We start from the raw sequence: 52,515 nt of genomic DNA, 5'->3' as shown, positions 1-52,515 counted from the left end.
GGTGGAGCGCGCCAGTTCGAGCTTGCCCGCCACGGCGTCGCCATGCGGGTTGCGGAAGGTGTTCACCCCGATGATCGGCAGCTCGCCCGTGTGTTTGAGCATCTCGTAGTGCAGGCTCTCGTCCTGGATCCGCCCGCGCTGATAACCGGTCTCCATGGCGCCCAGCACGCCGCCGCGCTCGGCGATCCGGTCGAACTCGGCCAGCACCGCTTCCTCGACCAGCTCGGTCAGCTCCTCGATGACGAAGCTGCCCTGGTTCGGGTTCTCGTTCTTCGCCAGCCCCCATTCGCGGTTGATGATCAGCTGGATCGCCATCGCCCGGCGCACGCTGTCCTCGGTCGGCGTGGTGATCGCCTCGTCGAAGGCGTTGGTGTGCAGCGAGTTGCAGTTGTCGTAGATCGCGATCAGCGCCTGCAGCGTGGTGCGGATGTCGTTGAACTGGATCTCCTGCGCGTGCAGGCTGCGGCCGGAGGTCTGGATGTGGTATTTCAGCTTCTGGCTGCGCTCGTTCGCGCCGTACTTTTCCTTCATCGCCACGGCCCAGATCCGCCGGGCGACGCGGCCCATCACGGTGTATTCGGGGTCCATGCCGTTGGAGAAGAAGAACGACAGGTTGGGCGCGAAGTCGTCGATGTGCATGCCGCGCGCCAGGTACGCCTCGACGAAGGTGAAGCCGTTGGACAGGGTGAACGCCAGCTGGCTGATCGGATTGGCGCCGGCTTCGGCGATGTGATAGCCGGAGATCGACACCGAATAGAAGTTGCGCACGTTGTGGTGGACGAAGTATTCCTGGATGTCGCCCATCACCTTGAGGCTGAACTCGGTCGAGAAGATGCAGGTGTTCTGGCCCTGGTCTTCCTTCAGGATGTCGGCCTGCACCGTGCCCCGGACATTCGCCAGCACCCATTCACGGATCTTTGCCGCTTCCGTGTCGGTGGGCTCGCGCCCGTTCTCGGCCTTGAATTTCTCCAGATTCTGGTCGACGGCGGTGTTCATGAACATCGCCAGGATGCTGGGCGCCGGCCCGTTGATCGTCATCGACACCGAGGTCGCCGGGCTGCACAGGTCGAAGCCCGAATACAGCACCTTCATGTCGTCGAGCGTCGCGATCGACACCCCCGAGTTGCCGACCTTGCCGTAGATGTCGGGCCGCAGGTCCGGCTCGTTGCCGTACAGCGTGACGGAGTCGAACGCCGTCGACAGCCGCTTGGCCGGCATGCCCTCGGACAGCAGCTTGAAGCGGCGGTTGGTGCGGAACGGATCGCCTTCGCCGGCGAACATGCGGGTCGGGTCCTCGTTCTCGCGCTTGAAGGCGAAGGTGCCGGCGGTGTAGGGATAGCTGCCCGGGACGTTGTCGAGCATCAGCCACTTGAGGATCTCGCCGTGGTCCTCGAACTGGGGCAGCACCACCTTGCGGATGGTGGTGCCCGACAGCGACCTGGTCGTGAGCGCCGTGCGGATCTCCCGGTCGCGGATCTTGACCACGTACTCGTCGCCGGCGTAGGCCTGCTGCATCTGCGGCCATTGCGCCAGCAGCTTGCGCGCCGCCGAGTCGAGCCGAGCATCGCGCTCGTCGGCCAGCTTCAGGACGGTGTTCTTGGCACCGTCGCGCGTCGCGTCGTTCTCGTGCAGCATGCGCGCCGTCTCGCGCAGCTGCTGCAATTCGCGCGCCAGCTTCGCCTGCTCGCGGGCCCGCTGCTTGTAGCCGCGGACGGTTTCGCTGATCTCCGCCAGGTAGCGGGTGCGGCTGGCCGGCACCACCGGGCTCTGGTTGGTGCTGTGTCGGACCTGCACCTGCGGCAGCGTGCCTTCCTGGAGCGCCAGCCCGAGCTGCACCAGCCGCGGCTTGAGGGCCTGGTACAGCGCGGTCACGCCATCGTCGTTGAAGCGCGCTGCCATGGTGCCGAACACCGGCATCTCCTCGGGTTTCCTGCCGAAGGCCTCCCGGTTGCGCTGCACCTGCTTGGCAACGTCGCGCAGTGCGTCCTGCGCGCCCTTGCGGTCGAACTTGTTGATCGCCACGAACTCGGCGAAGTCGAGCATGTCGATCTTCTCGAGCTGGCTGGCCGCACCGAACTCCGGCGTCATGACGTAGATCGGCACGTCGACCAGCGGCACGATGGCGGCGTCGCCCTGGCCGATGCCCGAGGTTTCGACGAGGATCAGGTCGAACCCGGCGGCCTTGCAGGCCGCCACGACGTCCGGCAGGGCGGCCGAGATCTCGCTGCCGAAGTCGCGCGTGGCGAGCGAACGCATGAAGACGCGCTGGCCGGCGTCGGCGGCGGCCGACGCGGCGCCGGCCGGCCGCGGCCACGGGCCGATCGCATTCATGCGGATGCGGTCGCCGAGCAGGGCGCCGCCGCTCTTGCGGCGCGACGGATCGATCGAGATCAGCGCGATGCGCCAGCGGTCGCCCTGGTCGAGCCGCAGCCGGCGGATCAGTTCGTCCGTCAGCGACGACTTGCCTGCGCCGCCGGTGCCGGTGATCCCGACGACCGGCGCCTGCCTGGTCGCGGCATTCGCCTGCACGGCGTCCATCAGCCTGGCGTCGGCGTTGCCGTTCTCCAGCGCGGTGATCAGCTGGGCCAGCGCGCGCCAGTTCATTTCGCCGTGGCCCTGGATCGCTTTCAGTTCGCGCGGCGCGTGGCACGACAGGTCACGATCGCAGCGCATCACCATCTCGCCGATCATCCCGGCCAGCCCCATGCGCTGCCCGTCCTCGGGGCTGTAGATGCGGCTGACGCCGTACGCCTGCAGCTCGCGGATCTCGGGCGCCACGATCACCCCGCCGCCGCCGCCGAATACCTGGATGTGCTCGCCGCCGCGCTGGCGCAGCAGGTCCACCATGTACTTGAAGTACTCGACATGGCCGCCCTGGTAGGAGCTGATCGCGATGCCCTGCACGTCCTCCTGCAGCGCCGCGGTGACGACTTCGTCGACGCTGCGGTTGTGGCCGAGGTGGATCACTTCGGCCCCCATGCCCTGCAGGATGCGCCGCATGATGTTGATGGCGGCGTCGTGCCCGTCGAACAGGCTGGCGGCGGTGACGAAGCGCACCTTGTGCGTCGGGCGATAGCTGGCGAGGGCCTGGTACTCGGCGGACAGGTCGGTCATGGAGTTCTCCGTCATCCGCCCGGCCGGCGGGCGTTGACTTGACGTTTACGTAAACGTCAATGGTACCGGGTTTCGGCCAAATGGAAAGGGCGCGCCGCGGCGCGCCCTTCGTGGCCGGCGCTCAGCTCATTTGTACAGCAAGCTCGGCAGCCAGAGGCCGATCGCCGGGAACGCATAGAGCAGCGCCAGCGCGATCAGCTGGATGCCCATGAACGGAATCATCCCGGCGAAGATCTGGTTCAGCGTGACGTGCGGCGGCGAGACCCCCTTGAGGTAGAAGGCGGCCATGGCCACCGGTGGCGACAGGAACGCCGTCTGCAGGTTCAGCGCCACCAGCAGGCCGAAGAACAGCGGGTCCACGCCGAACTTGGGCAGCAGCGGGATGAAGATCGGCATGAAGATCACGATGATCTCGGTCCACTCGAGCGGCCAGCCCAGGATGAAGATGATGAACTGGGACAGCAGCATGAACTGCACGGTGTTCAGGCCGAGCGACAGCACCCAGCGCTCGACGATCTCCTGGCCGCCGAGCAGGGCGAACGAGGCGGAGAAGATCGAGGAGCCGACGAACAGCCAGCACACCATGGCGCTGGTCTTCGCCGTGAGGAACGACGATTCCTTGATGATCCCCCCGAGGTCTTTCACCGTGGCGGCAACGGCATTGTCGGGATTGGCCTGGCGTGCCGAGATGAAGCGGTAGATGCCGGCGAGCACCAGCCCGCCGAGCGCCCCCACCGCGGCCGCTTCCGTCGGCGTGGCCAGCCCGAACACGATGGAACCGAGCACCGCGATGATCAGCACGGCGAGCGGGAAAAACGATGCCAGGAGCAGCTTGAAGACTTCCAGCCGCTGCCAGCTCATGAGCCAGCAGACCAGCACCAGGCTCGCCAGGCCGACGGCCAGGACGATCCAGTACCACAGCGGCACCGGCAGCCGTTCGGCCGCCGCCGCGGCGGTGGTGTCGGCCGCAGCGGGCGCGGCGACGGCCGCCGATGCATCTGCCGCGGCGGGCGCAGGCTGTGCCGCCTGCGGCGCCTGCGGCTCCTTGACTTCGGCGCCGTCCTTGGGCGGCTCCTGCAACGCCGACTCGTCCTGCGGCGGCTCAGCCAGCCCGGACGCGTCCGAGGGCGCGTCTTCCGCGCTGCTGATCGCTCCTCCGGATTGCACCAGGCCGGTCGTGTCGACGACGGCGGTGGGCGCCGTCGCCGCGCCATACAGGAGCACCAGCAGCGCGATGATCGAAAGGGCGGGCAGCACCGAGACGAAGAACTGCGTGGCGACCTGCGGTTTGGGCAGCGCCGGATCGCGCAGCGCGCCGAACAGTCCGGTCAGCGCATTGCGGCTGCGCGGCGCCAGCGCCTGCGACAGCGGCGGCAGCGGCACCACGCGCTCGGCCGCCGAGAGCGGCGGCGCCAGGTGCGGCTTCCACTTGGCGAGCACGATCACATAGCCGACGTACAAGCCCGCCAGCATGATCCCGGGGAAGAACGCGCCCGCGTACAGCTTGACGACCGAGACGCCGGCGGTGGCGCCGTACACGATCAACAGCACCGAAGGGGGAATCAGGATGCCCAGGCACCCGCCCGCGGTGATCGCTCCCGCGGCCACCTTGATGTTGTAGCCGGCGCGCAGCATCGCCGGCAGCGCGAGCAGGCCCATCAGCGTCACGACGGCGCCGACGATGCCGGTGGCGGTGGCGAAGATGGCGCAGGTGACGATGGTGGCCACGGCCAAGGCGCCGGGCACCCGCGCCAGGGACAGGTGCAGGCTCTTGAACAGCTTCTCGATCAGGTTCGCCCGCTCGACCAGATAGCCCATGAACACGAACAGCGGAATCGCGATCAGCACGTCGTTCGACATCACCGAATAGGCGCGCTGCACCATCAGGTCCAGGATCTGCTGGTTGGCCAGCGCCGGATTCACGCTGCGATAGGCCAGCCAGCCGAAGAAGACGCCCATGCCCATCAGCGTGAACGCGGTGGGAAATCCCAGCATGATCGCCACGACGATCAGCGCCAGCATCAGCAGGCCGAGCGCCCCGAGGTCGGCGTGATCGAGGTGTCCGTCGATGAAGCTGGTCCAAGGCGTGTACATCGCCACCGGGACCAGGATGATCACCATCAGCGCGAACCCGAACCACAGTTCCTTGCGGATTCTCATTTCGTGCTCCCGTGCGGGGCGACCAGGGTGTCGAGCCTGGCGATGTCTTCGTCCTTCACGTGCACCATCTGCTTGAGCTTGTCGACGTCGACTTCCTCGACGTCCTCGGCGCGCGACGGCCATTGACCCTGCCGGATGCAGATCACGCAGCGGATGATCTCGACGATGCCCTGGGCGAACAAGAACGCGCCGGCCAGCGGCAGCATGGTCTTGAACGGATACAGCGGCGGGCCCTCGGCGGTGATGGTGGACGACTCGCGGATGGCCCACGATTCGGCGGCGTAGAAATACCCTGCGTACGTCAGCGCGAACACGCCGGGAATGAAGAAGATCACATACAGGATCAGGTCGATCGTGGCCTGCGTGCGCGGCTGGAAGAAGCCGTAGAGCACGTCGCCACGGACGTGCCCCGCCTTCGCCAGCGTATAGGCGCCCGCCATCATGAACAGGGTGCCGTACATGATGATCATCACGTCGAAGGCCCAGGAGTGGGGACGGTCCAGGACATAGCGCGAGAACACTTCCCAGGAGATCAGCAGCGTCAGCGCCACGATCAGCCAGGAGAAGAACTGACCGACGAAGGTGCTGACCTTGTCGATCGTCAGGAGCAATTTCTGCATCTGTTCGCCTGCTCGAAAAAAAGCCATCCGGGCGGTGCCGGATGGCTGACTGCGTTCCGTCGGAGCCTCAGCCCTTCTTGGTCGGCGCGGCCGGCTTGCCGCCGAAGAAATGCGACACGGCCATCCGGCGGCTGACGTAGGTGTCCTGGTCCCACTTCACCGCGCGTTCCGCGAAGGCCTTCTGCGAGGCGACGATTTCCTTGAACAAGGCGTTTTCGGCCGACTTCTTGGCGAGGATGTCGTCCCACAGCCTGAGCTGGTCGGCCAGGATGGAATCGGGCGTCTTGTAGAACTTGACCTTGTCCTTGGTCTGCAGCTCGATGTAGTCCTTGGAATAGCGGTCGATCGCCTTCCACGACATGTCGGCCGAAGCGGCCTCGACGGCGCCGGCGATGATCGCCTTCATCTTCGGCGGCAAGGCCTCGTACTTCGGCTTGTTGAACATGATCTCGAAGGTCTCGGCGCTCTGGTGATAGCTTTGCAGCATGCAGACCTTGGAGACGTCCGGGAAGCCGAGCACGCGGTCGGAAGTCGCATTGTTGAACTCGGCGCCGTCCAGCAGCCCGCGGTCCATCGCCGGCACGATCTCGCCGCCGGGCAGCGCGTTGACCGCCGCGCCCATGGCGGTGAAGAGATCGATCGCCAGCCCGTTGGTGCGGAACTTCAGGCCCTTGAAGTCGGCCGTCTTGGTAATCGGCTTCTTGAACCAGCCGAGCGGCTGCGTGGCCATCGGCCCGTAGAGGAACGAGGTCACGTTGCCGCCGATGGAGGCATACAGCTTGTCCAGCAGTTCCTTGCCGCCGCCGTACTTGTGCCAGGCCAGCAGCATGTTGGCGTCCATGCCGAACGCCGGCCCCGAATTCCACAGCGCCAGTGCGTTCTGCTTGCCGTAGTGGTAGCCCAGCACCCCGTGGCCGCCGTCCAGGGTGCCCTTCGAGACGGCGTCGAGCAGCCCGAAGGCGGGCACCACGGCGCCGGCGGGCAGCACCTCGATCTTGAGGTCGCCGCCGGTCATGTCGTTGACCTTCTTGGCGAAGTCCAGCGCGTACTCGTGGAAGATGTCCTTGGACGGCCAGGTGCTCTGCCACCGCATCGAGATCGGCCCGGCCTGCGCCTTCGCGAGCATAGGCGCGGACATCGCGCCGGCGGCGACGGCGACGCCCTTGAGCAGGCCGCGCCGGCGAGGATTGCTGGATTCGCTCATGCTGTTGTCTCCTTGGTGAAGTAGTAAATCGTTCGCAGGCAATCTTTGGTCTCTGACGAGCAGAACCGGAACAGGGTTTTCACCGAGCGTTCAGGTTGGTGTCAGGGAGGCTTTCGAACGTAGATTCCTGTTGCCGCGCCGCGGCGTCACACCACGCACAACAGGAGACCAGCATGCAGAGGCGCAATTTCTTCCAGGGCACGGCCGTCGCGGCCGCCGCCGCCGTCACCGGCTGCGCGGCGAGCGGCCCGCAGCAGGCGCGCACGCCGTTCAGCGTGCCCGGCACCTACATTCCCGTCGCCGGCTCCGACCAGTTGTTCCCGGTCCGCCGGATCTACTGCATCGGCCGCAACTATGCGGCGCACGCGCGCGAGATGGGCTCCGATCCCTCGCGCGAGCCGCCGTTCTTCTTCCAGAAGCCGACCGACGCGATCCAGTTCGTGGCCGTCGGCACCATGCCGGACCACCCGTATCCGCCGCTCACCAAGAACTACCACTACGAGGCGGAACTGGTGGCGGCGATCGGCAAGGGCGGGCGCGACATCCCGGTGGCGCGCGCGCTCGAGCACGTGTGGGGCTACACGCTGGGGCTGGACATGACCCGGCGCGACCTGCAGCGGGCCATGGGCGACCAGAAGAAGCCGTGGGAGATCGGCAAGAGTTTCGACCGCTCGGCTCCGATCGGGCCGCTGCACCCGGTGGCGCAGACCGGCCACTTCACCAAGGGGGCGATCTGGCTCAAGGTGAACGGCCAGCTGAAGCAGAACGCCGATCTCAATCAGATGATCTGGTCGGTCGCCGAGCAGGTGAGCAAGCTGTCCGAGGCGTTCGAGCTGGTCCCGGGCGACATCATCTACTCCGGCACGCCGGAAAACGTGGGTCCGGTCGTGCGCGGCGACGTGATCGAGATGCACATCGACGGGCTGCCGAACCTGAGCGTCAAGGTCGTGTGACCTGCCGCCGGCGCGGCTTCGCGCGGCGTTCTACACTGCGCGCAACCGCAGCGAGCCCGCCATGCAGCCACCGATCCAGCTCTTCGACCAAGCCTCCAGCACCTACACCTATCTGCTCTTCGACGAGCAGTCGCGCGAGGCGCTGATCATCGACCCGGTCGACGATCAGCTCGAACGCGACCTGCGCGTGCTGCGCGAACACGGCCTCACGCTCGCGTGGTCGATCGAGACGCACGCCCACGCCGACCACATCACCAGCGCGGGCCTGCTGGCCGAGCACACCGGCGCCCGGACCGCCGCCCCCGCCGCGTGCGGCATCGGCACCGCGGCGGTGCAACTGAACCATGGCGACGTGCTGCGGTTCGGCGCCGAGCAGGTCACGGCGCTGCATACGCCGGGCCATACGGCCGGCAGCACGAGCTACCTGTGGCGCGACCATGTGTTCACCGGCGACACCCTGCTGATCGACGGCTGCGGCCGCACCGACTTCCAGTCCGGCAGCGCCGCGCAGCTGTATCGCAGCCTGACGCAGGTGCTGTTCGCGCTGCCGGACGAGACCACCGTGTGGCCCGGCCACGACTACCACGGCCGGACCCACTCGACCATCGGCCGGGAACGGCAGTCGAACTCGCGCGTGGCGGGCAAGAGCCAGGCCGAATTCGAGGCGGTCATGAACGCGCTGAACCTGCCCAAGCCCAGGCGCCTGGACGAGGCCGTACCGGCGAACCTGAGCTCGGGATTGCGCCACGACGCCGGCGAGGCGCAAGCGCGGCCGCGCGCCGACCAGGGCTATGCCGGCGACGTCCCGCCGCAGCTTGCCTACGAGTGGTGGACCCGCGGCGAGGCGGTCCTGGTGGACGTGCGCAGCGACGCGGAACGCGAATGGGTGGGCTTCGTGCCCGGGGCGGTGCCGCTGGCCTGGAAGCAGTGGCCGGGCATGGCGGTCAACCCCGGCTTCGACGCCGGACTGCGCGCGGCGGTGCCGCCGGGCAAGAAGGCGCTGCTGATGTGCCGCAGCGGCGTGCGCTCGGTCGCGGCCGCCAAGCGCGCCGCCGAGCTGGGCATCGAGGCCTACAACATCCTCGAGGGTTTCGAGGGCGATCCCGACGAGAACGGCCACCGCGGCCGGCGCGGCGGCTGGCGCCTGCGCGGCCTGCCGTGGCGCCAGGGCTGACCCGCGCCGGCCCGGATCCGCTCGGCCCTGGCCCGCGCCTCGCTGCGCGACAATAGCCACCCTGTCATCGAAGCACCCTCCAGGACCATGCCCGTCAATCTGTCTGCGCCGCGTGCCGGCGACCTCCATCCGGTGCCCGGCGTGCTGCTGGGCTGCACCGAAGCCGGCATCCGCAAGGCCAATCGCAAGGATCTCACGGTGATCGTGCTCGAGCCGGGCGCCACCGTGGCCGGCGTGTTCACCCAGAACCGCTTCTGCGCCGCGCCGGTGCAGGTCTGCCGCGAGCACCTGGCGCAAGGCGACATCCGGGCGCTGGTGATCAACACCGGCAACGCCAACGCCGGCACCGGCCAGGACGGGCTGCAGCGGGCCCGCGCGACCTGCGAAGCCGCGGCCCGCCGCCTGGGCGTCGCGCCGCGCCAGGTGCTGCCGTTCTCGACCGGCGTGATCATGGAGCAGCTGCCGGTCGAGCGCATCGAAGCCGGCCTCGACGCGGCGCTGGCGGATGGCCGGCCCGATCACTGGCTGCGGGCGGCCGAAGCCATCATGACCACCGATACCGTGCCGAAGGCGTTCAGCCGCCAAGTCGCGGTCGATGGCGTCACCGTCACCATCACCGGCATCAGCAAGGGCGCCGGCATGATCCGCCCCAACATGGCGACCATGCTGGGCTTCCTGGCGTGCGACGCGAAGGTGGAGGCGGGCGTGCTGCGCCAGCTGGCCCTGGAGCTGGCGGAGGGTTCGTTCAACCGCGTCACGGTCGACGGTGATACCTCCACCAACGATTCCTTCGTGGTGGTCGCCACCAACCGGGCGGCCCATGCGGCCGTGACTTCGCTCGACAGCCCCGCCGGCCGGGCGCTGCGTGCCGGCATGCTGGAGGTGGCGCGGCTGCTCGCGCAGTCGATCGTGCGCGACGGCGAGGGCGCCACCAAGTTCATCACCGTGCAGGTGGACGGCGGCGCGACCGGCGCCGAGTGCCGGCAGGCGGCCTACGCGATCGCCCACTCGCCGCTGGTGAAGACGGCGTTCTTCGCGAGCGACCCCAATCTGGGGCGCATCCTCGCCGCGGTGGGCTACGCCGGGATCACCGACCTCGACCAGACCCGCATCGAGCTGTACCTCGACGACGTCCACGTCGTCACCCGCGGCGGCCGCCATCCGTCGTATCGCGAGGAGGACGGCCAGCGCGTGATGAAGCAAAGCGAGATCACCGTGCGCGTCGATCTCGGCCGCGGTGCCGCAAGCGACACCGTCTGGACCTGCGACCTGAGCCACGACTACGTCAGCATCAACGCGGACTACCGTTCCTGACCAGCGGATACCGGACGCACAAGACGTGACCCACAAGATCGACGAACTCATCGCACGCGCCGACCGCCTGATCGCGCGCATCGAATCCGTGCTGCCGCAGCCGCTGTCGGCGCCCGAGTGGCAGGCGTCGCCGGCGTGGCGCTATCGCAAGCGCTCGTCCGGCCACGGCACGCTGGAGCCGGTGCGACATGTCGCCGCCATCCGGCTGGCCGACCTCAAGGAAATCGACCAGCAGAAGGAGAAGATCCAGCGCAACACGCTGCAGTTCGTCAACGGCCAGCCGGCCAACAACGTGCTGCTGACGGGCGCCCGCGGCACCGGCAAGTCGTCGCTGATCAAGGCCTGCCTGAACGAGTATTCGCCGCGCGGCCTGCGCCTGATCGAAGTCGACAAGGCCGACATGGTGGACCTGCCGGACATCATCGACGTGGTGGCCGAGCGCGCCGAGAAATTCATCGTCTATTGCGACGATCTGAGCTTCGACGAGGGCGAACCCGGCTACAAGGCGCTCAAGTCGATCCTGGACGGCTCGGTGGCGGCCGCGACGCCCAACGTGCTGATCTACGCGACCAGCAACCGCCGCCACCTCCTGCCCGAATACATGAAGGAGAACCTCAGCTACAAGCACACCGAGGACGGGGAAGTGCATCCGGGCGAGGTGGTGGAAGAGAAGATTTCGCTGTCCGAGCGGTTCGGACTGTGGGTGAGCTTCTACCCATTCAGCCAGGACGAGTATCTGGCCATCGCCGGCCAGTGGCTTTCGTGGTTCGGCGTGAGCCAGGCCGACATCGATGCCGCGCGGCCCGAGGCGCTGGTGTGGGCGCTGGAGCGCGGCTCGCGCAGCGGCCGCGTGGCCTACCAGTTCGCGCGCGACTTCGCCGGGCGCCGGGCGGCGTGAGCGGCGATCGCCAACCGCTGGTGGCGCACGGCGAGCGGCCGCGCGAAGGCGGCGCCGATCGCCGGGAGGTGGCCGTCGCCGTCGGCGTTCTCATCCGCAGCGACGGCGACTTCCTGTTGACGTCGCGGCCGCCCGGCAAGGTCTACGCCGGCTACTGGGAGTTTCCCGGCGGCAAGGTGGAGGCGGGCGAGAGCGTGGAGCAGGCCCTGCGCCGCGAGCTGCTCGAGGAGATCGGCGTCACGATCGGCGCGGTGCAGCCGTGGCGCACGCAGCTGGTGGACTATCCGCACGCCCTGGTGCGGCTGCATTTCTGCAAGGTCTGGGACTGGGCAGGCGAGCTGCACATGCGCGAGGGCCAGACCTTCGCCTGGCAGCGGTTGCCGGTGGAGGTGCAGCCCGTGCTGCCGGGCACGGTGCCGGTGCTGGCGTGGTTTGCCGAAGAACGTGGCTTCGCCGGCGCGACGCACTGACGTCCGTCCATCCGCCTCACTGCACCTTCGGATCACCGAAGTTCTGGTCGTCGGGCGGCGTTTCTTCGGGGACGCGGAAGCTCTCGCTGGCCCACGCGCCGAGGTCGAGGTTCTTGCAGCGTTCCGAGCAGAATGGGCGAAACGGATTGCTGGGGGCGTAGACGCTGTCGCCGCCGCAGGCCGGACAGCGCACCAGGCGCGGCTTCAGGGCCGGGTCCTTGGAAGCCATGTCAGGAACAGAGCGTCAGCTCGAACGGCGTGTTGTCGGTGCTCGGGTGCAGGCGGTCGATCGCTTCTTCCTGCTTCATCAGTCGCACCGAGACCATCAGCCGGTTGCCGCTGATCTCCGGCACCACGTTCAGCGCCGGGTCCAGCCGCAGCCGCAGCAGCTGGAAGGTGCGGCCCTGCGGCAGGCTTTGCTGCAGCTGGCCGTGGCTGGCGATCACCTTCTGCGGCGTGCCGGAATCGCGCAGGAGCTTGAGCAGCAGGTGGATCGACTCGGCGAACGGCGCCAGCGTCCCGGCCCAGCCTTCGAGGTCGCGCTGGCGCAGATGCGCATCGCGGTGCTGCCAGGCGTAATACGCCGGCAGGTCGAATTCGCAGGTGCCGCCCGGAATGCCGATCCGGCTGCGCACGCTCATCAGCCATTCGTTTTCGGTGAGCGCCTGCCCGGCCTTGCCCGGCAGGTTGTTCAGCGCCGTGAAGCCGCCATCGAGCTTGGCCACCACTTCGTCGAGCACCCGCTCGGCGATCGCCGGGTTGCCGCGGTAGCCATTGAGCGTCTGCTTCTGCCGCTCGAGGTCCTTCATCACGTCGGACTTGAGGTCGGCCCGCGCGGCCACGTCCATCACCTCGAAGATGGTGGCGAGCGCGTAGTGATGATCGATGGGATGCGAGCGGGGCACGAGTTCGCCGAGGCGGCGGAACAGGTGCTCGAGCCGCAGGTAGGTGCGGATGCGTTCGTTGAAGGGATATTCGTAAAGGATCACGCTTGGCGGGCTCTTGGTATGGCTTGGCCGGCCGGTGCGGGCCGGGTGCCGGAGGCCGGCCTCCGGGATTGCGCGCAATCATAGCCCGAAGCTTGCGGCCGCCTGTACCACCTTGTCACGCAGCTGCGCCAGCGACAGTCCGTCGTTGCAGATGACGATGTCGGCGGCGGCGAGGCGCTGCTCGCGGCTGGCTTGCGCCGCCATGATCGCCCGCACCGCCTGCGGCTGCAGCCCGCTGCGCGCGACGACGCGCTCCACCTGCGTCTGCGGCGCGCAGTCCACCACCAGCACCTTGTCGACCTGGGCCCGCCAGCGGCCCGATTCCACCAGCAGCGGAATGTCGAACACGATGCAGGGCACGCCCGCGTCGAGCGCCGCCTGCACCTGACGCGCGCTCTCCGCGCCCACCAGCGGGTGGATGATCTGCTCGAGGTCGCGGCGCGCCTGCGGGTCGGCATACGCGTGCTCGCGCATGCGCGTGCGGTCGAGCGCTCCGTCCGGGGTGATGAAGTCGGCGCCGAACCGCCGCGCGATCGCATCGATCGCCGCGCCGCCAGCCGCCGTGGCGGCCCGCGAAATCGCATCGGCGTCGATCACCGCCGCGCCGAGTTCCGACAGCATCTGGAGCACCGTGCTCTTGCCGCTGCCGATCCCGCCGGTCAGCCCGACGCGCCAGGCCATGGCGCTACAGCCCGATGGCCTGGAGGATGGCACCCGGGCCGAACAGCATCGCCGTCAACCCGGCGCCGGCCAGGAACGGGCCGAAGGGCACATAGCCGCCCTCGCGCAGTCCGGCGGAGATCTTCATCGCGATGCCGACGACGGCACCGATGACCGACGCCATCAGGATGATCGGGATCAGCGCCTGCCAGCCGAACCAGGCGCCCAGGGCGGCGAACAGCTTGAAGTCGCCGTAGCCCATGCCTTCCTTGCCGGTGAGCAGCTTGAAGGCCTGGTACACCGACCACAGCGAGAGATAGCCGGCCACGGCGCCCCACAGCGCCTGCGCCAGGCCGACCCCGGTCCAGCCGAGGGCGGCGCCGATCAGGCCGGCCCACAGCAGCGGCAGCGTGATGTCGTCCGGCAGCAGCGTGGTGTCCCAGTCGATCATCGCGAGCGCCACGATGGCTGCCGCGAAGCCGCACCAGGCAGCCCCGGCGGCGGTCGCGCCCCAATGCCACACCGCGAAGAAGAACAGCAAGGCGGTAGCGAGTTCCACCACCGGATAGCGCAGGCCGATCGCCGCGCCGCAACTGGAGCACTTGCCGCGCAAGGCCAGCCAGCTGATGACCGGCACGTTTTCGTACCAGCGCAGCGCATGGCCGCACTGGCGGCAGCGCGAGCGCGGGCGCATCAGGTTGAACGGCTCGGCCGCGGGGGCCACGCTGCCTTGCAGCTGCGCGCATTCGTCGGCCCACTGGCGCTCCAGCATCTTGGGCAGCCGATAGATCACCACGTTGAGGAAGCTGCCCACCAGCAGCCCCAGCACGCCGGCGGCGACGGCGTCGATGAGCGGCGAGCCCAGCATCAGACCACGCTGCCCAGCTTGAAGATCGGCAGGTACATCGAAACCACGATGCCGCCGATCAGCCCGCCGAGGAACACGATGATGATCGGCTCCATCAGGCTGGACAGGCCAGCCACCATGTCGTCGACCTCGGCTTCATAGAAATCGGCGGCCTTGCCGAGCATGTGGTCGAGCGAGCCAGACTCTTCGCCGATCGCGCACATCTGCAGCACCATGGTGGGGAAGACGTTGGCATTGGTCATGGCCGCCGTCAGGCTGGTGCCGGTGGAGACCTCGACCTGGATCTTCTCGGTCGCCATGCTGTAGACCGAGTTGCCGGAGGCGCCGCCGACGGAATCCAGCGCCTCCACCAGCGGAACGCCGGCGGCGAACATGGTGGAGAGGGTGCGCGTCCAGCGGGCGATCACCGACTTGTAGACCAGGTCGCCGAACACCGGCAGCTTCAGCATGAAGCGGTCCATGAACATCTGGACCTTCTCGCTGCGCTTCCACGCCTGGATGAAGAAATACAGGCCGCCCCCGATGCTGCCGAAGATCAGCCACCAGAACTTCACGAAGAACTCGCTCATCCCGATCACGAACAGGGTCGGGGCCGGCAGGTCGGCGCCGAACGACGTGAACACCTCCTTGAAGGCGGGGATCACGAAGATCATGATCACGGCCACCACCACGAACGCCACGACGACGACCGAAATCGGGTACATCAGCGCCGACTTGATCTTGGACTTGATGCCTTCGGTCTTCTCCATGTAGACCGCGAGCCGGTCCAGCAGCGACTCCAGGATGCCGGCCGCTTCACCCGCTTCGACCAGGTTGCAGTAGAGCGCGTTGAAGTACAGCGGGTACTTGCGGAACGCAGCCGAGAGCGAGGTGCCGGTCTCGACGTCGGTGCGCACGTCGTTCAGCAGCTTGGTGACGCTGGGATTGGCGTTGCCGCGGCCGACGATGTCGAACGACTGCAGCAGCGGCACGCCTGCCTTCATCATGGTGGCGAGCTGGCGCGTGAAGAGGGCGATGTCCTTGGGCTTGATCTTCTTGCCCGAGCGCATCCGCCGCTTCTTGACCTTGGTGGGCAGGACGCCCTGGCGCCGCAGCGACGAAAGCACCTGGTTCTCGCCGGAAGCGCGCGTCTCGCCGCGGACCTGCTTGCCGTTGCGGTCCCGCCCTTCCCACTCGAAGACGAATTCCGTGACTTTTCTAGCGGCCGTGGCCATTGGACAACTCCTCTGCTCCCAAGCCGCGGTTATACATTGGTGCAGCCCAGGACTTCTTCGAGCGAAGTGACCCCGAGCCTGACCTTGTGCAGTCCGGACTGGCGCAAGCTCCGGACTCCTTCCTTCTCGGCCTGTTTGGCGATGTCCACGGCGCTGCCGTCGGCCAGGATGATGCGCTGCATGTCCTCGGTGATCGGCATCACCTGGTAGATGCCGACGCGGCCCTTGTAGCCGTTGTTGCAGGCGGAGCAGCCGACCGGCCGGTACGGCGTCCAGGAGCCGTCGATGTCTTCTTCCTTGAAGCCTGCCTCGAGCAGCGTCTCGTGCGGAATGTCGGCCGGCGCCTTGCAGACGGCGCACAGGCGCCGCGCCAGGCGCTGCGCCGTGATCAGGATGACGCTCGAGGCGATGTTGAAGGGCGCGATGCCCATGTTGCGCATCCGCGTCAGCGTCGTCGGCGCGTCGTTCGTGTGCAGCGTCGAGAGCACCAGGTGGCCGGTCTGGGCGGCCTTGATGGCGATGTCGGCGGTCTCGAGGTCGCGGATTTCGCCGACCATGATCACGTCCGGGTCCTGCCGCAGGAACGACTTCAGCGCAGCCGCGAAGGTCAGGCCCGCCTTCTCGTTGACGTTCACCTGATTGATGCCCGGCATGTTGATTTCCGACGGGTCTTCGGCCGTCGAGATGTTCACGCCGGGCTTGTTCAGCAGGTTCAGGCAGGTGTAGAGGGACACCGTCTTGCCCGAGCCGGTCGGGCCGGTGACGAGCACCATGCCGTAGGGCCGCCCGACGGCGTCCAGCAGCCTGGCCTTTTCCTCGGGCTCGTAGCCCAGTGCCTCGATGCCCAGGCGGGCGCTGCTCGGGTCCAGGATCCGGATCACGATCTTTTCGCCGAACAGCGTGGGCAGGGTGCTGACGCGGAAGTCGATGACCCGGTCCGGGCCGACCTTCAGCTTCATCCGCCCGTCCTGCGGCACGCGCTTTTCGGAGATGTCCATGCGCGAGATCACCTTGATCCGCGAGGCCAGCTTTTCCTTGATGGCGACCGGCGGCGCGGCGATCTCGCGCAATTCGCCATCCACCCGGAAGCGCACGCGATAAGTGTGCTCGTAGGGCTCGAAGTGCAGGTCGGAGGCGCGCATGTTGAACGCGTCGAGCAGCATCTTGTGCAGGAACTTGACGACCGGCGCGTCCTCGACCTCGGACGTGCCCTTGTCCTCGTCCTCGTCGCCGGTGACCTCCTCGACGTTGAGGTCGTCGAACTCGAACTCCTCGCCGACGATGTTCTCCATCGTCTCGGTGGTGCTGGCCGTGCTGCTCTCGACCATGCGACTGAGCTTGTCGTACTCGGCGACGACCCAGTCCACGCCCATCTGGGTGGCGAACTTGATCTTCTCGGCGGCCTGCTGGTCGGACGGATCGGCGGTGGCGACGATCAGGCGGTTGTTGCGCTTGCTGAGCACGACCACCCGGAACGCCTGGCACATCTTGGCGTCGAGCAGCTTGGGCAGCTTGGTCGTGTCGATCGCGTCGAGATCGAGCAGCGGCGCGCCGAACGCGCTGGAGACGGTGTGGGCGAGGTCGGATGCGGAAACGGCGCCGGAACCGGTCAGTTCAGCGATGAAACTGCTGCGGTTGACATGCGCCTTGCGCGAGATGTCTTCGGCGGACTTCTGGCCGAGCTTCCCAGCTGCCACCAACGCCCGCGCCAACCCCGGCAGCGCCGTTGCAGAGGTTTCGGAAATGACGGAGTCGGCAGTGGCCATGCAATGCTGTCAACGGTGGAACGCGGCCCCCGACGACAGGGGGCCGGCCGATCATCCCTCATTGCTACTGTCGTGTAAATCGCTCCGGCCGCCGCGCCAACGGGGAAGTTGGCACAAAGTCACGGCCGCGCCCCGCGCGGGTCGTCATTCGGTGTGAAGGGCTGCCGGGATCCCGTCCGCCGTGACGGCATGGCGACGCGATTTCGCGGGCCGGAAGGACCGTCCGTCCGCTGCAGACGGCAGCGCGCCGCGGGGCGCGCTGAAGGTCGTTGCAATGGAAATCTGGTCGGGGTGAGAGGATTCGAACCTCCGGCCTCTACGTCCCGAACGTAGCGCTCTACCAGGCTAAGCTACACCCCGATTTTGCCGGCTTGGCGCCGGGCACTGATCGCTCAGTTCCGCCGCTGCAGCAATTGAGCCGCCAATTGTAGCAAACCTTGGCTGTACGGATTCGACGGCAGTTGTTTGGCCGCATCGATCGCGCGTTGCGCCTCGGCGGCGGCGGCCGCGCGCGTCACTTCCAGCGAGCCGGTCTCCTTCACGATGGCGACGATGTGTTCGAGTTCCTCGACGGCGCCGGTCTCGATCGCGTGGCGCACCACGTCGCGCTGCCCCGCCGTGCCGCGCTGCATCGCGGCGATCAGCGGCAGCGTGGCCTTGCCCTCGCGCAGGTCGTCGCCGATGTTCTTGCCCATCTCGCCGGTGTTGCCGTCGTAGTCGAGCACGTCGTCGATCACCTGGAACGCCGTGCCGAGCGCCTGCCCGTACAGCGCGCACGCCTCCTCGACCTGCGGGCCCGCCTTCGCCAGCACCGCACCGAGGCGCGCGCTGGCTTCGAACAGCTTGGCCGTCTTCGAGCGGATCACGCGCAGGTACGCCGCCTCGTCGAGCGACGCGTCGTGCATGTTCATCAGCTGCAGCACTTCGCCCTCGGCGATCACGTTGGTCGCATCGGCGAGGATCTCCATCACGCGCACGTCGTGCGCGTCCAGCATCATCTGGAACGCGCGCGAGTAGAGGAAATCGCCCACCAGCACGCTCGCCGGATTGCCGAAGCTCTCGTTGGCCGTGGCGCGGCCGCGCCTGAGCGTCGACTCGTCGACCACGTCGTCGTGCAGGAGCGTCGCGGTGTGGATGAACTCGACCACCGCGGCCAGGTTGAAGCGCTGCGCGCCCTCGAAGCCGAGCGCGCCGCAGACCAGCAGCAGCAGGGCGGGGCGCAGGCGCTTGCCGCCGGCGGAGATGATGTACTGGGAGACCTGGGCGACCAGCGGAACGCCCGAGGCGAGCCGGCGGGCAATGACTGCGTCGACCTCGCGCATGTCGTCGGTGATCAGGGACAGGACGGAGGCGGTGCTGGAGGCAGTCAAGGGGCGGGCCGGAGGTGTTGCCGCCCGATTATAGAAAGCCGGCCGGAGGGCCCGGCCGCGACGGCCGCGCCGCTTGTGAGTAACTACAAACTATGCTATAGTGTCCGGCTTTTCCGGAAATCCGTCCGGGATCGAGGCTGCGCCGTCGGGCGCGGTATCCAATTCACGAGGTCAACATGTACGCGGTCATAAAAACCGGTGGCAAGCAATATCGCGTTGCTTCCGGCGAGAAAATCAAAGTAGAACAGATTGCTGCGGACGTAGGCCAGGAAATCGTGATCGATCAGGTGCTGGCTGTCGGCAACGGCAGCGACCTGAAGATCGGCACGCCCCTGGTGTCCGGCGCGACTGTGAAAGCCACTGTGGTGGCGCACGGCAAGCACGACAAGGTTCGCATCTTCAAGATGCGCCGTCGCAAGCACTATCAGAAGCGTCAAGGGCATCGCCAGCAGTTCACCGAGCTGCAGATCGGCGCCATCGCCGCATAAGGAGCAGGACAAATGGCACAGAAAAAAGGCGGCGGCTCGACGCGAAACGGGCGGGATTCCCAGCCCAAGATGCTGGGCGTGAAGGCGTTCGGCGGCGAACTCATCAGCGCCGGCTCGATCATCGTGCGCCAGCGCGGCACCAAGTTCCACCCCGGCACCAACGTCGGCGTGGGCAAGGACCACACGCTGTTCGCCCTGGTGGACGGCCACGTGTCGTTCGCGACCAAGGGCGCGCTCAACAAGCAGACCGTGAACGTGGTTCCCGCGGCGGCCTGACGGCGGTCGTGGCGAGGCGCCCGCTTCGCCGTCGCACCCAGCGAAGCCCCGACTCGTCGGGGCTTTGTCTTTTCCGCCTGGCGCCGCTCGCGCCGGGCGACTTGCTATATTGAAGCTCCCATGAAATTCGTCGACGAAGCCTTCATCGATGTCGCCGCGGGCGACGGGGGGAACGGCTGCGTCTCGTTCCGCCACGAAAAATACAAGGAATTCGGCGGTCCGGACGGCGGCGACGGCGGGCGCGGCGGCCACGTGTTCGCGCTGGCCGATCCCAGCCTCAACACGCTGGTGGACTACCGCTTCTCGCGCCGCCACGAGGCCAAGCGCGGCGAGCATGGCATGGGCTCGGACATGTTCGGCGGCGCCGGCGACGACATCGTGCTGAAGATGCCGGTGGGCACCGTGATCAGCGACGCCGAGACCGGCGAGGTGCTGTACGAGCTGCTCAAGCCCGGTGAGATGATCACCATCGCCAAGGGCGGCGACGGCGGCTTCGGCAACCTGCGGTTCAAGAGCGCCATCAACCGCGCGCCGCGGCAGAAGACGCCGGGCTGGCCCGGCGAGCGCAAGAGCCTCAAGCTCGAGCTGAAGGTCCTGGCCGACGTGGGCTTGCTGGGGCTGCCCAATGCCGGCAAGTCGACGCTGATCACCGCGATTTCGAATGCGCGCCCCCGCATCGCCGACTATCCGTTCACGACGCTGCACCCGAACCTGGGAGTGGTGCGCGTGGGACCGGAACAGAGCTTCGTCGTCGCGGACCTGCCCGGGCTGATCGAGGGTGCGTCCGAAGGCGCGGGCCTCGGCCACCAGTTCCTGCGGCACCTGCAGCGGACGCGCCTGCTGTGGCACGTGGTCGATCTGGCGCCGTTCGACGACAGTGATCCGGTCGAGCAGGCCAAGGCGATCGTCGCCGAGCTGAAGATGTACGACCTGTCGCTGTACGAGAAGCCGCGCTGGCTGGTGCTGAACAAGATCGACATGATCCCGCCGGAGGAGCGCGCCGCCCGGGTCAAGGACTTCGTCAAGCGCTTCAAGCACAAGGGCCCCGTGTTCGAGATCTCGGCGCTGACGCGCGAGGGCGTGCAGCCCCTCACGCAGGCCGCCTACCAGCACATCAAGTCGCAGCAGGCGGCGGAGCAGCCGCCGGTGTACGTCGACCCGCGCTTCGCGGGCGAAGCGCCGGAATGAGCGCGCCCGCCGCTTCCTCGCTGCTGGCCGAGGCGCGCCGCATCGTCGTCAAGGTCGGCTCGACGCTGGTGACCAACGAGGGCCGCGGGCTGGACGAGGCGGCCATCGGCGAATGGTGCCGCCAGCTGGCGGCACTGGCCAACGACGGGCGCGAAGTGATCATGGTGTCGAGCGGGGCCGTCGCCGAAGGCATGAAGCGCCTGGGCTGGACCGCCCGTCCGCACGAGATCAACGAATTGCAGGCCGCCGCGGCGGTGGGGCAGATGGGCCTCGCGCAGATGTACGAGACCAAGCTGCGCCAGCACGGCATGGGTTCGGCGCAGGTGCTGCTCACCCATGCGGACCTGGCCGACCGCGAGCGGTATCTGAACGCGCGCTCGACGCTGCTCACGCTGCTGCAGCTGAATGTCGTTCCGGTGATCAACGAGAACGACACGGTGGTCAACGACGAAATCAAGTTCGGCGACAACGACACGCTGGGCGCGCTGGTGGCGAACCTGGTGGAAGCCGACGCGCTCGTGATTCTCACCGACCAGGCCGGCCTCTACGACGCCGATCCGCGCCGCACACCGGGCGCGAAGCTGGTGCGCGAAGCGCGGGCCGGCGACCCGGCGCTGGAGGCGATGGCGGGCGGCGCCGGCTCCAGCCTCGGCAAGGGCGGCATGATCACCAAGATCCTGGCGGCCAAGCGCGCGGCCGGCTCCGGCGCGTCCACCGTGATCGCCTGGGGCCGCGAGCCGGATTGCCTCGTGCGCCTGTCGCGCGGGGAAGCGATCGGCACGCTGCTCGCGGCGCCGACGCAGAAGCACCAGGCGCGCAAGCGCTGGATCTCCGACCATCTCCAGCTGCGCGGCTCGGTGACCGTCGACGAAGGCGCCGCCGCGAAAGTGCGACTCGAAGGCAAGAGCCTGCTGCCGATCGGCATGACGGCGGTCGATGGCGATTTCTCGCGCGGCGAAGTGATCGCGGTGCGCGACACGGCAGGGCGGGAGATCGCGCGCGGCCTGGCCAATTACGCCAGCGCCGAGGCGCGCTTGCTGTGCCGCAAGCCGTCCAGCCAGATCGAGCATCTGCTCGGGTACGTGGCGGAGCACGAGATGATCCACCGCGACAACCTGGTGCTGACCCGCTGAGGCGGCGCCGGCACCCCGCTCAGTTCAGTTCGAAGCGGTGATTGGCCGGTGCGCGCAGGTCGCGCACGATCGCGGTGGCCGAGCGGTTCGGGCCCCGACCGATGCAGGCGCCGGTGCGCGCGATCAACAGGCTGTGGCGCGAGTTCGGCTGATCCTGCAGCGCCTTCCAGTCGAGATTGGTGGAGCGCACCCAGCCCGCATCGGGGGTGTGGCGCGCGAACACCTTGAACTCGCCGGTATTGCAGCGGATGCCCTCGTACAGGCCGTTCACGGCGCCGGTGGCGCTGGTCGCCACCACGACGTAGCGCACGATGCCGTCGCTGCCCAGGGTGACCGACGCCGGATCGACCCCGAAACGCAGGGCCGAGCGTGGCACCTCCAGCGGGATGAGTCCGCTGGTGCGCAGCGCCGGCGGTGGCGGCGCCTCGGCCTCCCTCCAGTCGGGGTCGATGTCCGGAGCGAGCTGGGCCTGCGCCGCGCCGGCGACCAGCAGCAGCGCCGCCAGCGTGCGGTCAAGGCGCATATTTGGTCTGCGGCGGCAGCGCGGCGGCGCCCAGCTGCGGGTCCGGCTCGAAGGTGGCGCCTGGCGGCAGCTCGAAGTGCGGGCCAGGTGCGGGCTCGTGCTGGCCGTCGCCATGCTCGTGGTCGCGCCCGCGCATGCCGCTGCGCAGGTAGCGGTTGCGATGGTCATGCCGCGGCACGAAGCGGGCGAGCTCGGTCAACGCCATTTCGTAGACGCCGCGCTTGAATTCGACCACCACGTCCAGGGGCACCCAGTACTCGTTCCAGCGCCAGGCGTCGAATTCCGGATGGCTGGTCGCGCGCAGGTTCAGGTTCCAGTCCTGCCCCATCAGCTGGAGCAGGTACCAGATCTGCTTCTGTCCCTTGTAGTGACCGCGCGCATCGCGGCGGATGTACCGGTCAGGCACCTCGTAGCGCAACCAGTCACGGGTGCGGGCAATGATGCGCACATGCTCGGGATGCAACCCGACCTCCTCGTGCAGTTCCCGGAACATCGCCTGCTCGGGGGTCTCGCCCCGATCGATGCCGCCCTGCGGAAACTGCCAGCTGTGGGTGCGTATGCGCTTGCCCCAGAACACCTGGTTTTTCTGATTGAGCAGGATGATGCCGACGTTGGGCCGAAAGCCGTCCCGGTCAAGCATAATCAAACCCCAATTCTTTAACTGAGTTCATTATGCACGGCGCCGCGCGCGCCCGCAAAGACTCGGTGGCACTCGCCGCTCCATCCGATGAAAGCCTCCCAGTTCCTCATTTCCACGCTCAAGGAAGCGCCAGCCGACGCCGAAGTCGTCAGCCACCGGCTGATGACCCGCGCCGGCATGATCAAGAAGCTCGGCGCCGGTATTTACACCTATATGCCGATGGGACTGCGGGTGATTCGGAAGGTCGAAGCGATCGTGCGCGAAGAAATGAACCGCGCCGGCGCCGTGGAACTGCTGATGCCGGTGGTGCAGCCGGCCGAATATTGGCAGGAGACCGGCCGCTGGGAGAAGATGGGTCCCGAGCTGATGCGTGTGAAGGATCGCCACGAGCGCGACTTCATCATCCAGCCGACCAGCGAAGAGGTCGTCACCGACGTCGCCCGGCAGGAGCTGCGCAGCTACAAGCAGCTGCCCAGGAATTTCTATCACATCCAGACCAAGTTCCGTGACGAGCGGCGGCCGCGCTTCGGCGTGATGCGCAGCCGCGAGTTCATCATGAAGGACGCGTACAGCTTCGACCGCGACAGCGCGTCGGCCAAGGCCAGCTACCAGGTCATGGCGCAGGCCTACCGCCGCATCTTCGACCGGTTCGGGCTGACCTACCGGGCGGTGGCGGCGGACAGCGGCGCGATCGGGGGCGACCTGAGCGAGGAGTTCCAGGTGATCGCGGCCACCGGCGAAGACGCGATCGTCTATTGCCCGGGCAGCGATTACGCCGCCAACATGGAAAAGGCGGAGGCACTGGCGCCGCAGCAGGGCCGCGGCAGCGCGAGCGCCGCCCTGACCAAGACGCCCACGCCCGGCAAGAGCACCTGCGGGGAAGTGGCCGAACTGCTGCAGGTGCCGCTGAAGACCACCGTCAAGTCGCTGGTCCTGGCCACCGACGAGCTCGGCGCGGCCGGGGAGGTCGTGCGCACCCAGATCTGGTTGCTGCTGCTGCGCGGCGACCACGACATGAACGAGATCAAGGTCGGCAAGGTGCCCGGCCTGGACGCCGGTTTCCGCTTCGCCACCAGCGCCGAGATCGCCGAGCACTTCGGCACCAAGCCCGGCTACCTCGGCCCGATCGACCTCAGGAAACCGGTGCGCGTCGTTGCCGACCGCGAGGTCGCCGTGCTGTCCGACTGGATCTGCGGCGCCAACGAGGAGGACTTCCACTTCACCGGGGTCAACTGGGGCCGTGATCTGCCGGAGCCGGAGGCCGTCGCCGACCTGCGCAACGTCGTCGAAGGCGACCTGTCGCCGGACGGCCGGGGCACGCTGGCGATCGAGCGCGGCATCGAAGTCGGCCACGTGTTCTATCTCGGCACCAAGTACAGCCAGCCGATGCAGGCCACCTTCCTCGACGAAGCCGGCAAGCCGCAGCTGATGGAGATGGGCTGCTACGGCATCGGCATCACGCGCCTGCCGGCCGCGGCGATCGAGCAGAACCACGACGAGCGCGGCATCATCTGGCCCGACGCGATCGCGCCGTTCACCGTCGTGGTCTGTCCGATCGGCATGGACCGCAGCGCCGAGGTCCGCGCCGCCGCGGAGCAACTGCACCATGACCTGGCGGCCGCCGGCATCGACGTGATGCTGGACGACCGCGGCGAGCGTCCCGGCGCGATGTTCGCCGACTGGGAGCTGATCGGGGTGCCGCACCGGGTCGTGATCTCCGACCGTGGCCTGAAGGAAGGGCAGCTGGAATACCAGCACCGCCGCGACACGGCGGCGACCAAGGTGCCCGCCGGCGAGCTGCTGGCGTTCGTCAAAGGCAGGCTGCAGGCGTGATCGGCCGGCGCGCGTGCCTGCAGGCGCTCCCGGCGGGACTGGGGCTGATGGCCCTGTCCCCGCTGGCGTCCGCCGGTGCGCAGGTCGAGGAGCCGCTGGCCGACGCCGTGCGCACCGCGCTCAGCTCGGCGATCGCCAATTCCGCGCCGCCCATCCCCGAATTCGCCGACACCGACGCGCGGCTGGCCTACCTGCGCTGGCTCGGTGCGATGAGCGGGCGGCTGCGCAAGCACACCACCGAGTGGCTGGAGCGCAAGGAATTCCTGCAGACGATCTGGTACGAGAGCCGCCGCGCCGGCCTGGACACCGGGCTGGTCCTCGGACTGGCGCAGGTCGAGAGCAACTTCCGCAAGTTCGCGGTCAGTCCGGTCGGGGCCCGCGGGTACATGCAGGTGATGCCGTTCTGGGCCCGCCTGATCGGCGACGGCGACGCGGGCAAGCTGTTCCACATGCAGACCAACCTGCGGTTCGGCTGCGTGATCCTGCGCCACTACATCGACCGCGAGCGCGGCGACCTGTTCATGGCGCTGGGCCGGTACAACGGCAGCCGCGGCAAGCCGCAGTATCCGAACGCGGTGTTCGCCGCGGCCAAGCGGTGGGACTTCCACGACCTGCCCCCGCCCGAGGTGTCGCCGGTGCCCGGCAGGCGTTCGAGCGACCTGCCCGGCGGGCCGAGTTAGGTTCCTGGGCTCGCCGGCCGCGCTGCCGTTACTGCAGAAAACCGAGCTTGGTCTTGCCGCCCGCCTGCTTCGGCAGGTCGTCGAGCCCGATCTCGTCGCGCTGCTCCAGCCGGGCGTTGCCGAAGCCGGTCATCAGCGCCCGCCGCATGTCGCGCGGCGCCAGTTCGGCCAGCTGGTCCAGCAGGTCAGCCGAGGGCTCCGGTGCGAACCGCGCGCCCCAGCCGTGCTCGGCGCGGATCGACCGATAGAGGTTGCGCGCGATCTGGCGCGCCGCCTCGAGCGTCGGCGCGTCGATCTGGAACACGTTCATGCGGTTCAGGATCGGCTCCGGGATGGCGCGTTCGTCGTTGGCCGTCATGATCCAGATCACCTGGCTGGCGTCGATCGAGACTTCCGCGAATTCGTCCATGAAGGAGCCCGCGGTGTCGTGTTCCAGCAGGCTGTAGAGCGCGCCCAGCGGGTCGTACTGGGCTTCGCCCGCCGCCTTGTCGATCTCGTCGACCACGATCACCGGATTGGCGTACTGGCCGTCCACCAGCGCCTCGAACACCTTGCCGGGCCTGGCGCCCTTCCATTGCGAGGATGCCCCCGACAGCAGCCAGCCGGCCGTCATCGAACTCATGGGCACGAGGCACATGCCGGTGCCCAGCAGGTCGGCGAGCTTGCGCGCGAAGTGGGTCTTGCCGATTCCGGGCGGGCCGAGCAGCAGCATCGGCGTGACTTCCAGGCCGTCGCCGCTGTCCTGCGACAGCGCGACATGGCGCTTCAGGTCGTCCAGCGCGTCGGCGAAGTTGGGCAGCTGCTCGTAGAGCGCCGCCATCTCGGGCAGGCCGCTGGGCTTGACCTGGAAGCGCTCGGGCCCGCGCTCGAGCATCCGTTCGTAGGTGGTGCGCAGGGCTTCGTGGTCGCGGCCGGGCAGCTTCGCCAGCTTGCGCTCGACCTCGTGCGGCCGGAACACGCTGCGCACGTTGGCGACGGGCAGGGTGAATGTGGAAGATTGATGAGGAACCAGACTGCGTGCTTCCATCGACCTCTCCTTGCGGCTTGCTTGGTCATTCCAGCATAAGCCGTGCCAGAGCACAATCGAGTGCAGCCTCCTGCGCGAGCTGATGTCAGCAATTGCCGACATCCCGGCGGCCGCGCGAGTCGCGTGCTGCGGTCCCGCAAAGATCGTCGGCGGCCGGGCGCACGCCGCCAGGCGTGCCGCGGCCGTCAGGCGCTCTGGCCGGTGCCGAGCACCTGCTGCAGTTCGCCGCTCTGGTACATCTCCATCATGATGTCCGAGCCGCCGATGAACTCGCCCTTGACGTACAGCTGCGGAATCGTCGGCCAGTTGCTGAAGTCCTTGATGCCCTGGCGGATCTCGTCGTCCTCCAGCACGTTGACCGTGGTCACGTTCTTGGGGTCCAGCCCGCACGCCTTCAGGATCTGGATCGCCCGCCCCGAGAAGCCGCACATCGGGAAATTGGCGTCGCCCTTCATGAACAGCAGCACGTCATTTTGCTTGACCAGCTGTTCGATCCGTTGCTGAGCGTCACTCATACGAAAAACTCCTGTTGAAGCCCGCAGGCAGGGGAAAGATGAGGGTCGGATTATCCCAGTTCAAGGCGCCGGCCGCCCGAGCAGCGCTCGATGCCCGCGAGGTCGCGCCGGCTGGCAAGCTGTTCGAAGCCGGCCGCCGCCAGCAGGCCGCGCACGGCGGCGGCCTGGTCGTGGCCGTGCTCCAGCAAGAGCCAGCCGCCCGCGGCGAGGCAGGCCGGGGCCTGCGCCACGATGGCCCGCAGATCGTCCAGCCCGTCCGGGCCGGCGACCAGTGCGTCCAGGGGCTCGTGGACGAGGGCTGCCAGGTGCGGATCGCCCGCGGCGACGTAAGGGGGGTTGCTGACGACCAGGTCGAACCGGTCGGTGGTGCCGGCCAGCCAGGCGCCGCGGCGAAACTCGACGTCGAGGCCGAGCGAGCGGGCATTGGCCGCGGCGACTTCCAGCGCATGCGGGCTGTGGTCGGAGGCGACGACGTGGGCATCGGGGCGTCGGTGCTTGATCGCCAGTGCGATCGCGCCGCTACCGGTGCCCAGGTCGATCACCCGCGGCGAGGCGCGGGACGCCAGCACCTCCAGCGCCCATTCGACCAGGGTCTCGGTGTCCGGTCGCGGCACCAGCACCCGCGCGTCGACGGCCAGGTCGAGCCCGTAGAACTCGCGCCGGCCGGCAATGTAGGCCAACGGCTCGCCTGCCGCCCGGCGCGCGCACAGGATGGTGAACTGCCGTTGCTGCTGCGCGTCGAGCGGGCCGTCGTCGTGCGCCAGGAGCCAGGCCCGGTCGCCCGGCGCCCGTCCCAGCACTTGCAGCAGCAGCAGCTGCGCGTCCAGCCGTTCCAGCCCCAGGCGGGCGGCGGCGACGAGCGCCTGGCCGATCGTCACGAGCTGCCGCCCGGCAGGCTGTTTTCGAGCTCCTGCAGCTGCTCGGCCTTGCGCGCCAGCAGGAGGCCGTCGATCAGCTCGTCGAGGTCGCCTTCCATGACGAACTGCAGCTTGTACAGCGTCAGGTTGATGCGGTGGTCGGTCACCCGCCCCTGCGGGAAGTTGTAGGTGCGGATGCGGTCGCTGCGGTCGCCGCTGCCGATCAGTCCCTTGCGGGTGGCCGCTTCCTTGGCGGCGCGCTCCGAGCGCTCCTGCTCCTTGATCCGGGCCGCGAGCACCTGCAGCGCCTTGGCCTTGTTGCGGTGCTGCGAGCGGTCGTCCTGGCATTCCGCCACGATCCCGGTCGGCAGGTGCGTGATCCGCACCGCGGAGTCGGTCTTGTTGACGTGCTGGCCGCCGGCACCGCTGGCGCGGTAGGTGTCGATGCGCAGGTCCGCCGGGTTGATCTGGACCGCCTGGGCTTCGTCCGGCTCCGCCAGCGCCGCGACCGTGCAGGCGCTGGTGTGGATGCGGCCCTGGGTCTCGGTGGCGGGCACCCGCTGCACGCGGTGCCCGCCGGACTCGAACTTCAGCTTGCCGTAGGTGCCGTCGCCGACCACGCGGACGACCACTTCCTTGTAGCCGCCCACTTCGCCCGGGCTCTCGCTCACCAGCTCGGTGCGCCAGCCCTGCCGCTCGGCGTAGCGGGTGTACATGCGCAGCATGTCGCCGGCGAACAGCGCGGACTCGTCGCCACCGGTGCCGGCGCGGATTTCCAGGAAGGTGTTGCGGACGTCGTCGGGGTCCTTGGGCAGCAGCAGGCGCTGCAGCTGCTCCTCCAGCAGCGGCAACCCGGCTTCGAGCGCGGCGATCTCCTCGGCCGCCATGGCCGCCATCTCGGGGTCGTCCTGCATCTCACGTGCCTGCGCCAGGTCGCTTTCGCCCTGGCGGTACTGCAGATAGAGGGCCGCGACCTCGCTCACCTCCGCGTGCTCGCGGGTGAGGGCGCGAAAGCGCTCCATGTCCTGCACCACCTCGGGCTGCTGCAGGAAGAAGTCCAATTCGTTGAGACGGACCGGGTAGCGTTCGAGTTGTTGGCGGAGGAATTGCTTCACTGGCTGCGTGGTTGGTGGGGAGGGTCGTCTTGAACGCAGACGGTCCGCGGAGGACGCAGAGGAGAGAAATGCAATGGAATTCTCTGCGCCCTCTGCGCATCCTGTGCGTCCTCTGTGTTCAAGAAACAGAGGAGCGCCCGGACCGCGTCGCTAACGCTCTTTGCGCAGGAAGAAGTGCTGGATCGCCGCGCTGGCGCGCTCGCGCGCGGCGGCGTCGCCGGCATGCAGCTCGGCCATCGCGCCGTGCAGCATCTTCTGGGTCAGACCCTTGGCCATGACTTCGAGCACGGCGTCGACGTCCTCGCCCTTGGCGAGCATCTTGCGGGCCCGCGCCAGCTCCAGCGCCCGCCATTCGTCGGCCTGGGCGTTGAGCTGCTGGATCAGCGGCACCGTGCCGCGCTTGTCCATCCAGTGCAGGAAGCTCTGGACGCCGGCGTCGATGATGGCCTCGGCCTGGGCGACGGCCGCCTGCCGGTTGGCCTGGCCGGTCTGGACCACGCCGGCGAGATCGTCGACGGTGTACAGGTACACGTCCTCCAGATCCTTCACCTCCGGCTCGATGTCGCGCGGGACCGCGAGGTCCACCATGAACATCGGCCGGTGCTTGCGGGCCTTGAGCGCCCGCTCCACCGCGCCCAGGCCGATGATCGGCAGCGTGCTGGCGGTGCAGCTGATCACGGCGTCGAATTCGTGCAGGCGCGCCGGCAGGTCGGCGAGCCGCATCACCTCGCCGCCGAAGCGGGTGGCGAGCCGTTCGCCGCGCTCCAGCGTCCGGTTGGCGATGGCGATGCCCTTCGGATTGCGGGCGGCGAAGTGGGTGGCAGCCAGCTCGACCATTTCGCCGGCGCCGACGAAGAGCACCTTGATCCGGCCCAGGTCCTCGAACAGCTGCCCGGCCAGCCGCACGGCCGCGGCGGCCATGCTGATCGAGTGGGCGCCGATTTCGGTCGAAGTGCGCACTTCCTTGGCCACGGCAAAGGAGCGCTGGAACAACTGGTTGAGCGTGGTCCCGAGTGCGCCGGCCTGCTCGGCGGCGCGCACGGCGTTCTTCATCTGGCCCAGGATCTGGGCTTCGCCCAGCACCATGGAATCCAGGCCGCTGGCCACCCGGAAGGCATGGCGCGCGGCCAGGCCATCCTGCAAGGTGTACGAATGGGAGCGCAGCAGGGCCGGCGAGACGCCGCCCGAGTGGGCCAGCCAGTCGAGCGTGTTGTCGATGTCGCCGCGCTCGCCGGCGCAGTAGATCTCGGTGCGGTTGCAGGTCGACAGGATCGCGGCCTCCGGCCTGCGGGCGAGGGCGCCGCGCAAGGCCTTCAGGGTCGGCTCGACCTGGTCGATGGCATAGGCGAACCGTCCCCGCAAATCGAGCGGGGCGGTCGTGTGGTTGATACCCAGAGCCCAGACTGCCATGGCACGGATTATAAAATTTGGCCGATTTTCAAGTAGTTGCGATTTCTCAAGCCCCTCGACATGGGTCCCCTCGACGCCCTGATCCACCTGCTGAGCTTTGCCGCGCCGGCCCTGGTCCTCGCGCCGGCGCTGGCCGCCGCCGGCCGCCTCCTGCTGCCGCGCCAGCGGGCGCTGGTCCCATGGTGGGGCCAGGTCGCCCTCAATTCAATCGTGGGCCTGGCCGTCCTCGCCCTGGGGCTGTGGCGCTTCGGGGTCGACGGCAAGATGGCCACGTATGCAGCGCTGGTCGCGGCGGTGGCAGCGGCCCAGTGGGTCGGCAGCGCCGGCTGGCGCCGCTGAAAGCCGGTCCGATGTTGTTCCTGCTCTCCCCGGCCAAGACCCTCGACTACGAATCGCCGCTGCCCGAGCTGCCGCACACCCGGCCGCGGTTCGTCGAGCAGTCCGCCGAGCTCATCTCGGTGCTGCGGCGGCTGACGCCGCCGCAGGTGGCGCAGCTGATGGACCTGAGCGACCCGCTGGCCGCGCTCAACGTCGCCCGCTACCAGGCCTGGTCGCCGCGGTTCACGGCCAGGAACTCGCGCCAGGCGGTCCTCGCCTTCAACGGGGATGTCTATGCGGGCCTGGCCGCCAGGACGCTCGGGCCGGATGACCTGTCCTGGGCCCAGGACCATGTGCGGATGCTCAGTGGCCTGTATGGCATGCTGCGGCCCCTGGACTGGATGCAGCCCTACCGGCTGGAGATGGGCACGGCGCTGTCCGTCGGCGCCGCGCGCAACCTGTACCAGTTCTGGGGGACGCGGCTGGCCGAGGCGCTCAACCGCGAGGCGGCGGCGCAGAAGGCGCCGGTGGTGGTGAACCTGGCCTCGCAGGAATATGCCAAGGTCGTCGACCGCCGGGCCCTGAAGGCGCGCATGATCGACTGCGTCTTCGAGGAGTGGCGGGGCGGCGGCTACAAGATCGTCAGCTTTTCGGCCAAGCGGGCCCGCGGCCTGATGGCGCGCTACGCCATCACGCACCGGCTGGAGGCGCCGGCGGCCTTGCGGGGCTTCGATCTGGAAGGATATTCGTTCGACGCCGGTGCATCCGACGCCGACCGCCTGGTGTTCAGGCGCAGGGGAGAACAATGAGTACGACGTCGACACAGCAGGTGACGCCGCAGCTGCGGCAGTGGATCGTGGAGCAGGCGCAGGCCGGCCACAGCGCGGAGGCGGTGCTCAAGGCTATGCTGGACGCCGGCTGGCAGGAGGACGTCGCCGTCGAGGCGATGGAGACGACCCTGCGCGGCCACCTGGAGCACCAGGCGGTGCAGCAAGGACTGCCGCCGGCCGTCAACGTGCCCGAGCCCGAGCTGGACGAATCGCCCCTGTACCTCGACGCCGGCGACCGCCGGGTGTACGTGGTGCAGACCATGGCCAGCCCGCGCGTGGTCGTGTTCGGCAGCCTGTTGTCCGACGAGGAATGCGAGGCGCTGATCGCGCTGGCGCGGCCGCGCCTGGCCCGGTCGCTCACGGTGCAGACCCAGACCGGCGGCGAGGAAGTCAACCAGGACCGCACCAGCCACGGCATGTTCTTCCAGCGCGGCGAGAACGAACTGGTGCGGCGCATCGAGGCCCGCATCGCACGGCTCGTCAACTGGCCGGTGGACCACGGGGAGGGGCTGCAGGTCCTGCACTACGAGCCGGGCACCGAGTACAAGCCGCACTACGACTATTTCGATCCCGAGCAACCCGGCACGCCGACCATCCTCAAGCGCGGCGGGCAACGCGTCGGCACCCTGGTGATCTATCTCGCCGAGCCGGAAAAGGGCGGCGGCACCGTGTTTCCCGACGTGCACCTCGAGGTGGCGCCCAAACGCGGCAATGCGGTGTTCTTCAGCTACGACCGGGCGCACCCGAGCACCAAGACCCTGCATGGCGGCGCACCCGTGCTCGCCGGCGACAAATGGATCGCCACCAAGTGGCTGCGCGAGCGGCCGTTCGTCTGAAGGGCCGCCGGTGCCGCACCTGAAGGGAGCTTGCGCCCCATGACCAACACCCCCGAACAGTCGCAGCTCGGCAAGCCCGCGGCGTGCGTCGACCACTACGATCCGAGCCTGCTGTTCCCGATCGGGCGCGCGCCCAAGCGGGCCGAACTGGGCCTGACCGGCTCGCTGCCGTTCTTCGGGGCCGACCTGTGGACCGCCTACGAGCTGAGCTGGCTCACCCCGCGCGGCAAGCCCCAGGTCGCGATCGCGCATGTCACGGTGCCCTGCGAGACGCCCAACCTGGTCGAGAGCAAGTCGTTCAAGCTGTACCTCACCAGCTTCAGCAACACGCCGTTCGCGACACCCGAGGAGGTTCGGCAGCGAATCCGGACCGACATCAGCGAGGCCGTCTGGCGCGGCGCCCAGGCTCCGTCGTCGGTCGGCGTGCGCCTGATCCTGCCCGAGGAGTTCGACCGCGAGCAGGTGCACGAGCTCGACGGCGTCAATCTCGACCGCCTCGACATCGAATGCACGCAGTACACCCCGGCGCCGGAGTTGCTCACGGCCGCGTTCGACGAGCAGCCGGTGCAGGAGGTGCTGGTGAGCAACCTGCTGAAAAGCAACTGCCTGGTCACGGGACAGCCGGACTGGGGCAGCGTGCAGATCCGCTACAGCGGACCGCAGATCGACCAGGGCGGCCTGCTGCGCTACCTGGTGAGCTTTCGCAACCACAACGAATTCCACGAGCAGTGCGTCGAGCGGATCTTCACCGACATCCGGGCCCGCTGCCGCCCGGTCAAACTGTCGGTGTACGCGCGCTACACGCGGCGCGGCGGGCTGGACATCAATCCGTTCCGCACCAGCCATCCGACGGCGGTCCCGGCGAGCGTGCGGACCGCGCGCCAGTAAAGGCGATCAGGCGCCGTCGCGGAAGGACCGCAGGGGCGGCAGGCCCGGAAACGTGGCGGCGCGCTTCTGCTTCATCGCCTGCACCGCCTCGCGCACGTGCCGGGTGCTCCAGATGGCGCCCTGCAGCCAGCCCATCTGCCGCAGCGAATCCTCCACCGAGTGGTCGCGCGCGTAGTGGATCGCCTGCTTGCTGCCCCAGATCGCCACCGGCGGCTTGGCGGCGATCTCCTTCGCGCACCGCATGGCGGCGTCGAGCATGGCCGGCTGCGATTCGAACACCTCGTTGACCAGGCCGCAGGCGAGCGCACGCTGCGCCGGCAGGCGGCGGCCGGTGTAGGCGAGCTCCTTGACGATGCCCAGCGGCACCAGCTTTGGCAGGCGCTGCAGGGTGCCGACGTCGGCGACCATGCCGATGTTGATTTCCTGGATGCAGAAGAACGCATCTGCCGTGGCGTACCGGATGCAGCAGGCGGTCACCATGTCGACGGCGCCTCCGATGCAGCCGCCGTGGATCGCGGCGATGACCGGCATGCGCAGCGCCTCCAGCCTGGTGAACGTCGCCTGCATGTCGGTGAGCAGGTCGAACACCGCGCTGCGGCCTTCCGGCGTCGCGTCGTCGAGCGTGATCGCGCCGCCGAAGGTTTCCAGCGCCATGCCGGCGCTGAAATGCTTGCCGGTCGACGAGATGACCAGGGCCCGGGCGTCGCCAGCGCCGTGCAGCCGCACGAGCACCTCGTCGAGCTCGCGCCAGAAAGCCGGCCCCATCGTGTTCATGGCGTCGGGACGATCGAGAACCAGGTGCGCGACGTGGTCCTGCTCGGTCAGCGTGAAGCAGTGCATGCGGGGTCTCCATGTGCGACAGCCGCCCATGGCGGGCGGCTGTCGCACTGTAGCGGCCAGACCGGGCGGCGCCTGCCAACTTCGGGACAGGCGCCGCGAGCGGAGGCCCCGTCAGCCCTGGCGCTGGAACAGCGTGATGCGTGCCTCGTTGGTCACGTCGGCCTTGTGCGCGACCATCTGGACGTCGTAGCGCGTGCCGGGCACCGGGAACGGCGAGGTGAAGCTGAACTCGAAGTCCCCGTTGCGGTCGGCCTGGATGGTGCGCGACAGCAGCTGCTGTGCCACGCCGAACTGGCCGACGACAGGCGGGACCGCATCCACCCGCACGTCGACCGTCGCGTTCGGCGCCGTGCGGCCGCGGACGCGGGCGACGTTGCCGTCCACCTGCCCGTTGTTGGTGTGGCTCAGGATCTGGATCGGCACGTTGGCCGGCGCCGCCGCGGCGACCTCGAAGCTCCAGCTGCGGCGCAGGGTATTGCCGGCGCGGTCGCGCGCCGTCACGTCGACGGTGTGGCGGCCGGGTGGCAGCGGGGCGCGGTACGTGAACGACCGCGGATTGATCTCGGCGTCCTGCGTCACGTTGCGGCCCGAGACCATGATGCGCACGCTGTTCGGGTCGACGCCGCTGCCGCCGCGGTCGCCGAACTGCCCCGACACCACGGTGTTGGGCCCGCCGGGCACCACGTCGCCTTCGCGCGGCGTCAGGTCGCGCAGCACCGGCGCGCGGTTGTCGGCTTCCTGGCGCCGGTTGTCGGCGACCACCAGCGGGTGGTTCAGGTTCGCGGTGACGGCGCGGTTGCCGGCCCGCAGTGTCGCGACCACCGGGCCGTTGGGGTCGAGCCGGTCGGCGCGGCGGATGGTGTAGCTGCCCTCGTAGTGTCCGGGCCGCACTTCGCGCAGCTGCACGTTGTTGGCGATCCCCGGCAGGTCGACGACGGCCACGGCGCCGGGGGCGCCTTCCAGCATGAAGTCGATGTCGGCGCCGGGCTCCACGCGCTCGAGCGTCGAGACCTGGAAGCGCTCGATGCGCAGCGGCGGCGGGGCGACGGCGACCGTGCGCAGCCCCGGCGGCACGTCGTAGCTGGCGGTGACGGTGCGGTTGCCGTGGCGCAGGATCGCGCGAATCTTGTCGCCGGTATCGATGTCGTCAGCGCGGCCGACGATGTACTGGCCGCGGTAGACGCCACGTGCGGTCTCGCGCAGCGGAATCGGATCGCGCACCCCGCGGATGCGCACCGACGCGCGGGCGCCCGGTGTGCCCTGCAGCGTGAATTGCAGGCGCGAGCCGGGATTGACGCCATTGTCGCTGGCGACCTCCAGCGAACTGACTTCGGGCGTCGCCGGCCGGGCGGCGGCGGTGGTCGGCAGGGCCGTCAAGGTGAACGCGGCCGGCGCCAGCAGGCACATGGCCGCGAGGTGGGCCCGGAGTTGTCGTTTCATGATTGAACCCCATGAAGTGGTACTGGGCTGCAAGGTACGACCGCTACGGCCGGGCTGATGTAGGCCAACGGGGCCGAAGGCGGTAGGACGCCTTCAAATGAGCGGGCGGCCCCGCGCGAGGCTCAGCCGGCCTGCTCGAACAGGTCGGGCGTGTCCGGCGCCGGCGGCTCGGCCGCGCGTGGCGCGAGCTCGCTCGCCGCTGCCCCGGCGGCATCGGCCTTGAGCAGCTTGCCGACCCGCACGCCGAGCAGCCGCAGCCGCTGGCTCAGGTCCACCCGCTTCAGGCACAGCCCGGCGATGCGACGGATTTCCCTGGCATCGGCCGTCGCGGACGCGATGGTGTGGTCGCGCGTGGCCGTGCGGAAGTCGTCATAGCGCAGCTTGATCCCGATGGTCTTGCCGACATAGCCCTTGCGTTGCAGGTCCTGGGCGACCTGCTGGCACAGGCGCGTGAACACCGCGCCGAGTTCGGCGCGGTCGCGCACCGCGTGCAGGTCGCGTTCGAAGGTGGTCTCGCGGCTCATCGAGACGGGTTCGCTTTCGGTCGTCACCGGGCGGTCGTCGCGGCCCCACGCCGCATCGTGCAGCCAGGCGCCGGTGGCCTGCCCGAAGTTGTCGATCAGCCACTCGCGCCGCTGGCCCGCGATGTCGCCGATGGTGCGCAGGTGCAGCTTGGCCAGGCGTTCGTCGGTCTTGGGGCCGATCCCGTTGATCTTGCGCGCCGGCAGCGGCCAGATCCTCGCCTGGACATCCGCCTCGTGCACGACCGAGATGCCGTTGGGCTTGTTGAACTCGCTCGCCATCTTGGCGATGAGCTTGTTGGGCGCCACGCCGATCGAGCAGGTCAGGCCGGTTCGCTCGAAGATCGCGCGCTGGATCAGCCGCGCCAGCACCCGGCCGCCCTCGCGCTGCCCGCCGGGAACCTCGGTGAAATCGACGTAGACCTCGTCGATGCCGCGATCCTCGATCTGCGGCGCGATCTCGGCGATCGTGCTCTTGAACAGGCGCGAGTACCGGCGCACCTCGTCGAAGTCCACCGGCAGCACGATCGCCTGCGGGCACAGCCTGGCGGCCTTCATCATTCCCATCGCCGAGCCCACGCCGAACTGGCGCGCCGGGTAGGTGGCCGTCGTGATCACGCCGCGGCCGACGTAGTCGCGCAGCAGCGGGAACGCCGCCGGCGGGATCTCGCTCAGGGGCAGGCCGGCGTGCGCCCGCAGCACGGCGTCGTCGACCGACCGCCGGCCGCCGCCGATCACCACCGGCAACCCGCGCAACTGCGGATAGCGCAGCAGCTCGACGGACGCGAAGAAGGCGTCCATGTCGAGATGGGCGATGCGGCGGAGTTTGGTCACAATCGCGATTTTCCTCAAGAACGAGGCGGGGCCGCGGGCCTGCGTTCAAGCAGACCCGAACAAGGCAGCCACACGCGCCGGCCGCGCGGGACCGGGAACGGAGGCAGACATGACACGATCGATCTGGTGGGCAGCGGGTGGCGCCGCGCTGTCCGCATGCACGCTCGCGATGGCGCAGGCCGGGGGCGGCGCGACGGGCAATGACGAACTGCGCCAGGAGGTGATGGCGGTGGAGCGGGCCTTCGCCAGGACCATGGCGGACCGCGACCACCGGGCCTTCGCCGAGTTCATCGCCGACGAGGCCGTGTTCTTCTCCGGGCCGGCGCCGCTGCGCGGCAAGGAGCAGGTGGTCGCCTGGTGGGGCCGCTTCTACCAGGGACCGCGGGCGCCGTTCTCGTGGGCGCCGGAGGAGGTCGAAGTGCTGGCGTCCGGCGCCCTCGCTCTCAGTTCGGGCCCGGTGCACGATGCCGACGGCAGGCCGATCGGCCGCTTCACCAGCGTCTGGCGGCTGGAGGCCCCCGGCCGTTGGCGGATCGTGTTCGACAAGGGCTCCCCCGCCTGCGACTGCCCCGGGCGCTGACCGTCAGAAGGTCCCGGGCAGCAGGATGCTGCGGTCCACCGTGTTGATGTCGGTGCGGCCGCAGAACGCCATCGTGAGGTCCAGTTCCTTGTGGATGATCTGCAGGGCCGCCTCGACGCCGGCCTGTCCCATCGCGCCGAGGCCGTACACCATCGCGCGGCCGATGTAGGTGCCCTTGGCGCCGAGCGCCATCGCCTTGAGCACGTGCTGGCCGGAGCGGATGCCGCCGTCCATGTGCACCTCGATCCGGTGGCCGACGGCCTCGACGATCGCCGGCAGCGCGGAGATCGAGGAGGGCGCGCCGTCGAGCTGCCGCCCGCCGTGGTTGGACACCACGATCGCGTCGGCCCCGGTGTCCACGGCCAGGCGCGCGTCCTCGACGTCCTGGATGCCCTTGAGGATCAGCGTGCCGCCCCAGCGCTTCTTGATCCACTCGACGTCGTCCCAGGACAGCGCCGGGTCGAACTGCTTGGACGTCCACTCCGACAGCGATCCCATGTTCTCCACGCCCTTGACGTGGCCGACGATGTTGCGGAACTCGCGCCGCGGGGTGCCGAGCATCGCCATGCACCAGCGCGGCTTGGTCATCATGTTCAGGATGTTCGGCAGCGTCAGCCGGGGCGGCGCCGACAGGCCGTTCTTCAGGTCCTTGTGGCGCTGGCCGATGATCTGCAGGTCCAGCGTGAGGACCAGCGCCGAGCAGTTGGCCGCCTTGGCGCGGTCGATCAGCCGCTCGATGAAGCCGCGGTCGCGCATCACGTACAGCTGGAACCAGAACGGGTGGTTGCCGGTCGCCTGCGCCACGTCCTCGATCGAGCAGATGCTCATGGTCGAGAGCGTGAACGGGATGCCGAACCGCTTGGCCGCCCTGGCCACCAGGATCTCGCCGTCGGCGTGCTGCATGCCGGTGAGCCCGACCGGCGCGATCGCCACCGGCATGGCGACGGGCTGGCCGACCATCGTGGTGCGCGTGGTGCGGTTCTCGAGGTTCACCGCGACGCGCTGGCGCAGCAGGATCTTGTCGAAGTCGGCTTCGTTGGCGCGGTAGGTGCTTTCGGTCCACGAGCCGGTGTCGGCGTAGTCGTAGAACATCCGCGGCACCCGCCGCTGCGCCAGGACCCGCAGGTCCTCGATGTTGGTGATGACGGTCACGGCTGGTCTCCTCTTGTTCTCCGTGGGTTGTCAGCGAATGGGCTGCTGCCGGCGCGGCGGGGACGCGGCGCGCCGGCCCGCGACCGTCAGGCCAGCCGCGCGCGGTGGCGCGCGATCTGCGCGCGGACCTGCGCCGGCGCGGTGCCGCCGAGGATATCGCGGGCGTTGAGCGAGCCGCGCGGGGACAGCACCTCGTACACGTCTTCGCCGATCGCTGGGTTGAACTGCTGCAGTTCGGCCAGCGGCAGCTGCGCCAGGTCGAGCTGCTGCGCCATGGCGGTCTTCACGGCGTGGGCCACGGTCTCGTGGGCGTCGCGGAACGGCACGCCCTTTTTCACCAGGTAGTCGGCCAGGTCGGTCGCCGTCGCGTAACCCTTGAGCGCGGCGCGCTCCATCGCTTCGGGCTGCGCGGTGATGCCGGCCACCATGTCCGCGAAGATGCGCAGCGTGTCCTTCAAGGTGTCCACCGTGTCGAACAGCGGTTCCTTGTCCTCCTGGTTGTCCTTGTTGTAAGCCAGGGGCTGGCCCTTCATCAGCGTGATCAGCCCCATCAGGTGGCCGACCACGCGCCCGGTCTTGCCGCGCGCGAGTTCCGGCACGTCCGGGTTCTTCTTCTGCGGCATGATCGACGAGCCGGTGGTGAAGCCGTCGGGAATCCGGATGAAGCCGAAGTTCTGGCTCATCCACAGCACCAGTTCCTCGGAGAAGCGACTGATGTGGACCATCGCCAGCGAGGCGGCGGCGGTGAATTCGATCGCGAAGTCGCGGTCGCTCACGGCGTCGATCGAGTTCTGGCACACGCCGTCCATGCCCAGTTCGCGGGCGACCCGCTCGCGGTCCAGCGGATAGCTGGTGCCGGCCAGCGCGGCGGCGCCCAGCGGCAGCCGGTTCACCCGCGCCCGCACCTGCGTGAGGCGCTCGGCGTCGCGGCTGAACATCTCGACATACGCGAGCAGGTGGTGGCCGAAGCTCACCGGCTGCGCCACCTGCAGATGGGTGAAGCCCGGCAGGATCACGTCGGCGTTGCGCTCGGCCACGTCCAGCAACGCCTGCTGCAGGGCCGCCAGCAGGCCGAGGATCAGGTCGATCTCGCCGCGCAGCCACAGCCGCACGTCGGTGGCGACCTGGTCGTTGCGGCTGCGGCCGGTGTGCAGCCGCTTGCCGGCGTCCCCGGCGATCTGGGTGAGCCGGGCCTCGATGTTCAGGTGCACGTCCTCCAGATCGAGCTTCCATTCGAACTGGCCGGCTTCGATCTCGCGCGTGATCTGCGCCATGCCGGCCTCGATGGCCTGCACGTCGGCCTGCGCCAGGATGCCCTGGCCGGCCAGCATGCGGGCGTGGGCGAGCGAGCCCTCGATGTCGGCGCGCCACAGCCGCCGGTCGAAGAAGACACTGGCGGTGTAGCGTTTGACCAGCTCGTTCATCGGCTCGGCGAAAAGGGCCGACCAGCTGCTGGATTTCTGTTCGAGTTGACTCATGGTTCGGGAGGAGGGGCCCGTTTCCCGGGCCCGTGGCGCAGGAGAGGCGAGGATCACCAATAATCGGGTACGAGGGGACGACCCGGATGAAGGACTCGCAAATTCTATCGGCCTTCCAGGACCTGCCCGGCGCGGGGCGGGCGCCGCCGCGGGCGGCGCCGGTGCTGGTCTTCGACGCCTGTCAGGTCGGCGTGGTGCTGCGGGCCGTGCTGTTCGTCGAAACGGTGATGGCAGCCGGCGCCATGTTCGGGGCCGCCAATCCGCTGGACTGGCTCTGGCGCGTGGCTTTCCTGAGCGGCGCCACCCTGCCCGGCACGCTGGTCTGGCTGATCGTCGCGTGCAGCCTCAAGACCGTGCTGGCCGGCCTGTCGCCGGCCGCGCAGCATGGGTTCGGCATGGCGCTGGGCGCGCTGGCCGGCCTGTTCGGCTGCGCGCTGCTGGTGCTCACGGGTTTCCCCGACCCGACGCCATGGCTGGCGTCCGCCACCACCGGCGCCTTGCTGGCGGCGGCCCTGGTCACGGCGCTGCTGCTGCGCGCCCGCAGCCGGATGCCGGCCGACACGGCGGCGCGGCTGGCGGAGCTGCAGGCCAGGATCCGCCCGCACTTCCTCTTCAATACCCTGAACAGCGCGGTGGCGCTGGTGCGCGACGACCCGGCGCGGGCCGAGGCGATCCTGGAGGATTTGAGCGATCTGTTCCGCCATGCGCTGGCGGAGCCCGGCGACTCGGTCACGCTGGCCGAGGAAGTCGCGCTGGCCCGCCGCTACCTGGACATCGAACAGGTGCGTTTCGGCGAGCGCCTGCGCGTCGAATGGGCGATCGACGAGCGGGCCGGCAGCGCCCGGGTGCCGCCGCTGCTGCTGCAGCCGCTGGTGGAGAATGCGGTCAAGCACGGGGTGGAACCGAGCGCCGAGGGGGCGCAGGTGAAGATCAGCACGCAGCGGCGCGGCGGCATGGTGGTCGTCAAGGTGACCAACACGGTGCCGGCCGGCCAGGGCCGCGGCGGCAACGGGGTCGCGCAGGCCAACGTGCGCGACCGGCTGCGCCTGCTGCACGACGTGCAGGCGCAGTTCCAGACCGTGCTGCAGGACGGCGTGTACCAGGTACGAATGGAGGTGCCGGCGGGAGCCGGTGAAACGTGATGACGCTTCGCGTGCTGCTGGTGGATGACGAAACGCTCGCCCGTTCGCGGCTGCGGTCGCTGCTCGCGGAATGCACGGCGCCGCCGGCCGTGCCCGCCGGCGAGGCCGCCAACGCGGCGCAGGCGATGGACCTGCTGCTGCGGCAGCCGTTCGACGCGGTGCTGCTTGACATCCACATGCCGGGGGCCGACGGCCTGGCCCTGGCCCAGGCGCTGCGTTCGCTGCCGCAGCCGCCGATCGTCGTCTTCGTCACCGCCTACTCGGAGCATGCGGTGTCGGCCTTCGAGCTGGAGGCGGCCGACTACCTGACCAAGCCGGTGCGGCTGGAGCGCCTGCAGTCGGCCCTGCAGAAGGTCGAGCGGCTGGTACAGGGCCGCGGCGCGCCGGCGCCGGCGAATGCGGCGGAGACGCTCCTGATCCACGACCGCGGCCGGACCGAGCGGGTGCCGCTCGGCGAGGTGCTGTACTTCAAGGCCGAGCTCAAGTACATCACCGTGCGCACCCTCAACAGAAGCTATATCCTCGATGCTTCCCTGAGCGAGCTTGAAGAGCGGCACGCGGCGCATTTCCTGCGCGTGCATCGAAACGCGCTGGTGTCGCGCCGCGCGCTGCGGGCGCTGGAGCGGCAGGACGACGCCGAGGAAGGCGAGGGCTGGGCGGTCCGCCTCAACGGCGTCGACGAGCTGCTCGCCGTCTCGCGGCGCCAGCTCGGCGCGGTGCGCGAAGCGCTGGCGATGTAGGCGGCACGTTTCCGCCCGGCAACACAAAGGACCCATGGAAGAAGCAGGCAAGCAGATCGAACCGGTTGCGGCGCCAGTGCCGGCCGACCCGCAGGACCCGTCGCACGCGTTGCTGCACGTGCCGGTCAACGTGCGCAGCATGTCGCTGGTGGTGCTGGCGGTGCTGGCTTCGCTGGCGACGCTGCGCTGGGCCAGCGGCTTCTTCATCCCGCTGATGATCGGCTTCCTGCTCAGTTACGCGCTGTCGCCGGTGGTCGACTGGCTGGAGCGGGTGCGGATTCCACGCGCGCTGAGTGCCGCGGTGCTGATCCTGGGCATCATCGCCGGCTCCGGCGGCGCGGTCTATTCGTTCAGCGACGACGTCAACCAGCTGGTCAGCTCGCTGCCGGCAGCCGCGCGCAAGCTGCGCGACGCCATGCACCTGCAGGGCCGGCGCGGCGACAGCACGCTGGGCACCGTGCAGGAGGCGGCCGCCCAGCTGGAACAGGCGGCCAAGGAAGCCGGCAGCACACCGGCCCCGGCGCGCGGGGTGCAGCGGGTGGTGATCGAAAAGCCGACGTTCGACGTGCGCGCGCATCTGTGGAGCGGAACGGTGGGGCTGGCCAGCCTGATCGGCCAGGTCACGGTCGTCACCTTTCTCACCTACTTCCTGCTGCTGTCGGGCGACACGTTCCGCCGCAAGCTGGTGAAGATCAGCGGGGACACCTTGAGCGACAAGAAGATCACCGTGCAGGCGCTGGACGAGATCAACTCGCAGATCCAGCGCTATCTGCTGGTGCAGGTGGGCGCCAGCGTGTTCGTCGGCGCGGTCACCGGCCTCGCGTTCTGGGCGCTCGGCCTGAAGCACGCCGCCGTCTGGGGCTTCGGCGCCGGCGTGCTGAACATGGTGCCGTACATCGGCTCGGCGATCATCACCGGGGCGGCCGCGCTGGTGGCCTTCCTGCAGTTCGGCGCCGTCGACCAGGCGCTGGCGGTCGCCGCGGCGTCGCTGGCGATCCACGCGGTCGTCGGCAACCTGCTGGTGCCCTGGCTCACCAGCCGCACGGCGAGCATGAACCCGGTGGTGGTCTTCATCGGCGTGCTGGCCTGGGGCTGGCTGTGGGGCGTGTGGGGCCTGCTGCTCGGCATCCCGATCCTGATGGTGGTGAAGGCGGTCTGCGACCGCGTCGACCACCTCAAGCCGATCGGCGAGCTGCTCGGAAGCTGAACCCCGCGCGGAGGCCGCCGCTAGCCGGTGTTGCGCAAGGCCGCCGAAATGCCGTTGATCGACAGGTGGATGCCGTGCCGGGCCCGCTCGTCGGCGCTGCCCTCGCGGTAGCGCCGCACCAGTTCCACCTGCAGGTGGTGCAGCGGGTCGATGTACGGGAAGCGGTGGCGCAGCGAGCGCTGCAAGGCGGGGTTGGAGGCGAGCCGCTGGCGCTCGCCGGTCACCAGCGCCAGCGCGTCGACGGTGCGCTGCCACTCCGCCGCGATGGTCGGGAAGATGCGCTTGCGCAGGCGCGTGTCGGCGACCAGTTCGGCATAGCGGGCGGCGAGCGCGAGATCGCTCTTGGCCAGCACCATGTCCATGTTCGACAGCAGGGCGCGGAAGAACGGCCATTGCCGGTACATCTTCTGCAGCAGCGCCAGCCGCTGGGCCCGGATCGGCGCCCCATCGCCCGCGAGGAACTGTTCCACCGCCGTGCCGAAGCCGTACCAGCCGGGCAGGGTCAAGCGGCACTGGCCCCAGCTGAAGCTCCAGGGAATCGCGCGCAGGTCCTCGATCCGGCGCGACGGGCGCCGCGCGGCCGGCCGCGAGCCGATGTTCAGCTCGGCGATCTCGCGGATCGGCGTCGCGCCGAAGAAATAGTCGGCAAAACCCGGCGTGTCGTACACCAGGGAGCGGTAGGCCGCCATGCTCGCGCGCGACAGCGCTTCGGCGGCGGCGAGGAAGGCTTTGGCCGGCGCCTTGGCCGGCTGCAGCAAAGTCGCTTCCAGCGTGGCGGCGACCAGGGTCTCGAGATTGCGCCGTCCGATCTCGGGGTTCGCGTACTTGGAGCCGATCACCTCGCCCTGTTCGGTGAGCCGGATCTGGCCGCGCACCGTGCCGGGCGGCTGCGCCAGGATCGCCTGGTAGCTCGGGCCGCCGCCGCGGCCGACGGTGCCGCCGCGGCCGTGGAACATGCGCAGCCGGATCGGGACCGGTCCGATGCCCGGCGCGCCGTTCGAGCCTCCGGGGCCGCGGCTGGCCATCTCGTCGAACAGCTCCACCAGCGCGATGCCGGCGCGATACAGCTCCCAGTTGCTGGTGAAGATGCCGCCGTCCTTGTTGCTGTCGCTGTAGCCCAGCATGATCTCCTGCTCGGCGCCCGAGCGCTGCACCAGCCGGGCGACCCCCGGCAGCGCATAGAAGTCGCGCATGATCAGCGGGGCGTTGCGCAAGTCCTCGATGGTCTCGAACAGCGGCACCACGATCAGGTTGGCGACGCCCTGCCGGTCGATCGTGCCGGTCAGCAGTCCCACCTCCTTTTGCAGCAGCAGCACCTCCAGCAGGTCGCTGGCGGTCTCGGTGTGGCTGATGATGTAGTGGCGGATCGCGTCACGGCCGAACCGCTCGCGCAGGTGGCTGGCCATCTCGAACACGGCGAGCTCGCCTTGCGTGTGCCCGGAATACTGCCCGCCGATCACGCGCAGCGGCCGGGCGTCGGCCAGCAGCCGCAACAGCAGCTGGCGCCGCGCATCCTCCGGCAGGCCGGCGTACTCCGGCTCGATGCCCGCCACCGACAGGAGCTCGGCGACCACGCGCTCGTGCTGGTCGGAGCTTTGCCGCAGGTCCACCGTCGCCAGGTGAAAGCCGAACACCTCGACGGCGCGCATCAGCGGATGCAGCCGCTGCGCGAGCAGCGCCGCGCCGTGGTGTTCCCGCAGCGAGGCTTCGATCGTGCGCAGGTCGGCGAGGAACTCCTCGGCGCGGCGGTACGGGTTCTGCGGCGCCACCGCGTGCCGGGCGGCCTCGCCGCCGGTGAATTCCCGCAGCGTGGCCGCCAGCCGCGAGTACGTGCCGGCCAGCGCGCGGCGGTAGGGCTCGTCCCGTCGGTGCTCGCTGGTGTCGGGCGAGCTGTCCGCCAGCGCCTGCATCTGCGGCGTCACGCCCACCAGCAGGGTCGACAGCGACAACTCCCCGCCGAGGTAGTGGACCTCCGTCAGGTAGTGCCGCAGCGCCACTTCGCACTGGCGGCGCAGCGCGTACTCCAGCGTGTGGGCGCCGACGTTGGGGTTGCCGTCGCGGTCGCCGCCGATCCACTGGCCCATGCGCAGGAAGCTGGCCACCGGGTGTTGCCCGAGCTCGCGTTCGAGGCCGGCGTAGAGCCGCGGGATCTCGCGCAGGAAGGTCGCCTCGTAGTAGCTGAGCGCGTTCTCGACTTCGTCCTCCACCGTCAGCTTGGTGAAGCGCAGCAGCCGCGTCTGCCACAGCTGCAGCACCCTGGCCCGCAGCTGCGCCTCGTTGGCCGCCAGCTCCCGCGGCGCCAGGGCGTCCTTGGGCAGGGCGCGCGACCGGATCTCGTCGCGCTGCGCCAGCAGCCGGGCGATGGCGCGCTCGGCATCGAGGATGCTCTTGCGCTGGACCTCGGTCGGATGCGCCGTGAGCACCGGCGAGATGTGGCTCTGGGCCAGCGTGTGCGACACCATGCGCGGCGAAATGCCGGCCCAGCGCAGGCGCGCCAGCGCGACCTCGACGCTGCCGTCCTGGGTGTCCCCGGCGCGTTCGTGCACCTGCCGCCGGCGGATGTGATGCCGGTCCTCGGCCAGGTTGGCGAGATGGCTGAAATAGGTGAAGGCGCGGATCACGCTCACTGCCTGGGCCCCGCTGAGCGACTTGAGCAGCGTCTTGAGGGCGCGATCGGCCTCCTGGTCGGCATCGCGCCGGAACGCCACGGACAGCTTGCGCACGCGCTCGACCAGCTCGAAGGCCTGGGCGCCTTCCTGCTCACGCACCGTGTCGCCGAGGATGCGTCCCAGCAGCCGGATGTCCTCGCGCAGGGGCCGTTCGTTGTCCTTGGCGCGACGCGCCGCTTCCGGGGTTTCTGGCATCAGGCGGGTTCTCTTCGGGGCGCGCTCGGGGGCTGCTTAAATTTTCGGCAGGCCGCATGCTAGCATCGACATTCCCCGGAAGACTCGACGAACAGGTGAGGACAGTGAGCAAACTCGTGATCGCCACCCGCGAAAGCCGCCTCGCGCTGTGGCAGGCGGAGCATGTCAAGGCCTTGCTCGAGCAGCGCGGCCACGAGGTCTCGCTGCTGGGCATGACGACCAAGGGCGACCAGATCCTGGATCGCAGCCTCAGCAAGGTCGGCGGCAAGGGCCTGTTCGTCAAGGAGCTCGAAGTCGCCCTGGAGCAGGGGCAGGCCGACCTGGCCGTGCACTCGCTCAAGGATGTGCCGATGGACCTGCCCGAAGGCTTCGCCCTGGCCTGCGTCATGGAGCGCGAGGATCCGCGCGACGCCTTCGTCTCCACCCGCCACGCATCGTTCGACGCGCTGCCGCCCGGCGCCGTCGTGGGCACCTCCAGCCTGCGCCGCGTGGTGCTGCTGCGCTCGCTGCGGCCCGACCTGAAGATCGAGCCGCTCCGCGGCAACCTCGACACCCGCCTGCGCAAGCTGGACGAAGGCAATTACGACGCGATCGTGCTCGCCGCCGCCGGGCTCAAGCGCCTGGGCCTGGGCCAGCGCATCCGCCAGGTGTTCGAGCCCGAGCAGATGCTGCCGGCCGCCGGGCAGGGCGCGCTGGGCATCGAAGTGCGCGCCGATCGCCGCGACCTGATCGACATCCTGGCGCCGCTCGCCCACCAGACCACCTGGCTGGCGGTGGCCGCCGAGCGCGCGGTCAGCCGCGCGATGGGCGGCAGCTGCTCGATGCCGCTGGCCGCCTACGCCACAGTGTCGGGCGAATACCTGCAGCTGCGCGCCGCATGGGGCGACCCCGATGGCGCCGTGCCGCTGGCGCGCGCGCAGTCGGCCGCCCCGATCGCCGACCTGACCCGCGCCGCCGAGCTGGGCACGGGCGTGGCGGGCCAGTTGCGCGCGGCGGGTGCCCACTAGCCCGCCGGACGCCGTGCGCGTCTTCGTCACCCGACCGGAACACGAAGCCCGGCGCTGGGTCGACGAGCTGTGCCAGCGCGGCTTCGACGCCCAGGCGTTTCCCCTGATCGCCATTCTTCCGGTGGCCGACGCCGCCCCGGTGCAGGACGCGTGGCGGCGGCTCGCCGCCTGCCGCGCGGCGATGTTCGTGAGCGGCAATGCGGTGCGTCATTTCTTCGGCAGCCGGCCGGCCGGCATGGCCTGGCCGCCGGCAGCCCGGGCGTGGGCGACCGGCGCCGGCACGCACGCGGCGCTGATCGCCGCGGGCGTGCCGGGCGCCAGCATCGACGCGCCGCCGGCCAGCGCCGTCCAGTTCGACTCGGAGACGCTGTGGTCGCAGGTGGCCCCGCAGGTGCGGACCGGCGACCGGGTGCTGATCGTGCGTGGCGGGGATGCGCAGGGCGCCGCCGCCGGGCGCGACTGGCTCGCCGAGCGGCTCGGTTCGGTCGGGGCCGTCGTGGACACGGTCGTGTCCTATCGGCGCGGGGCTCCCCAGCTGACGGCGGCGCAACTCGCGCTCGCGCGCGCCGGCGGCGTCTGGCTCTTCAGCAGCTCCGAAGCGATCGCCCACCTCACCGAGCTGCTGCCGCAGCAGGACTGGCGCGGCTCGCGCGCGGTCGCCACGCATCCGCGCATCGCGCATGCCGCGCGTCGCGCCGGCTTCGGTGTTGTTTGCGAGTCACGACCGGCCGTGGACGCGGTGGTGGCGGTCCTAGAATCGTTTCGATGAGTTCACCGCCTCCCAGCCAGTCCATCGTCGACAGCCAGGTGCCCGTGGTGGAAGTCTCCGACGCCGCCGCCGCGCCGGGCCAGGCCGGCATGGTCGTCGCCCGCGGGGTGCTGTATTTCCTGCTGGCGCTGGCCGCCGCCGCGCTCGTCTCCAGCGTGCTGCTGTGGCAGAAGCTGTCCAACATCCAGGAACAGCTGGCCCGCCAGAGCGCCGACGCCGGCAGCACCTCGATCGAGGCGCGGGCCGCCGCCAAGCAGGCCCAGGAACTCGCCCGCGAAACGGCGGCGCGGCTCGCGCTGACCGAAACGCGGGTGGGCGAGGTGGCGCTGCAGCGCTCCCAGCTCGAGGAGCTGATCCAGAGCCTCTCGCGGTCACGCGACGAGAACCTGGTGGTCGACATCGAATCGGCGCTGCGGCTCGCGCAGCAGCAGGCCCAGCTCACCGGCAGCGCGGAGCCGCTGCTGGCCGCGCTGCGCGGCGCCGACCAGCGCCTGGAGCGCTCGGGCCAGACCCGGCTGTCCCGGGCCCGGGCCGCGATCGCGCGCGACATCGACCGGATTCGGGTCGCCAGCGTCTCCGACGTGCCCGGGCTGCTCGTCAAGCTCGACGAGCTGGCCCGGCTGGTCGACGAGCTGCCGCTGGCCAATGCCGTCGGGGCGCCGGCGCCGGCGCCGGCGCCGGCCGCGCGCAAGAAGCCGGCCACCCCGGCGCAGTGGTGGGAGCGTGCCTGGCTGGACATCCGGGAGGAGGCGCGGGGCCTGGTGCGGGTCAGCCGCATCGACGAGCCCGAGGCCATGCTGCTCGCGCCCGACCAGGGCTTTTTCGTGCGCGAGAACCTCAAGCTGAAGCTGCTCAATGCGCGCCTCGGGCTGTTGTCCCGGCAGACCGACGCCGCCCGGGCGGATGTCGCGGCCGCGGCGCAGGCGCTGCGCAAGTATTTCGATGCCTCGTCGCGCCGCACCCAGGCCGCCGCCGGCCTGCTGCAGCAGGTCCAGGGGCAGTTGCGCACGGTGGAACTGCCGCGCATCGACGAAACCCTCGCGGTGCTGGCCACCACTGCCGCGGGACGATAGCGATGGCACCGCTGCTGCGAATCCGTCTGATGGCGCACCGGGGAGGCCTCTGAGATGCGGGCTGCGTTGTGGCTGCTCGCCCTCTTTGCGGTCGCCGTGGCGATCGCGCTGTTCGCCGGCAACAACCAGGGTACGGTGACGCTGTTCTGGCCGCCGTACCGGGTCGATCTTTCGCTCAACCTGGTGCTGCTGCTGGCGTTCCTCGCCTTCGCCTTCCTGCACGCGGCGCTGGGCGCGCTGGCGGCCCTGTTCGACCTGCCGCGCCAGGCGCTGCGCTGGCGGGCGCAGCAAAAGGAGCGCGCGGTCCATGCGTCGCTGCTCGACTCGATCTCGCACCTGCTGGCCGGCCGCTTCATCCGGGCGCGCAAGGCGGCGGAGCTGTCGCTGGCCCAGGAAAAGTCCTTGCGCACCGGCGAGCAGAAGCTCGCGAACTCGGCGCAGGTCCGGGCATTGGCGCACCTGCTCGCGGCCGAGAGCGCGCAGGCGTTGCAAGACCGCGCGGCGCGCGAGGAGCACCTGCAGCAGGCGCTGGCCCAGGCCCCGGCGCGCGATACGCAGGAGACGCGCGAAGGCGCGTTGATGCGCGCCGCCCGCTGGGCGCTGCAGGACCGCGATCCGGAAGCCGCCATGGGATGGCTCCAGGGGCTGCCGCAAGGCGCGGCGCGGCGCACGCTGGCGCTTCGGATCAAGCTCAAGGCGGCGCGCCTGTCGCGCCACACCGGCGAGGCGCTGGAGACGGCGCGGCTGCTGGCCAAGCACCGCGCCTTTTCGCCCGATGCGGCGCACAGCATCGTCCGCGGACTGGCGGCCGACCTCCTGAACGATGCGCACGACATCGCCCAGTTGCAGCGGGCCTGGGAGTCGCTGGAGCCCGCCGAGCGGGCCATGCCGGAGCTGGCGATCCACGCGGCGCAGCGGCTCACGACGCTGGGCGGCGACGCCGGCCTCGCGCGCGACTGGCTGCTGCCGGTGTGGGAACAGCACGACCGTCTCGACGACAACCTGAAGGTGCGGCTGGTGGTCGCCCTGGAGGACGGGCTGGACAGCATCGACCCCACCTGGCTGGCCCGCATCGAGGCGGCGCACCGCGACAATCCCCGTGACGCGACGCTCCAGTACCTCGCGGCCGTGGCATGCGTGAAGCGGCAGCTGTGGGGCAAGGCCCAGCAGTTGATGGGCCAAGCGGCGGTCGGACTGCGCGATCCGGGGCTGCATCGCAACGCCTGGCGCGCGCTCGCCCTGCTGGCGGAAGAGCGCGGCGACCCGCTCGCGGCCGAGCAGGCGTGGAAGCGGGCGGCGAACGATTAGCCGCGCGCCAAAGCAAGGCAGCCGGACGCACGGTCCGGCTGTCCGCGAGCGGGGGCGCGCCAGCGCCCACCCTTGAGGCTTACAGCAGGCTGGCCTGCTCGAACGGCAGGCGCATCTCGCCCAGGTCGCGCTTGGTCTCCACCAGCACCAGCGGACCCTCGTCCACGACGACCAGCGGCGGCCGCTCGCGCGGCACGTGGACCGGCCGCGGCTCCGCCGCGATCGCCGCCTGGGCGGCCGCGATCTTGTCGGCGTCCGAGTTCACCCACTGCAGCCCCGACCCTTCGGCGATCTGCGCCAGCTCGCCCACGGGCAGCTGGAACGGCTGCACTTTCGGCATCGGGGCGTGTGCCGGCTGTGCCGTGGCAGGCGCGGGTGCCGTTGCCGGCGCCGACACCGGCGCGGGCGCGGGCGCGGGCGCGGGCGCGGGCGCGGCGGCGGCCACGGCGCGTTGCGCCGGCGCCGCTTCCTCGGCCCCTTCCTCGGTCGCGAACGCGCTCGGATAGCGCATGCGCGATGGCGCGCTGTCCTCCATCGGCTCGGCGGCTTCGGTCATCGCCGCCGGTGCGGCCGCCGCCTCCTCGCGCGGCTGGCGGTCGCCACGCTCGCGGCGGTCGCGGCCGTAGCGGTCGCGCGAACGGCGGTCGCGGCGCTCTTCGCCCTCGTCGCGCGAGCGGTTGCCATCCTGATGGGTGTGCGACTCCAGCACCGCGTCCGCGGCGGGCGGTGTCTGCCCGTCGCGCATCTCGACGACCTCGCCCACGGAGGTGGCGGCGCCGGCCAGGGCTTGCACTTCGGCCGTTTCGGCCGGGGTCGCTTCGCGCTGGCCGCGTTGGCCGCGCTCGCCGCGCTCACGCCGGCCTTCGCCGCGCTCGCGCCGGCCTTCGCCCCGCTCGCCGCGCGGCGGCCGCTCCTGCCTGGCTTCGCCGCTGCCGCCCTCGACCGCCTGCAGATCGGCGGGCTGGCCTTCGGCGCTCACACGCTCGTCGCGCCGCTCGCCGCGGGGCTGGCGCTCGCCACGCGCCGGGCGGGGTTCGCGCTGCTGCTCGTCGGCGCGGCCTTCGCCGCGCTCCTGGCGTTCGCCGCGCTGGCGATCACCGCGGCGCTGCTGGTCGTCGCGCCGCTGCTCGTCGCGGCGGCCGCCTTCGGGGGCCCGCGCCGGCTGGCCCTCGGCCCCTTCGGCGGCGACCCGCTCGCGCCGGCCCTCGTCGCGGCCACGGCCTTCGCCGCGGCGCCCGCCGTGGCGGTCGCCATCGCGGCCGCCGCGGCCGCCGCGCCGTCCGTCGCCGCGGCCTTCACGCCGTTCTTCCTTGGCCGCTGGTGCGGCCGCCGGTGCGGCGGCCGCAGCCGGCGCCGGCTGCGCCGGCACGCCGAACAGCGACTTGATCCAGCCGATGAAGCCGGACTCCGCCGGTTGCACCGCCGGCGCCGGGGCGGCTGCGGCGGGCGCCGGGGCGGCGGCCTTGACGGGCTCGGGCTTCGGTTCGGCGATCGGGGCCGGCACGTCGGGCAGCACGCCCTTGATCACCGGTTCCTGCTTGTTGGTGCGCTCGTGGGTGCGGCGCGTGACGGTGGTTTCGGCCTCGAAGTCCTCGGCCATGTGGTAGCTGGCCTGCAGGTTGTCCAGGCGCGGATCGTCGTGCTTCAGGCGCTCCAGCCGGTAGTGGGGCGTCTCCAGCGTCTTGTTCGGCACCATGATCACGCTCAGGCGCTGCTTCAACTCGATCTTGGCGATCTCCGTGCGCTTCTCGTTCAGCAGGAAGGAGGCGACCTCGACCGGCACCTGCACGTGCACGGCGGCGGTCCCGTCCTTCATGGACTCTTCCTGGATGATGCGCAGGATCTGCAGCGCCGAGCTCTCGGTGTCGCGGATGTGGCCGTGGCCGCCGCAGCGCGGGCAGGGGATCGAAGCGCCTTCGGACAGCGCCGGGCGCAGGCGCTGGCGGCTCATCTCCATCAGGCCGAACTTGCTGATGGTGCCGAACTGCACGCGGGCGCGGTCCTGCCGCAGCGCGTCGCGCAGGCGGTTCTCCACCTCGCGGCGGTTCTTCGACTCCTCCATGTCGATGAAGTCGATGACGATCAGGCCGCCGAGGTCGCGCAGCCGCATCTGGCGCGCGACTTCGTCGGCCGCTTCCAGGTTGGTGCGGGTGGCGGTTTCCTCGATGTCGCCGCCCTTGATGGCGCGGGCCGAGTTGACGTCGATCGAGACCAGCGCTTCGGTGTGGT

The 52,515-nt window shown here is 69.6% G+C and carries 48 protein-coding genes, 1 tRNA gene and 1 pseudogene; 24 read left to right on the top strand and 26 right to left on the bottom strand.

The genetic code is table 11. The features are described 5' to 3' along the window. From icmF to VNT59_RS06340, 4 genes are all read right to left on the bottom strand, one after another. Positions 1–3,114: fused isobutyryl-CoA mutase/GTPase IcmF (gene icmF, locus VNT59_RS06355; protein WP_325497475.1), on the bottom strand; the 3,114-nt coding region annotated here is incomplete at its 3' end. Positions 3,115–3,240: 126 nt separating this feature from the next. Beyond that, on the bottom strand, positions 3,241–5,274 hold the full coding sequence (locus VNT59_RS06350; protein ID WP_325497474.1) for a TRAP transporter large permease subunit: 2,034 nt from the start codon (positions 5,272–5,274) through the stop codon (positions 3,241–3,243). Continuing rightward, a complete protein-coding gene (locus tag VNT59_RS06345; RefSeq protein WP_325497473.1) occupies positions 5,271–5,894 on the bottom strand; it encodes a TRAP transporter small permease subunit in 624 nt (207 codons plus the stop codon). Before VNT59_RS06345 ends, VNT59_RS06350 begins: the two co-directional genes overlap by 4 nt. Before the next feature lie 67 nt (positions 5,895–5,961). Beyond that, positions 5,962–7,098 (bottom strand): C4-dicarboxylate ABC transporter, encoded by a 1,137-nt coding sequence (locus VNT59_RS06340; RefSeq protein WP_325497472.1) that lies wholly within the window; start codon positions 7,096–7,098, stop codon positions 5,962–5,964. Positions 7,099–7,271: 173 nt separating this feature from the next. Here VNT59_RS06340 and VNT59_RS06335 point away from each other — a divergent pair, with 173 nt between their 5' ends. The 6 genes and pseudogenes from VNT59_RS06335 (at position 7,272) to VNT59_RS06310 (ending at position 11,907) form a co-directional block, all read left to right on the top strand. After that, positions 7,272–8,051, top strand: a complete 780-nt coding sequence (locus VNT59_RS06335) for a fumarylacetoacetate hydrolase family protein (RefSeq protein ID WP_325497471.1) — start codon at positions 7,272–7,274, stop codon at positions 8,049–8,051. A gap of 61 nt (positions 8,052–8,112) precedes the next feature. Beyond that, a pseudogene (locus VNT59_RS06330) lies at positions 8,113–8,796 on the top strand (MBL fold metallo-hydrolase); the annotation flags it as partial. Beyond that, complete coding sequence (locus VNT59_RS06325) at positions 8,791–9,225, top strand: rhodanese-like domain-containing protein (RefSeq protein ID WP_325497480.1); 435 nt, start codon at positions 8,791–8,793, stop codon at positions 9,223–9,225. The pseudogene VNT59_RS06330 and the gene VNT59_RS06325, both read left to right, overlap by 6 nt. 87 nt (positions 9,226–9,312) lie before the next feature. After that, entirely contained in the window at positions 9,313–10,539 is a 1,227-nt protein-coding gene (gene argJ, locus VNT59_RS06320) for a bifunctional glutamate N-acetyltransferase/amino-acid acetyltransferase ArgJ (RefSeq protein WP_325497470.1), read from the top strand. Positions 10,540–10,564: 25 nt separating this feature from the next. After that, the gene (locus tag VNT59_RS06315; protein WP_325497469.1) at positions 10,565–11,437 is read left to right on the top strand and encodes an ATP-binding protein; all 873 of its coding nucleotides are present in this window, start codon (positions 10,565–10,567) and stop codon (positions 11,435–11,437) included. Beyond that, complete coding sequence (locus VNT59_RS06310; RefSeq protein WP_325497468.1) at positions 11,434–11,907, top strand: NUDIX domain-containing protein; 474 nt, start codon at positions 11,434–11,436, stop codon at positions 11,905–11,907. The genes VNT59_RS06315 and VNT59_RS06310 overlap by 4 nt, the downstream gene beginning before the upstream one ends. Before the next feature lie 16 nt (positions 11,908–11,923). On the opposite strand, the gene VNT59_RS06305 is transcribed toward VNT59_RS06310, so the two are convergent. The 8 genes from VNT59_RS06305 to VNT59_RS06270 all read right to left on the bottom strand — a co-directional run bounded on the left by VNT59_RS06305 (position 11,924) and on the right by VNT59_RS06270 (position 18,726). Beyond that, positions 11,924–12,136 carry a DNA gyrase inhibitor YacG gene (locus VNT59_RS06305; protein WP_325497467.1) on the bottom strand — a complete coding sequence of 71 codons (213 nt, stop codon included), beginning with the start codon at positions 12,134–12,136 and terminating at the stop codon, positions 11,924–11,926. Position 12,137: 1 nt separating this feature from the next. Beyond that, the gene (gene zapD / locus VNT59_RS06300; protein ID WP_325497466.1) at positions 12,138–12,896 is read right to left on the bottom strand and encodes a cell division protein ZapD; all 759 of its coding nucleotides are present in this window, start codon (positions 12,894–12,896) and stop codon (positions 12,138–12,140) included. 78 nt (positions 12,897–12,974) lie between these two features. Beyond that, positions 12,975–13,577: a dephospho-CoA kinase gene (gene coaE / locus VNT59_RS06295; protein WP_325497465.1), complete on the bottom strand. Its 603-nt coding sequence runs from the start codon at positions 13,575–13,577 to the stop codon at positions 12,975–12,977. 4 nt (positions 13,578–13,581) lie between these two features. Further along, on the bottom strand, positions 13,582–14,424 hold the full coding sequence (locus VNT59_RS06290) for an A24 family peptidase (protein ID WP_325497464.1): 843 nt from the start codon (positions 14,422–14,424) through the stop codon (positions 13,582–13,584). Continuing rightward, positions 14,424–15,638, bottom strand: coding sequence for a type II secretion system F family protein (locus VNT59_RS06285; protein WP_325497463.1), 1,215 nt, complete (start codon positions 15,636–15,638; stop codon positions 14,424–14,426). The genes VNT59_RS06290 and VNT59_RS06285 overlap by 1 nt, the downstream gene beginning before the upstream one ends. Positions 15,639–15,667: 29 nt before the next feature. Then, entirely contained in the window at positions 15,668–17,404 is a 1,737-nt protein-coding gene (gene pilB / locus VNT59_RS06280; RefSeq protein ID WP_325497462.1) for a type IV-A pilus assembly ATPase PilB, read from the bottom strand. 283 nt (positions 17,405–17,687) lie between these two features. Further along, a tRNA-Pro gene (locus VNT59_RS06275) sits at positions 17,688–17,764 on the bottom strand. Positions 17,765–17,796: 32 nt separating this feature from the next. Beyond that, the gene (locus VNT59_RS06270) at positions 17,797–18,726 is read right to left on the bottom strand and encodes a polyprenyl synthetase family protein (RefSeq protein WP_325497479.1); all 930 of its coding nucleotides are present in this window, start codon (positions 18,724–18,726) and stop codon (positions 17,797–17,799) included. Between the two features lie 224 nt (positions 18,727–18,950). Between VNT59_RS06270 and rplU the strand changes: the two genes are divergently transcribed. The 4 genes from rplU (at position 18,951) to proB (ending at position 21,859) form a co-directional block, all read left to right on the top strand. Then, positions 18,951–19,262: a 50S ribosomal protein L21 gene (rplU, locus tag VNT59_RS06265; protein WP_271233406.1), complete on the top strand. Its 312-nt coding sequence runs from the start codon at positions 18,951–18,953 to the stop codon at positions 19,260–19,262. Between the two features lie 12 nt (positions 19,263–19,274). Beyond that, positions 19,275–19,538 (top strand): 50S ribosomal protein L27, encoded by a 264-nt coding sequence (rpmA, locus tag VNT59_RS06260; RefSeq protein ID WP_325497461.1) that lies wholly within the window; start codon positions 19,275–19,277, stop codon positions 19,536–19,538. Positions 19,539–19,658: 120 nt separating this feature from the next. Next, a complete protein-coding gene (cgtA, locus tag VNT59_RS06255; RefSeq protein ID WP_325497460.1) occupies positions 19,659–20,726 on the top strand; it encodes an Obg family GTPase CgtA in 1,068 nt (355 codons plus the stop codon). Next, on the top strand, positions 20,723–21,859 hold the full coding sequence (gene proB / locus VNT59_RS06250) for a glutamate 5-kinase (protein WP_325497459.1): 1,137 nt from the start codon (positions 20,723–20,725) through the stop codon (positions 21,857–21,859). Before cgtA ends, proB begins: the two co-directional genes overlap by 4 nt. A gap of 19 nt (positions 21,860–21,878) precedes the next feature. On the opposite strand, the gene VNT59_RS06245 is transcribed toward proB, so the two are convergent. Further along, positions 21,879–22,382, bottom strand: coding sequence for a CNP1-like family protein (locus tag VNT59_RS06245; RefSeq protein WP_325497458.1), 504 nt, complete (start codon positions 22,380–22,382; stop codon positions 21,879–21,881). Further along, positions 22,372–23,022 carry an RNA pyrophosphohydrolase gene (locus VNT59_RS06240; RefSeq protein ID WP_325497478.1) on the bottom strand — a complete coding sequence of 217 codons (651 nt, stop codon included), beginning with the start codon at positions 23,020–23,022 and terminating at the stop codon, positions 22,372–22,374. The genes VNT59_RS06245 and VNT59_RS06240 overlap by 11 nt, the downstream gene beginning before the upstream one ends. A gap of 87 nt (positions 23,023–23,109) precedes the next feature. On the opposite strand from VNT59_RS06240, the gene VNT59_RS06235 reads away from it, so the two are divergent. Both VNT59_RS06235 and VNT59_RS06230 read left to right on the top strand, forming a co-directional pair. Continuing rightward, complete coding sequence (locus tag VNT59_RS06235; RefSeq protein WP_325497457.1) at positions 23,110–24,855, top strand: proline--tRNA ligase; 1,746 nt, start codon at positions 23,110–23,112, stop codon at positions 24,853–24,855. A 47-nt stretch (positions 24,856–24,902) separates the two neighbouring features. After that, entirely contained in the window at positions 24,903–25,535 is a 633-nt protein-coding gene (locus VNT59_RS06230) for a lytic transglycosylase domain-containing protein (RefSeq protein ID WP_325497456.1), read from the top strand. Positions 25,536–25,563: 28 nt separating this feature from the next. Here VNT59_RS06230 and VNT59_RS06225 read toward each other — a convergent pair whose 3' ends face one another. The 5 genes from VNT59_RS06225 to hemA all read right to left on the bottom strand — a co-directional run bounded on the left by VNT59_RS06225 (position 25,564) and on the right by hemA (position 30,459). Continuing rightward, positions 25,564–26,562: an AAA family ATPase gene (locus VNT59_RS06225; protein ID WP_325497455.1), complete on the bottom strand. Its 999-nt coding sequence runs from the start codon at positions 26,560–26,562 to the stop codon at positions 25,564–25,566. Between the two features lie 185 nt (positions 26,563–26,747). Then, positions 26,748–27,077 (bottom strand): Grx4 family monothiol glutaredoxin, encoded by a 330-nt coding sequence (gene grxD / locus VNT59_RS06220; protein WP_325497454.1) that lies wholly within the window; start codon positions 27,075–27,077, stop codon positions 26,748–26,750. 50 nt (positions 27,078–27,127) lie between these two features. Next, positions 27,128–27,955: a peptide chain release factor N(5)-glutamine methyltransferase gene (gene prmC, locus VNT59_RS06215; RefSeq protein ID WP_325497453.1), complete on the bottom strand. Its 828-nt coding sequence runs from the start codon at positions 27,953–27,955 to the stop codon at positions 27,128–27,130. Continuing rightward, the gene (gene prfA / locus VNT59_RS06210) at positions 27,952–29,049 is read right to left on the bottom strand and encodes a peptide chain release factor 1 (protein ID WP_325497452.1); all 1,098 of its coding nucleotides are present in this window, start codon (positions 29,047–29,049) and stop codon (positions 27,952–27,954) included. The genes prmC and prfA overlap by 4 nt, the downstream gene beginning before the upstream one ends. A gap of 150 nt (positions 29,050–29,199) precedes the next feature. Beyond that, positions 29,200–30,459, bottom strand: a complete 1,260-nt coding sequence (hemA, locus tag VNT59_RS06205; RefSeq protein WP_325497451.1) for a glutamyl-tRNA reductase — start codon at positions 30,457–30,459, stop codon at positions 29,200–29,202. Positions 30,460–30,519: 60 nt separating this feature from the next. Between hemA and VNT59_RS06200 the strand changes: the two genes are divergently transcribed. From VNT59_RS06200 to queF, 4 genes are read left to right on the top strand one after another with little or no spacing between them, the layout of a single operon-like run. Then, positions 30,520–30,798 (top strand): hypothetical protein, encoded by a 279-nt coding sequence (locus VNT59_RS06200; RefSeq protein ID WP_325497450.1) that lies wholly within the window; start codon positions 30,520–30,522, stop codon positions 30,796–30,798. An 11-nt stretch (positions 30,799–30,809) separates the two neighbouring features. After that, positions 30,810–31,586, top strand: coding sequence for a peroxide stress protein YaaA (gene yaaA, locus VNT59_RS06195; RefSeq protein WP_325497449.1), 777 nt, complete (start codon positions 30,810–30,812; stop codon positions 31,584–31,586). After that, positions 31,583–32,443, top strand: a complete 861-nt coding sequence (locus VNT59_RS06190) for a 2OG-Fe(II) oxygenase (RefSeq protein ID WP_325497448.1) — start codon at positions 31,583–31,585, stop codon at positions 32,441–32,443. Before yaaA ends, VNT59_RS06190 begins: the two co-directional genes overlap by 4 nt. Before the next feature lie 39 nt (positions 32,444–32,482). Continuing rightward, positions 32,483–33,331, top strand: a complete 849-nt coding sequence (gene queF / locus VNT59_RS06185; RefSeq protein ID WP_325497447.1) for an NADPH-dependent 7-cyano-7-deazaguanine reductase QueF — start codon at positions 32,483–32,485, stop codon at positions 33,329–33,331. Positions 33,332–33,337: 6 nt separating this feature from the next. On the opposite strand, the gene VNT59_RS06180 is transcribed toward queF, so the two are convergent. From VNT59_RS06180 to dinB, 3 genes are all read right to left on the bottom strand, one after another. Then, positions 33,338–34,171: an enoyl-CoA hydratase-related protein gene (locus tag VNT59_RS06180; RefSeq protein WP_325497446.1), complete on the bottom strand. Its 834-nt coding sequence runs from the start codon at positions 34,169–34,171 to the stop codon at positions 33,338–33,340. Positions 34,172–34,282: 111 nt separating this feature from the next. Beyond that, complete coding sequence (locus VNT59_RS06175) at positions 34,283–35,611, bottom strand: hypothetical protein (RefSeq protein ID WP_325497445.1); 1,329 nt, start codon at positions 35,609–35,611, stop codon at positions 34,283–34,285. Between the two features lie 122 nt (positions 35,612–35,733). Next, on the bottom strand, positions 35,734–36,933 hold the full coding sequence (dinB, locus tag VNT59_RS06170; protein ID WP_325497477.1) for a DNA polymerase IV: 1,200 nt from the start codon (positions 36,931–36,933) through the stop codon (positions 35,734–35,736). A gap of 142 nt (positions 36,934–37,075) precedes the next feature. Here dinB and VNT59_RS06165 point away from each other — a divergent pair, with 142 nt between their 5' ends. Then, complete coding sequence (locus VNT59_RS06165) at positions 37,076–37,546, top strand: nuclear transport factor 2 family protein (protein WP_325497444.1); 471 nt, start codon at positions 37,076–37,078, stop codon at positions 37,544–37,546. Between the two features lie 3 nt (positions 37,547–37,549). On the opposite strand, the gene VNT59_RS06160 is transcribed toward VNT59_RS06165, so the two are convergent. Together VNT59_RS06160 and argH are read right to left on the bottom strand one after the other, a co-directional pair. After that, the gene (locus tag VNT59_RS06160) at positions 37,550–38,698 is read right to left on the bottom strand and encodes an alpha-hydroxy acid oxidase (protein ID WP_325497443.1); all 1,149 of its coding nucleotides are present in this window, start codon (positions 38,696–38,698) and stop codon (positions 37,550–37,552) included. Positions 38,699–38,784: 86 nt separating this feature from the next. Further along, positions 38,785–40,176 (bottom strand): argininosuccinate lyase, encoded by a 1,392-nt coding sequence (gene argH / locus VNT59_RS06155; protein WP_325497442.1) that lies wholly within the window; start codon positions 40,174–40,176, stop codon positions 38,785–38,787. 86 nt (positions 40,177–40,262) lie between these two features. Between argH and VNT59_RS06150 the strand changes: the two genes are divergently transcribed. Genes VNT59_RS06150 through VNT59_RS06140 form a run of 3 tightly spaced genes read left to right on the top strand, consistent with a single transcriptional unit; the run spans position 40,263 to position 43,265 of the window. After that, positions 40,263–41,318, top strand: a complete 1,056-nt coding sequence (locus VNT59_RS06150; protein WP_325497441.1) for a sensor histidine kinase — start codon at positions 40,263–40,265, stop codon at positions 41,316–41,318. Then, entirely contained in the window at positions 41,318–42,058 is a 741-nt protein-coding gene (locus VNT59_RS06145) for a LytTR family DNA-binding domain-containing protein (RefSeq protein WP_325497440.1), read from the top strand. The genes VNT59_RS06150 and VNT59_RS06145 overlap by 1 nt, the downstream gene beginning before the upstream one ends. 34 nt (positions 42,059–42,092) lie before the next feature. After that, a complete protein-coding gene (locus VNT59_RS06140; protein WP_325497439.1) occupies positions 42,093–43,265 on the top strand; it encodes an AI-2E family transporter in 1,173 nt (390 codons plus the stop codon). Positions 43,266–43,285: 20 nt separating this feature from the next. On the opposite strand, the gene ppc is transcribed toward VNT59_RS06140, so the two are convergent. Further along, positions 43,286–46,129 carry a phosphoenolpyruvate carboxylase gene (gene ppc / locus VNT59_RS06135; RefSeq protein WP_325497438.1) on the bottom strand — a complete coding sequence of 948 codons (2,844 nt, stop codon included), beginning with the start codon at positions 46,127–46,129 and terminating at the stop codon, positions 43,286–43,288. A 56-nt stretch (positions 46,130–46,185) separates the two neighbouring features. On the opposite strand from ppc, the gene hemC reads away from it, so the two are divergent. From hemC to VNT59_RS06115, 4 genes are read left to right on the top strand one after another with little or no spacing between them, the layout of a single operon-like run. Continuing rightward, positions 46,186–47,136 carry a hydroxymethylbilane synthase gene (hemC, locus tag VNT59_RS06130; protein ID WP_414708350.1) on the top strand — a complete coding sequence of 317 codons (951 nt, stop codon included), beginning with the start codon at positions 46,186–46,188 and terminating at the stop codon, positions 47,134–47,136. A gap of 13 nt (positions 47,137–47,149) precedes the next feature. Next, on the top strand, positions 47,150–47,905 hold the full coding sequence (locus VNT59_RS06125; protein ID WP_325497436.1) for a uroporphyrinogen-III synthase: 756 nt from the start codon (positions 47,150–47,152) through the stop codon (positions 47,903–47,905). Next, positions 47,902–48,978 carry a uroporphyrinogen-III C-methyltransferase gene (locus tag VNT59_RS06120; protein ID WP_414708349.1) on the top strand — a complete coding sequence of 359 codons (1,077 nt, stop codon included), beginning with the start codon at positions 47,902–47,904 and terminating at the stop codon, positions 48,976–48,978. Before VNT59_RS06125 ends, VNT59_RS06120 begins: the two co-directional genes overlap by 4 nt. A gap of 54 nt (positions 48,979–49,032) precedes the next feature. Beyond that, positions 49,033–50,286 carry a heme biosynthesis protein HemY gene (locus tag VNT59_RS06115; protein WP_325497435.1) on the top strand — a complete coding sequence of 418 codons (1,254 nt, stop codon included), beginning with the start codon at positions 49,033–49,035 and terminating at the stop codon, positions 50,284–50,286. A 79-nt stretch (positions 50,287–50,365) separates the two neighbouring features. Here VNT59_RS06115 and VNT59_RS06110 read toward each other — a convergent pair. Beyond that, positions 50,366–52,515: ribonuclease E/G (locus tag VNT59_RS06110; protein ID WP_325497434.1), on the bottom strand; the 2,150-nt coding region annotated here is incomplete at its 5' end.

It is taken from the genome of Ramlibacter sp. (assembly GCF_035554825.1).
GTDB lineage: Bacteria > Pseudomonadota > Gammaproteobacteria > Burkholderiales > Burkholderiaceae_C > Ramlibacter.
Note: the sequence above shows the minus strand (reverse complement) of the source record. Positions and strands in the feature narration are given on the sequence as shown.

What these genes read in the sequence shown, in the direction of transcription:
- VNT59_RS06350 (WP_325497474.1), bottom strand. Translation starts at nt 5,274, where the DNA reads ATGAGAATCCGCAAGGAACTGTGGTTCGGGTTCGCGCTGATGGTGATC.
- VNT59_RS06340 (WP_325497472.1), bottom strand. Translation starts at nt 7,098, where the DNA reads ATGAGCGAATCCAGCAATCCTCGCCGGCGCGGCCTGCTCAAGGGCGTC.
- VNT59_RS06285 (WP_325497463.1), bottom strand. Translation starts at nt 15,638, where the DNA reads ATGGCCACGGCCGCTAGAAAAGTCACGGAATTCGTCTTCGAGTGGGAA.
- VNT59_RS06345 (WP_325497473.1), bottom strand. Translation starts at nt 5,894, where the DNA reads ATGCAGAAATTGCTCCTGACGATCGACAAGGTCAGCACCTTCGTCGGT.
- VNT59_RS06120 (WP_414708349.1), top strand. Translation starts at nt 47,902, where the DNA reads ATGAGTTCACCGCCTCCCAGCCAGTCCATCGTCGACAGCCAGGTGCCC.
- VNT59_RS06245 (WP_325497458.1), bottom strand. Translation starts at nt 22,382, where the DNA reads ATGCGCCTTGACCGCACGCTGGCGGCGCTGCTGCTGGTCGCCGGCGCG.
- VNT59_RS06145 (WP_325497440.1), top strand. Translation starts at nt 41,318, where the DNA reads ATGACGCTTCGCGTGCTGCTGGTGGATGACGAAACGCTCGCCCGTTCG.
- VNT59_RS06225 (WP_325497455.1), bottom strand. Translation starts at nt 26,562, where the DNA reads ATGGAAGCACGCAGTCTGGTTCCTCATCAATCTTCCACATTCACCCTG.
- hemA (WP_325497451.1), bottom strand. Translation starts at nt 30,459, where the DNA reads ATGGCAGTCTGGGCTCTGGGTATCAACCACACGACCGCCCCGCTCGAT.
- hemC (WP_414708350.1), top strand. Translation starts at nt 46,186, where the DNA reads ATGCTAGCATCGACATTCCCCGGAAGACTCGACGAACAGGTGAGGACA.
- proB (WP_325497459.1), top strand. Translation starts at nt 20,723, where the DNA reads ATGAGCGCGCCCGCCGCTTCCTCGCTGCTGGCCGAGGCGCGCCGCATC.
- VNT59_RS06290 (WP_325497464.1), bottom strand. Translation starts at nt 14,424, where the DNA reads ATGCTGGGCTCGCCGCTCATCGACGCCGTCGCCGCCGGCGTGCTGGGG.
- coaE (WP_325497465.1), bottom strand. Translation starts at nt 13,577, where the DNA reads ATGGCCTGGCGCGTCGGGCTGACCGGCGGGATCGGCAGCGGCAAGAGC.
- VNT59_RS06230 (WP_325497456.1), top strand. Translation starts at nt 24,903, where the DNA reads ATGGCCCTGTCCCCGCTGGCGTCCGCCGGTGCGCAGGTCGAGGAGCCG.
- argH (WP_325497442.1), bottom strand. Translation starts at nt 40,176, where the DNA reads ATGAGTCAACTCGAACAGAAATCCAGCAGCTGGTCGGCCCTTTTCGCC.
- VNT59_RS06165 (WP_325497444.1), top strand. Translation starts at nt 37,076, where the DNA reads ATGACACGATCGATCTGGTGGGCAGCGGGTGGCGCCGCGCTGTCCGCA.
- VNT59_RS06190 (WP_325497448.1), top strand. Translation starts at nt 31,583, where the DNA reads ATGAGTACGACGTCGACACAGCAGGTGACGCCGCAGCTGCGGCAGTGG.
- pilB (WP_325497462.1), bottom strand. Translation starts at nt 17,404, where the DNA reads ATGGCCACTGCCGACTCCGTCATTTCCGAAACCTCTGCAACGGCGCTG.
- VNT59_RS06140 (WP_325497439.1), top strand. Translation starts at nt 42,093, where the DNA reads ATGGAAGAAGCAGGCAAGCAGATCGAACCGGTTGCGGCGCCAGTGCCG.
- rpmA (WP_325497461.1), top strand. Translation starts at nt 19,275, where the DNA reads ATGGCACAGAAAAAAGGCGGCGGCTCGACGCGAAACGGGCGGGATTCC.
- cgtA (WP_325497460.1), top strand. Translation starts at nt 19,659, where the DNA reads ATGAAATTCGTCGACGAAGCCTTCATCGATGTCGCCGCGGGCGACGGG.
- yaaA (WP_325497449.1), top strand. Translation starts at nt 30,810, where the DNA reads ATGTTGTTCCTGCTCTCCCCGGCCAAGACCCTCGACTACGAATCGCCG.
- ppc (WP_325497438.1), bottom strand. Translation starts at nt 46,129, where the DNA reads ATGCCAGAAACCCCGGAAGCGGCGCGTCGCGCCAAGGACAACGAACGG.
- VNT59_RS06150 (WP_325497441.1), top strand. Translation starts at nt 40,263, where the DNA reads ATGAAGGACTCGCAAATTCTATCGGCCTTCCAGGACCTGCCCGGCGCG.
- VNT59_RS06200 (WP_325497450.1), top strand. Translation starts at nt 30,520, where the DNA reads ATGGGTCCCCTCGACGCCCTGATCCACCTGCTGAGCTTTGCCGCGCCG.
- VNT59_RS06235 (WP_325497457.1), top strand. Translation starts at nt 23,110, where the DNA reads ATGAAAGCCTCCCAGTTCCTCATTTCCACGCTCAAGGAAGCGCCAGCC.
- VNT59_RS06240 (WP_325497478.1), bottom strand. Translation starts at nt 23,022, where the DNA reads ATGCTTGACCGGGACGGCTTTCGGCCCAACGTCGGCATCATCCTGCTC.
- VNT59_RS06305 (WP_325497467.1), bottom strand. Translation starts at nt 12,136, where the DNA reads ATGGCTTCCAAGGACCCGGCCCTGAAGCCGCGCCTGGTGCGCTGTCCG.
- VNT59_RS06335 (WP_325497471.1), top strand. Translation starts at nt 7,272, where the DNA reads ATGCAGAGGCGCAATTTCTTCCAGGGCACGGCCGTCGCGGCCGCCGCC.
- VNT59_RS06115 (WP_325497435.1), top strand. Translation starts at nt 49,033, where the DNA reads ATGCGGGCTGCGTTGTGGCTGCTCGCCCTCTTTGCGGTCGCCGTGGCG.
- grxD (WP_325497454.1), bottom strand. Translation starts at nt 27,077, where the DNA reads ATGAGTGACGCTCAGCAACGGATCGAACAGCTGGTCAAGCAAAATGAC.
- VNT59_RS06270 (WP_325497479.1), bottom strand. Translation starts at nt 18,726, where the DNA reads ATGCGCGAGGTCGACGCAGTCATTGCCCGCCGGCTCGCCTCGGGCGTT.
- dinB (WP_325497477.1), bottom strand. Translation starts at nt 36,933, where the DNA reads ATGGACGCCTTCTTCGCGTCCGTCGAGCTGCTGCGCTATCCGCAGTTG.
- VNT59_RS06180 (WP_325497446.1), bottom strand. Translation starts at nt 34,171, where the DNA reads ATGCACTGCTTCACGCTGACCGAGCAGGACCACGTCGCGCACCTGGTT.
- queF (WP_325497447.1), top strand. Translation starts at nt 32,483, where the DNA reads ATGACCAACACCCCCGAACAGTCGCAGCTCGGCAAGCCCGCGGCGTGC.
- rplU (WP_271233406.1), top strand. Translation starts at nt 18,951, where the DNA reads ATGTACGCGGTCATAAAAACCGGTGGCAAGCAATATCGCGTTGCTTCC.
- VNT59_RS06175 (WP_325497445.1), bottom strand. Translation starts at nt 35,611, where the DNA reads ATGAAACGACAACTCCGGGCCCACCTCGCGGCCATGTGCCTGCTGGCG.
- argJ (WP_325497470.1), top strand. Translation starts at nt 9,313, where the DNA reads ATGCCCGTCAATCTGTCTGCGCCGCGTGCCGGCGACCTCCATCCGGTG.